Here is a 45,770-nt window from a genome sequence, read left to right as displayed (position 1 = left end):
GTCCGCTCCCCCGGACCACGCCCGTACACATCCGCCGCCACGATCTGGCGGCGCATGTCCGCGTCGGGACGGTAGGAGGCGATCGTCCGCTCGATGCACCGCCCGTCGGCCGGGTCCACCAGGATCCGGTGCATCGTGGTCCCCGGAGCCAGCGCCAGGTCCCGCGCCTGCCCAGGGGTCAGGAACGCAGGGTGCAGCCCCAGCAGCTCGGCCACCGTGCCCGACCAGGCCACCCCCGGCAACGCAGCCTGCCCCACCACCGGCCCGCCCGGTGGGACGGCCGCAGGTGCCGAGGCGTCCGGCGAGGGCGGCGAGGCTCCTGGCGGGGTCGGCGGCCCTGCCGAGGGCAACCGCGCAGACTGGTCCCCGCATCTGCGGACCAACCAGTCCGGAAGCCGAGGCCACCCAGCGCCGGCCAGGGTGAACGGCCCGGGCCCGGTGCGACCATCACCGGCTTCCTCACGGGTGCCGACGACACCACCGCGGCCGTGCGGATGCTCCAGGCCCGGGCGGCCCGTGCCCCGGCCGGTGTGGGCGCACCGGGGGCAGACCACCGTGCCGGTCAGGCAGTCCCAGGGGACCACGACCTGCAGGGTCACCGGCGGGGTCGCCGTCGTGACCGCGGCCAGGCCGTCCAGGTCCTGCGGCGTGACCAGCTCGTCGACGACCTCGGGCACCTCGACCGTGCCGTGCAGCAGCAGGCTGGCGCACAGGTCCGAGCGCAGCTGCGAAAGCGACCGCTCCTGCCCAGCACCCCTCACGCCCGGGCCATCCGGTCCACCCGGGCGAACACCCCCACCCCCGAGATCAACGCAGTCCGCACGCCCACCGTCGCCGTCCCGTCGTCATGCACCCGCAGCCACGCGTCCCGCGAAGCGACCGCCTCCTCACGCGCCGCCCTGGCCGACCGCTCGTCCTTGCCCTTGGCACGGACCACCTCACGGTCGAGCGCGGCATAGAACTCCTTGACCGCCCACGCCCGACCGTGCAGCGCCCCGTCCGGGTCCAGCCGCTCCGGCGCCGCGCACGACACGTCGCTGCCGAACAGCACCGCCGCGATCGTGCTCACGTCCTCCACCGGCAACGACCCGGCCTTGGTCCAGAACCGGCGCACCAGATGCCAGGGGACCTCACCACGGCGCAGCGCCGCCAGCACCGGCGCACCGACCCCCTCCGGCGCGCAGGCCACCGCCACCATGTCCCGGGCCTCCCCGCGGCCCAGGCCCAGGGCCACCTCCAGCTCGGCGGCCACCAACGACTTCACCCGCGCCCGCCACTTCCCCCAGGCCGTGGCCGACAGTCCCGCCGCGTCCGAGATCCCCCTCTCCTCCAGCAGCCGCCGCCCCGTGCGCACCGCCAGGTCCGCCACCGCCACCAGCTGCACCGCCTCCATCCGACACCTCAGCAGCGCCAGCGCACCCACCCCCCGGACCGCCTCCAGATCCACCGGCGGCACCGCCAGGGCGCCCTCGTGCTCGGCCGCCACCACGGCCGCACCGGCCATCGCCTCCACGGTCGCGGCCCCCAGGCCCAGGTCGGACAGGACACGACCCACGGCCCCGACCGGATCCCGCAACGTCAGCCCCTGGTCGTGCTCGACCGCAGGCTCGGCCCAGGCCCCAGGGCCGGCCAGCTGCTGCCACTCCAACGACTCCCCCACCGCGCACGCCTCCGCGTCGTAGGGCTCCAGGTCCTCCCAGGGAGGTCCGACGACGGCCACACCGCCGGACTGGCCACCACCACCGGCCACCCAGGACACCTCTCGACCACCGACACTGCGACTCATCGAACCCTCCTCCCCAGCATCCCCTTGCCTGACACCCATATTAGGACATGTGTTCGAACCCTGCAAGAGTTGTGCACGGCTCGCGTACGCCTGCAGGGTGTGCCTGCCTACCGGTTCGGGCACCAGCAGACCGCAGTCGTGGGGCGTGTGTCGGGGGTGCTGAACAGGGGGACTCAGGAGCTCCGTCGGACCCGCCTGCGTCCGGGACCGACCCGCCGGGCTCAGGGGCCGTCGAGGCTCAGGGGTCGACGTCTGCGGCCGCCCGGCGGGCGAACACCTCCTGGGCCAGACGGGTGGTCGGACCGGCCTCCTCCCCCAGCGATCGCGGCATGACGACGGGCGCCGCGAGCTCAAGCCCGGTCGCCGTCGTGGCGGGGCCGGTCACCTCGATCCGGGTGACCGCGCAGACGTCTCGCACCGAGGAGGTGATCCACACCTCGTCGGCCTCGTCGAGCACGGCCATCGGCAGGTGCCCCTCGACCACCTCCACCCCTTCGTCGCGCAGCCACTCGATCGCCAGGTCCCTCGTGACGCCCGCCAGCGGTCCGGCGGTCAGCGCCGGCGTCATCACCACGTCGCCGAGCACGACGAAGACGTTGGATCCGGTCCCCTCGCACAGCTCGCCGGCCGTGTTCGGCAGCAGGGCCTCGGCGGCGCCTGCCCGCTTGGCCGCCGCGAGCGCGACCACGTTGTCGGCGTAGGAGGTCGTCTTCAGCCCGGTCAGCGCACCCTTCTCGTTGCGCGCCCAGGGGACGACGGCCACCGCGGTCGTGCGCGGCGGGGGCTCCTGCTCCTGGGCGGTGACGAGGTATGTCGTGCCCTCCGTCCCGCGGTCGCTGCCCAGGGGGCCGGGACCGGCGGTGACGGTCCACCGGAGGCGTCCGAAGGACATCGGCGCCATGGCCAGGACGGCCTCGATGCCCTCCTGCACCCGGTCCCTGTCCAGCGGCGCCAGCCCGAGCCCGGCCAGCGACCGGTCCATCCGGTCGTGGTGCCGGGACAGGGCGAAGACCTGCCCGTCGACGACCTTGGCGGTCTCGAAGACCCCGTCCCCCACGGTGATCCCGTGGTCCAGCGGCGTCAGGGCCGGTTCGTCCGGCCGGACCAGGTGACCGTCGACCCATACCCGCACCTGCGGCATACCAGCTCCCATGGGGGTCACTCTCGCACGGAGGCGACGGGGCTAGGCTCTGGACCGTGGTCAACGCGCTCTACCTGTCCTCGGCCGAGACGCAGTCCGGCAAGTCCGCCCTGGCCGTCGGTCTGCTGGCCGAGCTGTGCGCCCGCGGGGGGCGGGTGGGGGTGTTCCGCCCCGTGGTCCTCGACACCGCCCACGACCCGCTGCTCGAGCTGCTGCACCCGATGTCGACCTCCCCCGCCGACCCGTCCGCGGCGGTGGGCGTGACCTACGACGACGTCCACCGCGGGCAGGAGGCCGCCGTGGGCACCGCGGTCGAGCGCTTCCACGCCTACGCCGCCGAGCACGACACCGTGCTCGTCGTCGGCTCGGACTTCACCGGCGTGCCGGCCCCCACGGAGTTCTCCGTCAACGCCACGATCGCCGCCCACCTGGGCGCGGCCATGGTCCTGGTCGTGCCCTGCCGCGACCGGTCGGTGGACGAGAGCGTCACCGCCGCCAGGTGATCTATTCCGAGGCGCGCAGCCGGCACGCCGACGTCGCCGCGGTGATCGCCAACCGGGTCCCGTCCGAGCAGGGCGAGGCGGTCCGGGCGGGCATCGTCGAGCGGCTCCGCTCGGAGGTGACGCCCACCGGCAAGCGACGGGCCAACGTCGGCGCGGGGGTGCCGGTCTTCACCGTGCCGGGCGACCCGTTGCTGAGCGCTCCGACGATGCGCGACCTCATGGGCGCCGTCGACGGCCGCCTGCTGCTCGGCGAGGAGACGCTGCTGGACCGCGAGGTCACCGGCATGGTCGTGGCCGGGATGACGATGCCGCACGTGCTGGACCGGCTGCACGAGGGCTGCGCCCTCATCTGCCCCGGCGACCGGGAGGAGGTGCTGCTGGCCACGCTGCTGGCCCACCGCGCCTCCACCTTCCCGTCCATGTCGGGCATCCTCCTCAACGGTGGCTTCCTGCCCAGCGAGCAGGTCCACCGCCTGGTCGAGGGCGTCGGCGTCGAGCTCCCGGTCGTCACCTGCACCACCGGGACGATGACCACGGCCACCGCCATCTCCCGCGTGCACGCCCGCATCGGCCCCGGCTCGACCCGCAAGATCGAGCGCGCCCGCACCCTGGTCCACGAGCACGTCGACATGGACGTGCTGCTGCCCGTCGGCGGGCACCACCCGGTGGGCTCGGCCGGTCCCCGGGTGATCACCCCGCTGATGTTCGAGCACGAGCTGACCGCCCGGGCCCGCGCTGCCGACGCCCACATCGTCCTGCCGGAGGGCATGGAGGACCGGATCCTGCGGGCCGCGGACACCCTCCTGGCACGGCGGGTCGCCCGGCTGACGCTGCTCGGCGACGAGGACGAGGTGCGGGCCCGTGCGGCCACCCTCGGCCTGCACCTCGACGAGGCCGCGGTCGTGGACCCCCAGACCAGCGACCTGCGGCAGGCTTCGCCGAGGAGTACGCCCGCCTGCGGGCCCACAAGGGCGTCACCCTGGAGCACGCCTGGGACGTCGTGGCCGACCCCGCCTACTTCGGCACGATGATGGTGCACGGCGGCCGGGCCGACGGCATGGTGTCCGGCTCGATCACGACCACCGCCCACACGATCCGGCCCGCGCTGGAGGTCATCCGCACCGCGCCCGGGGTCTCGGTCGTCTCCAGCGTCTTCTTCATGCTGCTGGCCGACCGGGTCCTCGTCTACGGCGACTGCGCCATCAACCCCGACCCCACCGCCGAGCAGCTGGCCGACATCGCGGTCTCCTCGGCGCGCACGGCCGCCAAGTTCGGGGTCGACCCCCGGCTGGCGATGCTGTCCTACTCCACCGGCGGCTCGGGGTCCGGCGCGGACGTCGAGAAGGTCCGCGCGGCCACGGCCCTGGTCCGGGAGCAGGCCCCGGACCTGCTGGTCGAGGGCCCGCTGCAGTACGACGCGGCCGTCGACCCGACCGTCGCGGCGACCAAGATGAAGGACTCCCCCGTCGCCGGTCTGGCCACGGTGCTGATCTTCCCGGACCTCAACACCGGCAACAACACCTACAAGGCCGTCCAGCGCAGCGCCGGCGCCATCGCCATCGGCCCGGTCCTGCAGGGGCTCAACGCCCCCGTCAACGACCTGTCCCGCGGGGCGACCGTGCGCGACATCATCAACACGGTGGCGATCACCGGCATCCAGGCGAGGGGCTGACGTGGCAACGACCGGTGAACTCTCCCCCGGCACCCGGCGCGTGCTCGTCGTCAACGCGGGCTCGTCCTCCCTGAAGTACCAGCTCGTCGACCCCGACACCGGCGCCTCCGACGCCACCGGCCTCGTCGAGCGGATCGGGCTGCCCGCCGGGCGGGTGCGGCATACCTGCCCCTCGGGCACGCACACGCACGAGACCACCGTCCCCGACCACGTCCGCGCCATGGAGCTGCTGCGCGCCGCCTTCGCCGAGCACGGCCCCGACCTGGCCGAGGTCGAGCTCGTCGCGGTCGGCCACCGGGTGGTCCACGGCGGTGCGGACTTCAGCGAGCCCACCGTGGTGACTACCGCGGTGCTCGACGCCGTGCGCCGGCTGATCCCGCTGGCCCCGCTGCACAACCCGGGCAACCTGCAGGGCATCGAGGTCGCCCGGCAGGTGTTCCCGGACGTGCCGCAGGTGGCGGTCTTCGACACCGCGTTCCACCAGTCCATGCCGCCGGAGGCCTCCACCTACGCCGTGCCGCGGTCCTGGCGCGAGCAGTACCGCGTCCGCCGCTACGGCTTCCACGGCACCTCGCACGCCTACGTCTCCCGGCGGGTGGCCGACCTCGTCGGACGCCCGGTGGAGGAGCTGGCCACCATCGTGCTGCACCTGGGCAACGGGGCCAGCGCCACCGCGGTGGACGGCGGCCGCAGCGTGGACACCTCGATGGGCCTCACCCCGCTCGAGGGCCTCGTCATGGGCACCCGCCCCGGCGACGTCGACCCGGGTCTGCCCCGCCACCTGGCCGAGGTGGCCGGGCTGGCGGTCGAGGACTACGACCGGGCGCTGTCCAAGGAGAGCGGCCTGCTGGGTCTGACCGGGTCGGCCGACATGCGCGACGTGGAGCGCCGGATGGAGGAGGGGGACCCCGACGCGCGGCTCGCCTTCGACGTGGTCGTGCACCGACTCCTGCACTACGTGGGGGCGTATGCCGCGGTGCTGGGACGGCTGGACGTGATCGCCTTCACCGCCGGCATCGGGGAGCACAGCCCGCTCGTGCGCGCCGCCGTGGTGGAGCGGCTCGCCGGGTTCGGCCTGCGGCTGAACGAGGCGGCCAACGAGGCGGTCCACACCGAGGCGCTGATCAGCACCCCGGAGAGCTCGGTGGCCGTGTGGGTGGTCCCGACGAACGAGGAGTACGAGATCGCCCGCCAGGCCGCCGAGCTGGTCGCGCCGGCCTGAGCCGCCGGCCCGGCGGCAGGGGCCTCAGCGGACCCGGCGGGCGGGCGGCCCGGGCACGGCGTGCAGGAAGGCCGGGGCGTCCAGCCCCTCCCGGGCGAACGCCTGCGCCACCGACTCCGCGACCTGCTCCACCTCGGTCCTGGCGACGAGCACGACCGCCGACCCGCCGAAGCCGCCTCCGGTCATCCGGGCACCAGGGGCTCCGGCCCCGAGCGCGGCCTCGACGGTCAGGTCCAGCTCCGGGCAGGAGACCTCGTAGTCGTCCCGCAGGGAGGCGTGCGAGGCGGTCATGAGGGAGCCCACCCGGGCCATGTCCTGCTCGCGCAGCGCGGCCACCAGGTCCAGCACCCGCTCGTTCTCGGTCAGCACGTGCCGGACCCGGGGCAGGGCGTCGGGTATGCCGTGCAGCGCCCGGGCGGGCCCGGCAGGTCGCTCCCAGTCCCGGTCGAGCACCTCCGGGTCGAGCTCCCGCAGGGACCCGACCCCCAGCGCCGCGGCCGCCTCCTCGCAGGTGCGGCGTCGCCGTTCGTACTGGCCGTCGCCCAGGGCGTGGTGGACCCGGGTGTCCACCACGAGGAGCTCGTGGTCGGGCAGCGTCCAGGCCACCGGCACGACGCTGCGGTCGCGCGCGTCGAGCAGCAGCAGGTGCTCGTCGACCGCCCGCAGCGAGACGGTCTGGTCCATCCCGCCGGTCGCGGCGCCGGCCACCTCGTTCTCGGCCCGCACGCACACGTCCACCAGCTCCGCCGCGGACAACGCGTCGAGCTGCGGCACCAGGTCGCGCAGCGCCAGCCCGACCGAGCAGGACAGCGCGGCCGAGGAGGACAGGCCCGCCCCGAGGGGGACGTGCCCGTCGACGAGGACGTCCATGCCGACCTCGGCCGCCCCGGCGCGCTCCGCCAGCACGGACGCCACCCCGGCGACGTAGGCCGCCCACCCGTCAGGACTCCCCTGCCGGACCGTGGTGACGGGACCCTCCCAGCCGTGCGGGGCCTGCAGCGAGGCCACCCGCAGGAGCCCGTCGTCCCGACGTCGGACGGCGGCGTAGGTCCGGTGCGGCAGGGCCAGCGGCAGGGCGTAGCCGCCGTTGTAGTCGGTGTGCTCCCCGACGAGGTTGACCCGGCCGGGGGCCGCCCAGACCCCGTCGGGCAGGTCGCCGAACCGGTCGAGGAACTGCGTGGACAGGGAGTCGGCGACGTCCGTGTCCACCGCGGGCTCGAGCCAGGTCAGGGGCCCGACCCCACCCGCGTCCCGCGTGCTCACCGGGCCTCCCCGACGTGCAGGAGGTGGGCGTGCTCGGGGTGCAGCGGGAGCATCGGCAGACCGACCTCGGCCAGGACCCGTCCGGGCAGGACCACCCCGGTGCGGGCCCACGGGACCATCGGCCGTCGCTCCAGGACGCCGTCCCCGCCAGGTCCGGCACCGTCACCCGGTAGCGGCGCTCCGGGTCCAGGCCGGGCAGCCGCACCCGGCCCGGGCCGGAGACCGGGCGCCGGACCGACACCACCCCGTAGAGCGCCTCTGAGCGGTCCTGGGCGACCACCCCGTGCACCCAGGTGTCATCGTCGTGGTGGTCGCCGTTGACGACCGTCCCGCCGTGGAGCAGGTCGCGGTGCTCGCGGTGGAAGGCGACCCAGCGCCCCAGCACGTCGAGCTCCTCCTCGGAGGCGGTGGTGAGGTCCCACTCGATCCCCATGTGGCCCCAGATCGCGGTCTGGGCGCGGAAGGACAGGTCGTGCCGCCGGCCGGTCGTGTGCGACCGGGGCGAGCCGACGTGGGTGCCGACCCAGCCGGGGGGCAGCAGGGCGAAGGTCCACCGTTGGATCTGCTGCCGCTCCAGGGGGTCGATGCAGTCCGAGGCCCACACCCGGACGCACCGGTCCAGCACGCCCAGGTCGATGCGCCCGCCGCCGCCGGCGCAGGACTCGATCTCCAGGCCCGGCCGGACGGCGCGCAGCTCGTCCATCAGGCGGTAGGCCGCCAACGTGTGCGCCCGCACCCCCGGCTCTCCCCCCGGCGTGTGCCCCGCGTCGTTGAGGTAGCGGTTGTGGTCCCACTTCAGGTAGGCGATGTCGTAGGTCCGCAGCAGGTGCACGATCTGGTCGCGCACGTGCGCGTAGGCGCCCGGGTGACCCAGGTCGAGGACCTGCTGCTGCCGGGAGTCCAACCCCCGGCGCCCGCCGGCGCTGAACAACCACTCGGGGTGCGCCCGGGCCAGGTCGGAGTCGAGGCTGACCATCTCCGGCTCCACCCACAGCCCGAACTCCATGCCGAGCCCGTGCACGTGGTCGACGAGAGGCCCCAGGCCCTGGGGCCACACGTCCGGCGAGACGACCCAGTCGCCCAGGCTCGTGGTGTCGTCGCGGCGGCCGCCGAACCATCCGTCGTCGAGGACGAACCGTTCGGCGCCGACCCGGGCCCCCAGGTCGGCCAGCGCGGTCAGCCGCTCCAGCGACTGCTCGAAGTAGACCGCCTCCCAGGTGTTGAGCGTCACCGGCCGCGGCCGGGAGGGGGCGTGCGGCCGGGAGCGCAGCCAGGCGTGGAAGCGGCCGGCGACCTCGTCGAGGCCGATGCCGTGCGCGGCATACGTCCAGGGGGTGGTCATCGACTCCCCCGCGTCCAGGCGCACCTCCCCGTGCTCCAGCGCCTCCCCTGTCCCCAGGACCCGGGCGCCGTTGGACAGCCGCTCGGCGTAGGCCTGCTGGTTGCCGCTCCAACCCAGGTGCACGGCCCACACCTGGCCGTGCCGGAAGCCGAAGCCCGGCTCGCCGGCGCAGAGCAGGTGGACCGCGTCCAGCCCCGTACGCCCGGTGCGCACCTCCCGGGAGTGCACGCCGGCCGAGAACGGCTGACGCTGGGGGATGCGCTCGTAGGTGTGCCGGCCGGTGAAGTCGAGCAGCTCGGTGGCCCGCTCGGGCACCGGCAGGGCGGTCCGCACGGCGCCGACGTCGTAGGTCTCCTCCCCCGTGTTCGTCAGGGTCGAGCGGGAACGCAGGAGCCCTCCCGGGTGCAGCTCGACCTCCAGCACCAGGGAGAGGTATGCGGCCGGGTCGGCCGCGTGCACCACGACCCGCTGGGTCCCCTCGGGCGCGGTCGCGCTCTCCGGGGACCGGGTCGTGCGGAAGGCGGGCGACCAGTCCCGGCCGGACCGGGAGCCCTCCACGCCGGGCCGGCCGATCCAGGCGCGCCCGTGCTCGGGCAGGAGGGCGACGCTGTCCGCCACGTCGAAGGGGCTGTCCCCCAGCGCCTCCCGCCCGGCGAGCGTGAGCGCGCCGAGGTCGTCCTGGTCGAGCGCTCCCAGGTCGGCTCCCCAGTGGCGCACGACCGGGAGGAGGTCGTCGACGAGCTCCAGCACCAGGGAGGTGCCGGCGGCTCGCAGGTGCAGGTGGCGGGGGGGACCGGACTCGGCGGGACTCACGGCACCACCTCACCGGAGAGGGCCGCGCCCTGTCCAGTCGGGTCGGGTTCTCCGGTTCGCTCGGTACAGTGGGACGCACCGGGCCGACGGCGTGGGCCCACGAACGAGGGAGCTGCCCTGGCCATCCCCGTCACGAGGGGGTCGGCCTCGGTCGCGCGGACGCGGCCGCGGCTGCTGGGGCTCGACGCGGCCCGGGGGCTGGCGATCGTCGGGATGATCGTGGTCAACGTGGGACCCACCAACGCCGACACCGTGCTCGAGCGGCTCTACCTGGTCCCCTACGGCCGGGCGTCGGTGCTGTTCGTGGTGGTCGCCGGGCTGGGGATGGGCCTCTTCCTGCAGCGACGCACCGGCACGGCGATGTGGCGGGCCTTGACGTGGCGGGTGCTGCTCCTGCTGGTCCTGGGACTGCTGCTGCAGATCCTCACCGACCGGGTGAACGTCATCCTGGCCACCTACGCCCTGCTGTTCCTGGTCGCGCCCCTCGTGGGGGGCCTGCGCACCCGGGCCCTGGCCGCCCTGACCGCCGTCCTCCTCGTCGCCGGCCCCGCACTGATCGTCGCCAACCGTGCGGTAAGCAGGAAGGCTGCCGTCAGCGATGCGCCGACGGAGGGTCTTCACGCTGATGCCCGTACGATCGGCCGCTGCTGCGAGGGTCTCGTAGCGGCGTGAGGACATCGCGGTCGCCGTTCTGGTTGTGGTCGCCATGCCCCCCACATGCGCATCTCGGCCGCCTTCGGGTTTCACCACCGCATCCGACGGGACCGCTTGTCCGAGTCGCTCGACGACTGGGAGAACCGTCCGGGCAGCATCCATCGATTACACACGAACGACACGGGGGCGACACGGATCCGGCGAACGCAAACACCCCCTGGCCTGTCTTTGCAGGTCAGGGGGTGTTTCGAACTGGTGGGCGATACTGGGTTTGAACCAGTGACCTCTTCCGTGTCAAGGAAGCGCGCTACCACTGCGCCAATCGCCCGTGGCCGGTGCTGCTGGCCGGTCCTGCGAGGTGGCGACGGGATTTGAACCCGTGTAGACGGCTTTGCAGGCCGTTGCCTCGCCTCTCGGCCACGCCACCAAAGAGGCATTCGGTGGTTGTGCCTCCGAGCGGACGACCGGCCTCGAACCGGCGACCTCAACCTTGGCAAGGTTGCGCTCTACCAACTGAGCTACGTCCGCGTGCCCCACCGAATCGGTGGCGCGAGAAAGAACACTAGCCGACGTGCGCCGGACGTCCAAATCCGGGGCAGGGCGCGTGTCACGGCCCCGCCATGGTCGGGACGAGCGTCCGGTTCGGTCACAATGGAGGGCGGTGACGATGCGGTCCCTCCGTCCCTTCCCCCACCCGAAAGACGACCACCATGGATGTCTGGCCCGGCAGCGCCTACCCCCTCGGCGCCACCTTCGACGGCAGCGGGGTGAACTTCGCGCTGTTCTCCGAGCACGCGACCGCCGTCGAGCTGTGCCTCATCGGCGAGCGGGCCAAGGAGACGCGCATCCCCCTGGAGGAGGTCGACGCCCACGTCTGGCACGCCTACATCCCCAACTGCCAGCCGGGCCAGCGCTACGGCTACCGCGTGCACGGGCCGTACGCGCCGCAGGAGGGTCACAGGTTCAACCCGAACAAGCTGCTGCTGGACCCGTACGCGAAGGCGATCAGCGGCCAGATCCGCAACCACCAGGGGATCTTCGGCTACGACTTCGGCGACCCGACCTCCTACAACGAGGACGACTCCCTGCTGCACACGATGCTGTCGGTGGTCGTCAACCCGTTCTTCGACTGGGGCCACGACCGTCCGCCGCGGCACGCCTACGCGGACACGGTGGTCTACGAGGCCCACGTCAAGGGCCTGACCATGAACCACCCCGACGTGCCGCCGGAGATCCGGGGCACCTACGCCGGCGTCGCCCATCCCGCGGTCATCGAGCACCTCACCACCCTCGGGGTGACCGCGATCGAGCTGCTGCCCGTGCACCAGTTCGTCGACGACCCCCACCTGCAGGACAAGGGCCTGTCCAACTACTGGGGCTACAACACCATCGGCTTCCTCGCCCCGCACAACGCGTACTCGGCCTACGGCCACCGCGGCCAGCAGGTCACCGAGTTCAAGTCGATGGTCAAGGCGCTGCACGAGGCCGACATCGAGGTCATCCTCGACGTGGTCTACAACCACACCGCCGAGGGCAACCACCTGGGCCCGACCCTGTCCTTCCGCGGCATCGACAACGCCAGCTACTACCGGCTGGTCGACTTCGACAAGGCCCACTACTACGACACCACCGGCACCGGCAACAGCCTGCTCATGCGCAGCCCGCACGTGCTGCAGCTCATCATGGACTCGCTGCGGTACTGGGTCACCGAGATGCACGTCGACGGGTTCCGGTTCGACCTGGCCGCCACCCTCGCCCGCCAGTTCCACGAGGTCGACAAGCTCTCGGCCTTCTTCGACATCATCCAGCAGGACCCGGTGATCTCCCAGGTCAAGCTCATCGCCGAGCCGTGGGACCTGGGCGACGGCGGCTACCAGGTGGGCAACTTCCCGCCGCTGTGGACCGAGTGGAACGGCAAGTACCGCGACACCGTCCGCGACTTCTGGCGCGGCGCCCCCGCCACGATGGGCGAGTTCGCCTCCCGGCTCACCGGGTCCTCGGACCTCTACGAGCACAGCGGCCGCCGCCCGTTCGCCTCCGTCAACTTCATCACCGCGCACGACGGCTTCACCCTGCGGGACCTGGTGTCCTACAACGAGAAGCACAACGAGGACAACGGCGAGGGGGGCAACGACGGGGAGGCGCACAACCGCTCCTGGAACAGCGGCGTCGAGGGACCCACCGACGACCCGGAGATCCAGGCGCTGCGCCTGCGCCAGCAGAAGAACTTCCTGGCCACCCTGATGCTCAGCCAGGGCGTGCCGATGCTGGCCCACGGCGACGAGATGGGCCGCACCCAGATGGGCAACAACAACGTCTACTGCCAGGACAACGAGCTGGCCTGGATGGACTGGGACCTGGACCCCGAGCAGAGCGACCTGCTCGCCTTCACCGCCCACCTCATCCAGCTGCGGCGCGAGCACCCCGTCTTCCGTCGGCGGCGGTTCTTCGCCGGGGACGCCGACCACGGGGGTCAGAGCGACTTCGGCGACATCGTCTGGTACTCCCCCGACGCCTCGGTCATGACCGAGGACGGGTGGCACCGCAAGAAGCAGGCCTTCGCGGTGTTCCTCAACGGGGAGGCGATCACCGAGACCGACGAGCGGGGCCGCCCCGTCCTGGACGACCACTTCCTGCTGCTCGTCAACGGCCACCACGAGACGGTCGAGTTCACCGTCCCCGAGGGCATCGACACCACGACCTGGCGGGTCGCGGTGGACACCTCGGGGGACGACATCGACGACGACGTCCCGTGGGAGACGGGGTCGACGCACCCCATGCCTCCCCGCGCCGTCGTCCTCCTCCAGGCCACCCCCCATCCCCAGCTGTCGGGGACGAACGGGGACTGACGACCCGTCCGGTCAGCTGGCGGCGAGCCTCTCCTGCTCGGCCTCCACGTCGAAGTCCGCCGGCGGCCACCGCAGGTCCAGCGCACGCAGGTGCTCCAGGAGCAGCCGCTGGACGGCCAGCCGGGCGTACCACTTGCGGTCGGCCGGGACGACGAACCACGGTGCCGCCTCGGTGCTGCACCGGTCCATCACGGCCTGGTAGGCCTCCTGGTACGCCTCCCAGTGCGCCCGCTCGTCGACGTCGCCGGGGTTGTACTTCCAGTACTTGTCCGGCCGCTCCAGCCGCTCGGTCAGCCGCTCCTTCTGCTCCTCCGGGGAGATGTGCAGCATCACCTTGATCAGGGTCACGCCGTCGTCCACCAGGCCCTGCTCGAACTCGTTGATGGTCGCGTAGCGACGCGCCCACTGGGCCGGAGGGACGAGGTCGTGCACCCGCACGACCAGCACGTCCTCGTAGTGCGACCGGTCGAAGACGCCGATCATCCCGGCCTCGGGCAGGGCCTTGCGGATGCGCCAGAGGAAGGGGTGCTGCTTCTCCTCCTCGGTCGGCTTCTTGAACGCGCGGATCTGCACGCCCTGGGGGTCTACGGCCCCCACGACGTGTCGCATGATGCCGCCCTTGCCCGCGGTGTCCATGCCCTGGACCACCAGCAGGACACGGCGCCGGTCCCCCGCCGTGCTGCCGGCGAAGAGCATCTCCTGCAGCGCGTCGAGCTCGTCGTCGACCTCCTGGAGCGCCGCCTTGCCCTCCGCCTTCCCCCCGTCGAACTCCGGGGTCGCCCGGGGGTCGACGTCGGCCAGCACGAAGTCGTCCCCGACGCGCAGCGCGTCGCTGAACGGGGTCCCCGCGTCGGTCTCGACGACGGGGTCAGGGGTGCCCGCCGGCTCCGCCGCGGCCTTCTTCTGCTTCTTCTTGCTCTTGCCCATCGGCCCATCCTGGCAGAGCCCCCCCCGGGGTGGGCGCCGTCGACGGCACGGCGCCCACCGGGTCATCGGACGAAGCTGGCGACCAGGTCCTCCCACAGCGCCGGGTTGGTGTTCCACTCCTGGCAGTGGCGCGCCCGGGGCCAGACGAAGGTGTGCACCATGCCGGGACGTCTGCGGGCGAGGTCCTGAGAGGGGCCGAAGGGCACCGTCTCGTCGGTCGCGGAGTGGATGATGAAGATCCGGTGGCTGACCTCGTCGGCGCGGTCCACCCAGTTGGTCGCGGCGACGTCCACCGGCTCGGCGATCCGCAGGAGGTGGCGCGAGGCGCGCGAGCGCATGAGCGAGCGGGCCAGGTGGTCGATGGGACGGGGTATGAAGTGCAGGTCCGCCTGGTGCGCCAGCACCGACCCCCAGTCGATCACCGGTCCGTTGAGGACGACCCGGTGGACCCGGTGGGCCACGTCGGACCGGTTGAGCGCCTGCAGGACGATCGCGCCCCCCATGGACCAGCCCACCAGCACCAGCCGCCGGGCGCCGTGCGCGAGGGCGAACCGCATCGCGGCGTCGATGTCGCGCCACTCGGACAGCCCTAGGCTGTACCGGCCGTCGGCCGACGGGGGCGCTCCGATGTCGTTGCGGTACATCGGGACCAGGCTGGTGAAACCGAGCCGGTGGAGGACGGGCAGCGCGCGCAGGCACTCCTCGCGCTGGGCGCTGCGGCCGTGCACGAGGATCGCCCAGTCCCCGGTGTCCGCGGCCGGGTCGGCGGCCACCCGCCAGGCGGGCAGGTCCCCGACGTCGGAGGTGACGACGACGTCCTCGTGCTCCAGCCCGAGCGCCGACCGTGGTGTGCCGCAGTAGAAGTACTTGTTCCACCGGGCGCTGCCGGGGACCAGCTCTCCGCGGTCCACGCCCAGCAGGCGGCGGGTCACCGTCGCCGGGGACCGCCGACCTCGCGCAGGCGCGTCCCCGGGCTCGACGACCTCGCCCAGCCGCGCGTGGCCGGCCCCGCCGTCCAGCCACAGCCCGTAACGGCCCGAGGCCGTGGTCCAGGCCGTGGCCCGCAGCGTCACCGTGTCCTCGCCGACCTCGACGATGGTGGTGTCGTCCTTCTTCTCGTGCTCGGGGGTGATGATGCGGTGGGCGAAGTAGGTGGCGGTGCCCATCGACACCGCTCCGCCGAGGGCGGCGCCACCGACCACGCCGGCCCCGACCGAGGCCGCCCGCCGGGCCCCGCTCGTCATCGACCCACCCCCAGCACGTCGGCCAGGTCGAAATCGGCCGGGCGTTCCAGCTGGTCGTAGGTGCAGCTGCGCGGGTCGCGGTCCGGGCGCCAACGCACGAACTGGGTCGTGTGCCGGAACCGCTCCCCCTCGAGGTAGTCGTAGCGCACCTCCACGACGCGTTCCGGCCGCAGGGGCACGAACGACAGGTCCTTTCCCGCCGCCCACCGCGACTGCTCGCTCTTGCGGGGGGTGCGCTCGCCGGCCAGGTGGCGCGCCCAGTCCCACGGGTGGCCGTCCAGGTCGGTGACGAGCCCCTGCAGCTCGACGAAGAGCTCCCGGCGGCGCTTCATCGGGAAGGACGAGGCCACGCCCACGCTGGCCAGCGTCCCCTCCTCGGTCCACAGGCCCAGCAGCAGCGAGCCGATCGCCTCGTCGTCGGTCTTGTGCGTCCGGTAGCCGGCGACCACGCAGTCCGCCGTCCGCTCGTGCTTGAGCTTGGTGAGCACCCGCTTCCCGGGCTGGTACGGCGCGTCCGGGTCCTTGGCGATCAACCCGTCGAGCCCCGCCCCCTCGAAGTCCTGGAACCAGCGCATCGCCACGGCCTCGTCGTCGGTGACCGGGGACAGGTGCACCCCGACCGGCCGGCCGTCCTCGACGCCCCCCGGGGTGCCCAGCCCGCCCAGCGCCTCGTCCAGCCGCGCCCGCCGCTCGCGCAACGGCATACCCGTGAGGTCCTCGTCCCCCAGGGCCAGCAGGTCGAAGACGACGAACGTCGCCGGTGTCGCCTCGGCCAGCATCCGCACCCGGGAGTCCGCGGGGTGGATCCGCTGCTGGAGCGCCTCGAAGTCCAGCCTGGTGCCGTCTGCGGTGGCCACGACGATCTCCCCGTCGACGACGCACCGCTCCGGCAGGTGCGCCCGGACGGCATCCACGACCTCGGGGAAGTAGCGGGTCAGCGGCTTCTCGTTGCGACTCCCGAGGACCACCTCGTCGCCGTCGCGGAAGGCGATCGAGCGGAAGCCGTCCCACTTGGGGTCGTACCACCAGCCCGCGGGCAGCGTCTTCAGCGGTTTGGCCAGCATGGGCGCGACGGGTGGCACGACGGGCAGGTCCACGGGGTCAGTCTGCCCGATCCGGTCCGGCCGACGGTGGCTCCACGCGGTTGCCGTGCTCGTCCCAGTGCTCGGCGACCTTCTTGCTGGGCTGCACCCGCGGCGGTTCGCCCGGCATCTTGGGGTGGTCCGGCGGGAAGCTCAGCTCCCCCAGGCCGCGCTCCAGGTCCGCCTCCCACAGGGCGTGCGCGGCGGCGAGGTCGGCCGGGTCCTCGTGCAGGTCGGCCCAGGGGTCGCCGTGCTCGGCCAGCCACCCCGGGACCGTGTGCACCGTCAGGGTCGTGGGGTCGACCTCGTCGAGCTGCTCCCAGGAGACCGGCACCGACACCGGCGCGCCAGGCAGGATACGGGGGCTCCAGGCGGCCGCGAGGGTGCGGTCGCGGGTGGCCTGGTTGTAGTCGACGAAGATCCGCTCGCCCCGCTCCTCCTTCCACCAGGCGGTGTCACCAGGTCGGGCAGCCGCCGCTCCAGCTCGCGGGCGATGCCGATGACGGCGTGCCGCACGTCGAGGAACTCCAGGGTCGGGCGCACCGCGGCGAAGACGTGGACGCCCCGGCTGCCGGTGGTCTTGACGTGAGGGTCGAGCCCCACCTCGGTCATGACCGTCCGCAGGCCGTGCGCGGCCTCGACCACGTCCCGGTAGTCGCGGCCCGGCTGCGGGTCCAGGTCCACCCGCACCTCGTCGGGGTGATCGTTGTCCCCGGTGCGCACCGGCCAGGGGTGCCAGGTGACCGTGCCCATCTGCGCGGTCCACAGCAGCGTGGCCGGGTCGTCGACGACCAGCTGCGGGTGGCTGCGGCCGCTGGGGTAGGTGACCATCGTCGTCCGCGCCCACTCCGGGACCCCCTTGGGAGGGTTCTTGGAGTAGAACTCCTCCCCCTCGATCCCCCCGCGGACCCGTTGCAGGGTCACCGGGCGGTCGGCGAGCCCGCGCAGCATCGGCTCCGCGACGGCCTGCAGGTATGCCGCCAGGTCGGCCTTGGTGATCGCTGCGCCTCGGTCCGTGGCGGGCCAGACAACCTTGTCCGGGCTGGAGAGGCGGACCTGCCGGTCCGTCCCGTCGGGTCCGGGAGCGGTCAGGGTGAGGGCCTCGGGCATGGCCCCAACCTACCGAGCCGCCCGCCCGTGCGATGTGACCAAGATCACTGGGAGTGACGTGCACCACAGTGGGCGGTTTCGGCGGGACGATCAGCACAGGTGCCGCTCGGCACCCGCCTGACGGGCCGCCCAGGGGACGGCCCCGGTTCGAAGGGGAACCATCATGCGCACCACCACCCGCACCCTCACCACCGCCCTCCTCGCCGCCCCGCTCGTCGCGGGCGCGGCCGTGCCGGCGACGGCCGCACCACCGATGAGGTACACCGACTCCGGCACGCACGTCGAGACCTCGGGCCAGCTCCTCGGCGAGGTCGACGGGCTCGACGGCAACGTCCACCAGGTCTTCGTGACCGCCGATGAGTCCGACGACGGCACCTACGGCTACGGGTACGTCGACAGCTGGGCCTGCGATGACGGCGTCACCCAGCCCTACGACCCCGAGACCGGTGAGGAGCTGTGCGACTACGTGGGCTTCGTGGAGCTCGAGAGCTTCGACGCCGACATCGAGGTCGGCAAGAGGCTGACGAGCGGCGTCCTGACGGGGATGTACTCCAGCGTCGTCTGGGACTGCGACGAGGTGGAGTGCTGGCCGGTCCCAGGTGACGCATCGTTCGACGTCGACGTGACCGTCACGGCCGACTCGACCAAGCCGGCGACCGCCCGCTTCATGGAGACCTACCGCGACCCGGCGACCGGCTACTCCTACCGCGGCACGAGGACCCAGAAGTTCACCACCGGCACCGCCACCGGCACGGTGGGCAGCGAGAATCTCGTGGACGGCTGGGGGCTGGTGGGCACCTACACCTTCCGGGCCATGGAGAAGTACTGAACCGACGGGAACGTACGGGACGCAGGAGCCGGCGCCCCCGGGTGCCGGCTCCTGCACGCGTAGGTCCGGGAACATCTGGGGCTAGGTGTCGTTGACCACGACATGGCCCACCACCACAGCACCCCCGCGACCGACGCCGCCAAGAACGCGACGGCATACCCCACCGCCCGTCCCGAGGACGAGTGGAGGACGCAGCTGACGCCGGAGGAGTACCACGTCCTGCGCGAGGCGGGCACCGAGCGTCCCTTCGTCGGGGAGTACACGAACACCACCACCGAGGGCGTCTACAGCTGCCGCGCCTGCGGGGCTGAGCTGTTCCGCTCCGAGACCAAGTTCGAGAGCCACTGCGGCTGGCCCAGCTTCTACGCCCCGCTGGCCGAGGACCGTGTCCAGTACATCGAGGACAACTCCCTGGGTCGCACCCGCACCGAGGTGCGCTGCGCATCCTGCGGCTCGCACCTGGGGCACGTCTTCGAGGGCGAGGGGTACGAGACCCCGACCGACCTGCGCTACTGCATGAACTCCATCGCGATGACGCTGCAGCCGGCGGAGGGCGACCGGGGCTGAGCGCGCCTCACCCCGTCACCGGGTCGTGGTCGGCCGCCCTGCCGGCCACGACCGCCGTCAGCTCGGCGTGCCGGACCAGGAAGGCCCGCTCGTCGAGCTTCTTGCGCCGCAGCCAGACGGTGACCTCGGTGGAGCACTTGCTCGCGTTGCACGACCGGCAGGCCGGCACGACGTTGTCGAGGGTGTAGCGCCCGCCCCGGGAGATCGGCAGCAGGCAGTCCTTCTGCAGGCCTGGCGTCCTGGCGCCGCAGTAGGCGCAGCCGGCCCACGCCTCGACCAGCAGCGCCCACTGGGCGGGTGTGAGGTCGTGCTCGACCCGGGCCATCCGGCGCGCGCGCCGGCGCGAGGCGCGCGCCGAGCGGGTGCGGGAGACCATGACCGCGAGGGTATGCCGCGGCGCGCCCGGCTCAGGGGAGGCTGGCGACCAGCTGGCCCAGCTCCACCCGCGGCCCGGTGAAGAACGGGACCTCCTCGCGCACGTGCAGCCGGGCGTCCGTGGCCCGCAGGTCGCGCATGAGGTCGACGATGCGGTGCAGCTCCTCGGCCTCGAACGCCAGCAGCCACTCGTAGTCACCCAGGGCGAACGCCGAGATCGTGTTGGCCAGCACGTCCTTGTAGCCCGCGGCCGCCTGGCCGTGCTCGCGGAGCATCCGGCCGCGCTCGGCGGGGTCGAGGATGTACCACTCGTAGGAGCGCACGAAGGGGTAGACGCACAGGTAACGCCCCGGCTCCTGGCCGGTGAGGAACGCCGGCACGTGGCCCCGGTTGAACTCCGCGGGCCGGTGCAGACCCACGACCGACCAGACGGGGTCCAGGTGCCGGCCCAGCTCGGTCCGGCGCAGGCGCTGGTAGGCCCGCTGCACCGTCTCCACCTCCTCGGCGTGCCACCAGACCATGAGGTCGGCGTCGGCGCGGAGGGCGGAGACGTCGTAGACGCCCCGCACGACGAGGCCCTCGTCCTCGAGCTCGGCGAAGAGGCTCTCGACCTCGGCCACCAGACCGTCGCGCTCGTGCGGCAGCGGTGCCGCTGCCCGGAACACCGAGTACGCGGCGTAGCGGACGGTGGCGTTGATCTCGTCGACCTGCTCGGACGTGGGCGGCGTGTAGGACGTCATGGCGGCATTGTCCCCGCTCCGGCTGGACGGGGCCCGGCGGGGTGCCTCACCCCAGGTCCTCGACCGCCCGGCGCGCCGAGGCGATGCAGGCCGGGATGCCGACCCCGTCGAAGGCCGCCCCGCACGCCGCCAGGCCGGGCACGGACGCCAGGGCCGCACGCACCCGCGCGATCCGGTCCTGGTGCCCCACGGCGTGCTGCGGCAGGCCGCCGCCCCACCGCTGGACGTGGGCGTCCACGGGTGAGGGAAGGTCCCGGCCGAGGGCCGCGGCCAGCTCGGAGCGGCACACCGCGACCAGGTCGGCGTCGGGCACCTGCAGGGTAGCCTCCTCGCGGTGCCTCCCCACGGAGACGCGCAGCAACGTGAGGTCCTGCCCGTCGGGGCCGGCGCCCCGCCCGGCCTCGCGCACCCAGTCCCACTTGGCCGCGCTGAAGGTGGACGCCTTGACGGTCCGGCCGTCGACGGGGGGCACGAGGAAGCCGGACCCCTGCAGCTCGCCCAGCTCGCGGCTCCCGTAGGCGAGGGTGACCACCGCCATGGACGCGGTCTCGACCTCGCCCAGCAGTCCGGCCGCCTCCGGCGACACCGGCCGCAGCAGGCGGGCGGCGGGCGCGGCCGGGACGGCGAGCACGACGCGGTCCGCCAGGTATGACGTGGGCCGGGGCCGCGGGCCGGTCACCACCTCCCAGCCCCCGTCGGGACGCCGGTGCAGCTCCCGGGCCACGGTCCCCAGGACGACCCGGGCACCGCGCGACTCCAACGACCCGGTCAGCGCGGCCGGGAGCCGGTGCAGCCCTCCCGCGAGGGTGGCGAACACCGGTCGGGGTGCGGGGGCCTGCGTGCCGCCCCCCGCCGGGACGACCCGGTCCACCGCGGCCAGCAGCGGCTCCCCCGCCCGCGCGGCGGCCAGGAGCCCGGGCAGCGCGGAGGCTGCGGAGAGGAGGTCGGCCGACCCGGCATACACCCCGCCCAGCAGCGGCTCGACGAGCCGGTCGACCACGGCCCGCCCCAGGCGGGACCCGACGAGCTCCCCCACGGGCACGTCCTCGTCCGGGCCCGGGCGGACGCCGGGGGTCTCGTGACGCACCCGGTCGACCTCGTCGTCGGTGAGCAGGCCCGTCAGCGTCCCCGGGTCGGCCGGCACCCCCATGAGGGTCCGTGGCGGGACGCGGTGCAGGCGCCCGCGGGACCAGATCTGGGCGGAGGCTCCCGTGGGGTGGACGACCTGCCCCCCGAGACCGGCGTGCTCCATCAGCTCCAGCGCCTCGGGCCGGCGGGCCAGCACAGCCTCGGCCCCCACGTCCACGCTCACCCCGGCCACGGCACCGGCGCGGATCTTGCCGCCGACGCGGTCGCTGCCCTCGAGGAGGGTCACCTCGGCCGTGGGGTCGCGCCGGAGGAGCTCGTCGGCCGCCGTGAGGCCGGCGACGCCGCCGCCGACGACGAGGTAGGAGGTCATCCGCCCAGCGTCTCACCCCGTCCCCGGCTAGAGTCGGCCGCATGACCGACCGACAGACCCAGGACGAGATCCGTGCGGCCCTCGAGGTCGTCGACCCGGACACCTTCGACGCGGCCGCGGAGACCGAGCGCCGGATCTTCTTCCTCGCGGCGTACCTGCGCCGCACGGGCACCAAGGGCTACGTGCTCGGCATCAGCGGCGGGGTCGACTCCACCGTGGCCGGGAGGATGGCGCAGCTGGCCTGCGAGCGGGTGCGTGCCGAGGGCGGCGAGGCCGCGTTGGTCGGCGTCCGGCTGCCCTACCGCGTGCAGGCCGACGAGGACGACGCCCAGGCCGCGCTGCACTTCATCGCTCCCGACGAGGTGATGACGATCGACATCGGGCCGGGCGTCGACGCCCATTGGCAGGCGATGCTCGACGCGGGCCTGGACGTCCACGACGACGTCGACGAGTACCACAAGGGCAACGTCAAGGCCCGCCACCGGATGGTCACGCAGTACGCGATCGCCGGGGCCCGCGGGATGCTGGTCCTGGGCACCGACCAGGCGGCCGAGGCGATCGTGGGCTTCTTCACCAAGTACGGCGACGGAGCGGCCGACGTCACGCCCCTCTTCGGCCTGCCCAAGCGGGGCGTGCGCGAGGTCGGACGGGTCCTGGGCGCCCCGGACCCGCTGGTGGACAAGGTGCCCACCGCGGACCTGGAGAGCGACCGGCCGCTGCTGACCGACGAGGAGGCCCTGGGCGTCACCTACGTGGCGATCGACGACTACCTGGAGGGTCAGGAGATCGCCGAGGAGGACGAGGCCACGATCCTGGGCTGGTACCGCCGCACCGCCCACAAGCGCGCCCTGCCGGTCACCCCGGACGGCTTCCTCGGCGACCGCTGACGGTCCACCAGGGGCCGGGACGCCGGGCGCAGGTCCTCCGGGGCGTCAGCGCCGCGACACCTCGTGCACCAGCTCCACGACCCGGGTGAGCACGTCCGGGTCGGTCGCGGGGAGCACGCCGTGGCCGAGGTTGAAGATGTGGCCCGGGGCCCGCCGGCCCTCCTCGACGATCTCGCGCACCCTGCGCTCCAGCGCGTCCCAGGGGGCGAACAGCAGTGCGGGGTCCAGGTTGCCCTGCACGGCATACCGGCCCCCGGTCCGCTCGACCGCGTCGGGCAGGCTGACCCGGTAGTCCACGCCGACGACGTCCGCCCCCGCCTCGGCCATCTGCGCGAGCAGCTCGCCGGTCCCCACGCCGAAGTGGATCCGGGGCAGGTCGGGGTGCGACCGTCCCATCCCTTCCAGCACGGCGCGACTGTGCGGCTCGACGAACCGGAGGTAGTCGGCCCGCGAGAGGTGGCCGGCCCAGGAGTCGAACAGCTGCACCGCGGAGGCGCCCGCGTCCGCCTGCACCCGCAGGAAGGCCAGCGAGATCTGGGCCAGCCGTGCGCACAGGTCGTGCCACAGCTGCGGGTCACCGTGCATGAGCGCCTTGGTGCGCTCGTGGTTCTTCGACGGTCCGCCCTCGACGAGGTAGGAGGCGAGGGTGAACGGGGCTCCCGCGAACCCGATGAGCGGGGTGTCCCCGAGCTCGGCGACGAGCAGCCTCACCGACTCGGTGATGTCCGGCACGTGCTCGGGCGTCAGCTCGGGCAGCCGGTCCAGGTCCGACCGCTCCCGGACCGGCCGGGCCACCACCGGGCCGGTGCCCGGCACGATGTCCAGGTCCAGGCCCACCGCCTGCAGGGGCACGACGATGTCGCTGAAGAAGATCGCGGCGTCAACCCCGTGCCGGCGGACCGGCTGGAGGGTGATCTCGGTGACCAGCGCCGGCGTGCGGCAGGACTCCAGCATCGGCACGTCCGCGCGGATCGCGCGGTACTCCGGCAGGGAGCGCCCGGCCTGACGCATGAACCACACGGGGGTGTGCGGAACGGGCTGCCGGCGGGCGGCACGGACGAGGACGCTGTCGGCCTGGGGGGTGGGAACACTCACCCCGGAAGTGTCCCACGAGGAGCCTGTCGGACCCCTGGCCACGGACACGCGGTGGGCCTCGCCTCCACGCCGCAGCCGCTGGTGCGGCCTACTGTGGAGACGTGGTGAGCCGCGGACCCGGACCTCGCCCGCGGTCGGGGACCGCGGGCCGCTCCACGGCGCCGGGACCGGCGGGGACCTCCGCCGTCTCCCCGTTCGCGCTCGCCCTCGACGGCATCCGGCTGGCCACGACCCGCCCCGAGCTGCGGCTGGAGGAGGTGCCCGCCCCGACCCGGCTGGCCCCGCAGGCGGTCGCCCTCTCGGGCGAGGTGGTCCCCAGCCACCTCACCGAGGACGACGACGCGATCGCCACCGGCCGGTTCGTCCTGCTGCACGACCCCGACTGCCCCGAGCCCTGGGAGGGGCCGTGGCGGATCGTCAGCTACGCCAAGGCCGAGATGGAGCCCGAGGTGGGTCACGACCCCCTCGCCGGGCAGGCGGGATGGTCCTGGCTGACCGACGCCCTCGAGGCGGCGGACCTGACGTGGGCGGCCCCGGCGGGCACCGTGACCTGCGTGACGTCGGAGAGCTTCGGCGCGCTCGAGGACCGGCCGCCCACCGTGGAGCTGGAGCTGCGGGCCTCGTGGACGCCGGTCCTGACCCCGGGCCGCGAGGCCGAGGAGACGGCCGCCCACCTGGGGGCGTGGGGAGACCTGCTGTGCACGCTGGCCGGCCTGCCGCCGCTGCCGGAGGGGGTCGTGGCGATCACGGGGCTGCGCCGGTGAACCAGCCCCGCGGGGACGACCGGGAGGTCGCGCTCGAGGACTTCGAGCCGCTGGACGCCCCGGTGGAAGGCGTTCCCGCCGTGGTCGAGACGCCGGCCCGGCTCGCCGAGCTGGCCGAGGCGCTCGCCGGTGCCGAGGGACCGGTCGCCGTCGACGCCGAACGGGCCTCGGGCCACCGCTACGGTCAACGGGCCTACCTGGTGCAGCTGCGCCGGGAGGGGGCCGGCACCTGGCTCGTCGACCCGGTCGCCCTCGAGGACCTCTCCCCGGTGGCCCGGGCGATCGACGGGGTCGAGTGGGTGCTGCACGCCGCCACCCAGGACATCCCCTGCCTGGCCGAGGTCGGGCTGCGACCCACCAGCCTCTTCGACACCGAGCTCGGTGCCCGGCTCGCAGGGCTGCCCCGCGTCGGCCTGTCCGCCTCGATGGAGTACTACCTGGGCGTCACCCTGGCCAAGGAGCACTCGGCGGTCGACTGGTCGACCCGGCCGCTGCCGGAGCCCTGGCTGCGGTACGCGGCCCTCGACGTCGAGCTGCTCGTCGACCTGCGGGACCGGATGGAGCGCGACCTCGCCGAGCAGGGCAAGCTCGAGTGGGCCCGGCAGGAGTTCGCGGCGCTCGTCTCCTTCGTGGGGCCGCAGCGCGACGACGAGGACGCCTGGCGCCGCACGAGCGGCGCGCAGCGGGCCCGCCGGCCCCGCCAGGCCGCGGCCCTGCGGGAGCTGTGGCTCGAGCGCGACCGGCTCGCACGCGAGCGGGACGTGCCTCCCGGCCGGATCCTGCCGGACGCCACCCTCGTCGACCTCGCCGCCCGCCTCCCCCAGCACGCCGCCGACCTTGCCGGCGGCAAGACCGAGCGCAGCCACGCCCGCCAGCGCCGGGCCGACCAGGGCCTGGCGCGGCACCAGCGGATCTGGCTGGCCGCGCTGCGGCCGGCGGCCGACCTCCCCGAGGACGAGCTGCCCCCGCCACCCCCGCGGCCGGACGGCCCTCCCCCGCCCCGGGCGTGGGCCGACAGGGACCCCGAGGCCGCGGCCCGGCTCGAGCGGGCCCGCGCCGGGCTCGCCGAGCTGTCCGAGCGGGTGGACGTGCCCGTGGAGAACCTGATGACCCCCGACCTGGTGCGCCGGGTGCTGTGGGAGCCCCCGTCACCGGCCACGCCGGAGGCGCTGGAGGCCGCCTTCGCCGATCTGGGGGCGCGCCCCTGGCAGCGCGAGCTCGTGGTCCCGGTGGTGCACTCGGCACTGAGGTCGGGCTGACCTCGACCGACGCGCGCGGTCCCGCGTCTATCTCATATGTGATCTAGAGTGGCCGTCATGACTGAGAGCTACCTCTCCCGCATCGGCGGCCTGATCCGCGACGCCCGTCGGCACAAGGACCTCACCCAGGCCGAGCTCGCCCAGCTCCTCGGCACCAGCCAGAGCGCCGTGGCCCGCATCGAGCAGGGCAAGCAGAACCTCTCCCTGGAGATGATCGCCCGCATCGGGGAGAAGCTGGACTCCGAGATCGTCCAGGTCTCCTCGGGGGTGCCGCAGAACCTGCGGATCGTCGGCGGGGGCAAGCTCTCCGGCGAGATCGACGTGCGCACCTCCAAGAACGCCGCCGTGGCCCTGCTGTGCGCCTCCCTGCTCAACAAGGGGCGGACCACCCTGCGCAACCTGGCCCGCATCGAGGAGGTCAACCGGATCACCGAGGTGCTGACCTCGATCGGCTTCAAGATCCGGTGGCTGCCGGACTCCTCCGACCTGGAGATCGTGCCGCCGGAGACGATCGACCTCGACGCGATGGACGAGACCGCGGCCCGGCGCACCCGCACGATCATCATGTTCCTCGGTCCCCTCATGCACGAGTTCGAGACCTTCGAGCTGCCCTACGCCGGCGGCTGCGACCTGGCACCCGCACCGTCGAGCCCCACATGATCGCGTTGCGGCACTTCGGGATCGACGTGACGGCCACCACGGGGTCCTACCACGTGTCGGTGGACCGCACCGCCAGCCCCCAGCGTCCCATCGTGCTCACCGAGCGCGGCGACACCGTCACCGAGAACGTCCTGCTGGCCGCCGCCCGCCACCCGGGCACCACGGTCATCCGCAACGCCTCCTCCAACTACATGGTCCAGGACCTGTGCGTCTTCCTCCAACAGCTGGGCGTGACCATCGAGGGGCTGGGCACCACGACGCTCACCGTGACCGGCGTGGAGCGCATCGACCAGGACATCGAGTACTCCCCCTCGGAGGACCCGATCGAGGCGATGAGCCTGCTGGCGGCGGCGGTCGTCACCGGCAGCGAGATCACCATCAGGCGGGTGCCGATCGAGTTCATGGAGATCGAGCTGGCCGTCCTGGACACGATGGGCTTCGAGTGCGAGCTCTCCGAGGAGTACACCTCGGCCAACGGGGTGACCCGGCTCGTCGACCTGCGCACCGTGCCCGGACCGCTGAAGGCGCCGCTGGACAAGATCCACCCGCTGCCCTTCCCCGGCCTGAACATCGACAACCTGCCGTTCTTCGCGATCATCGCGGCGTGCGCGCACGGCTCGACGCTCATCCACGACTGGGTCTACGAGAACCGCGCCATCTACCTCACCGAGCTCACCACCCTGGGGGCCAAGGTCCACCTCATGGACCCGCACCGGGTCATGATCGAGGGGCCCACGAAGTGGCGCGCCGGCGAGATCATGTGCCCGCCCGCGCTGCGCCCCGGCGTCGTCATCCTGCTGGCGATGCTCGCGGCTCCCGGCGTCTCGGTGCTGCGCAACGTCTACGTGATCAACCGCGGCTACGAGGACCTGGCCACCCGGCTCAACGCCCTCGGGGCCCAGATCCAGACCTTCCGGGACATCTGAGCCGCGCACCGGACGCAGCGCCGGCCACGGCATACCCGATGAGCATCGTCTGGGACGAGCGGGGCGGTGCGACCGTCGTCCGCGACGGGCACCCGCAGTCCTACGTCGACCCCGACGACCCGCTGCTGCTGGTCTTCGAGTACGTCCAGCAGTTCGCCCTCGTGCTGGAGTCCCTGCGCCCGGACCCGGCGTCGCTGGCGGTCACCCACGTGGGCGGAGCCGGTATGACGCTGGCCCGCTGGGTGCACCGGATGCACCCGGGGTCCCCGCAGATCGTCCTCGAGCCCGACGTCGCCCTGACCGACCTGGTCCGCCGGGAGATCCCGCTGCCCCGGGGCCACCGGATCAGGGTGCGACCGCTGACCGGGCAGGAGGGGATCGCCGGGCTGAGGGACGGGTCGGCCGACGTGCTGGTCGTGGACGCCTACGACGACGGGCGGCTGCCCGCCGAGCTGGCCGGCCGCCGGTGGGCCCGGGAGTCGGCACGCGTGCTGGCGCCCGACGGGCTGCTGCTCGTCAACGCCGCCGACTCCCCCGGACTGCGCTGGGTCACCCGGCTGGGGGCGACGCTGCGGACCGAGCTGCCCCACGTGGGCCAGCTGGTCCTGCGGGAGGTGGCCAAGGGGAAGAGGTTCGGCAACGTGGTCCTCGTGGCCTCCAGGGCGCCGCTGGACGACGTCACCCTGACCCGGGCCGCGGCGCGGGCGAACTTCCCGACGAGCTGGCGGCCCAGCGCGCAGCTCGCGGCCGCCGAGCGGGGCGTGCCGCCCTTCGAGGAGGTCGGCGAGGCCTCTCCCCCGCCGCCGGACGACGGCCCGCTGCGGCTGCGGTAGGCCCTGCCGTCAGGGAGAGCCTCATCCTCGGGGCGGACGACGCTCGTCCCGCCGGATGAGCAGGTTCGTCCTCCTGGCGGTCGTGGTCGGCGACCGGCCACCGGTGCGCTGGAGGGCAGCGGGCGACGCCGGGCCGCCCCGCCACGGAAGGAACACCCATGCACCGCATCGTCCGCCGAGGGCTCCTGGCCACCGCGGCCGGCACCGCCGCCGTCGCGATGGCCGCCGGGTCCGCCTCGGCCCATCACTGCTTCGTCCCGATGTACACCCTCAACGGGCCGACGTCGTCGGCCAACTGGATCGTCTACACCGCCGAGGCGGCCGCGACCGATCCCGAGATCGCGGGGATCACGCTGGGGTGCCCGGAGGCAGCTGCCGCCGGCTACGAAGCCCTGGAGGCGGCCGGTCTGCCGGTCGGCATCAAGATCTTCGCGAAGATGACCATCGGCGACCCCAAGGGTGAGGGACGGATCCCCAACCCCAACGGCGCCAACGGCAAGGGCATGGAGTACTTCGGTGCCGGTTCCACGCTGGCCGACCAGATGCTGGAGACCTGGATCGGTGCCGCGATGAGCCACGACTGCGGCTGAGCCCAGCGGAGGAGACCGCCGCTCTGCTGCGCGGCCCAGGGTTGCCCAGCTCGGGGGGCTGGGCGATCCTGGGCCGGACGGCGTCGGAGAGGGGTGAGATGGCCAGGACGAGGTCCGCCCACCGCCGGACCCTGGTGACGGTCGGGGCGGTCGTGCTGACCGGCTGCGCCCTGGCCACCCTCACCCTGCTGCTCACGTCGCCGGAGAGCCCCGTCCTGCTGTGGTTCGCCGCCGCCTACGTCTGGTCGGTGGCCGGCCTCGTCCTCGTGGACGTCCTGGCAGCGCGCCGTGCCCTGCGCGACGAGGAGGCCCGGTTGCGGGCGGACGCCGGCGTGTCCAGCCACGTCCTGGCCGACCGGGCCGTGCACGAGGAGCGCCGCCGGCTGGCCGTCGACATCCGCGGCGTCCTGGTGGACACCCTCACCCAGGTCCGGGACGGGGCGGAACGAGCCCTGACCCGACCGGCCGGGGACGCGGGCGCCGGGGATGCCCTGGTGGCCTCGCTGCGCACCAGGACCCAGGTCGCGACCAGCGAGCTGCGCCGGCTCCTGGGCATCCTGCGGGTGGCCGACGGGACGGACGGCCCCGTCCACGACCCGGTGGACGAGCAGGAGGAGGTGCCTCCGGCCGCAGGCCCCGCGCGGGCCACCGACCAGGCAGGGAGGCCACCCCGACGGGACGTCGTCGAGACCGCGGTGATCGTGGCCCTGGGGGCGGCGGAGGCCGTCATCAACACCTCCGCCCGTGACGGAGCGGTGGCCGTCGGGGTCGTCGTGGCGACCGTCCTGGCGGCCGGCGCGTTCGTCGGTCGCACCGTCGCGCCCGTCGTCACCGCCGTCGTCCAGTCCCTCGTCTTCGCCGTGGCCTCCTGGCTGGGTGCACCGGTCATGTCCGGCGTGTGGCTCGTCCGGGGCGTCGGCGCCGTGCTGTGGCGCACCGCCTCCGGCGCCCCGGGCAGGGCTGAGCTCGGAGCCGCGCTGCTGCTGGCCACGACGGTGCTGGCCAGCCGTCAGCAGGAGCCCGCCCTGGGTGTCGGCGCGACGGCGGCGGTCGTCGTGGTGGCCCTGACCGGTGGCCTCCTGCGGTCCAGGACGGCCCGTCGGTCCGCGGCCGCCATCGAGGCGGCCACGCTGCTGCGCCGCCGGACCGCGCACGAGGTGGCCCTGGCCGTGACCGCCGAGCGCGTCCGGATGGCCCGCGAGCTGCACGACGTGGTCTCCCACAGCGTCGGCCTCATCTCGATGCAGCTCAACGTCCTGGAGGTCGCGACGACGCCGGAGGCCCGCGTCCGGGCGCTGCGCGACGTCGTGGCCACCAGCGACGAGGCCCTGCGCGAGCTCACCCCGCTGGACCGGTTCGAGGAGATGCCCGCAGTCGGACCCCGCACCGTCGAGGACGTCCTGGCTCTCGTGGACCGCGTGCGCGCCACGGGCGGCTGCGTCGGCCTCACCCTCGTGGGCGAGCCGCCCGCGACCCAGATGGGCGTGGTCTACCGCGTCCTCCAGGAGGCGCTGACCAACACCATGCAGCACGCGCCGGGCGCCGACGTCGCCGTGCGGGTCCGCACCACCGCGGACGGCACCTGGCTCTCGGTGCACGACGACGGACCCGGTCCGGCTGGCCAGCCGGTGCGCCGGTACGGCATGGTGGGACTGCGTGAGCGGGTCGCGCTGGCCGGCGGGACCCTCGAGGCGGGCGGCGACGCCACCCGGGGCGGTTTCCGGGTCGACGCCTTCCTGCCCGCCCCCACCCGGGCGGCCCGGACCACGGAGGTGCTTGGATGAGCGTCCGCGTCATGCTCGTCGACGACCACGCCTCCATGAGGGCGGGCCTGTCGATGGTCCTCGCCAGCGACCCGGAGATCGACGTGGTCGCGGAGGCCGGTAACGGCGCCGAGGCGGTGCGGGTGGCCAGAGAGCGCCGCCCGGACCTGGTCTTCCTGGACGTGGAGATGCCCGGGTGGAACGGCGTGCGCACCACCGCCGAGCTCCTCCGGGTCCTGCCCGAGGTCCGCATCCTCGTGCTGACGATGTTCGACCTGGACGAGTACGTCGCCGGCGCGATGCAGGCCGGCGCACACGGCTTCCTGCTCAAGACCGCGGACGCCCGCGAGCTGATCGCCGCCGTCCACGCGTGCGCGGCCGGCGAGGCCGTGCTGACCCCGGAGGTCCTGTCCCGGGTGGCCGCGCACTTCGTCCGCAGCCACTCCGTCCGCCCCCGGGAGGGGCTGGACCGGCTCACCGAGCGGGAGCGGGAGGTGCTGGCCCTCATGTGTCAGGGCCTGTCCAACGGTGAGATCGCCGCCCGGCTCGTCGTCGAGCTGGCCACGGTCAAGAGCCACGTGGCCCACATCCTGCAGAAGCTGGCCGCCCGTGACCGGCTGCAGGCCGTGGTCATGGCCTACCGCGCCGGACTGGCCTGAGATGTCCCGTGCCGGCCTCCGCGGGACGGGATCCGGCCCGCGCCGTTGCCCGGTCACGGGGGCCCGGCCGGGTTAGTCTCGGACCGTGCGCACGGCATACCTGGACCATCCCGGTCCGATCGCCATGGCCCACCGGGGGTTCGACGACACCGGCAGGGGGCAGGAGAACTCGCTGCCCGCCTTCGAGGCTGCGGTCCGGCTGGGCTACCGCTACGTGGAGACCGACGTCCACGCCACCCGCGACGGTGTCGTGGTCGCCTTCCACGACGAGACGCTGGACCGGGTGACCGACCGCCGCGGGGCGATCCCCGAGCTGTCCTGGCGCGAGGTGTCGCGTGCCCGCGTCGGCGGTGCCGAGCCGGTCCCCCAGCTGGAGGACCTCCTGGGCTCCTGGCCCGAGCTGCGGGTCAACATCGACATCAAGAGCCCGGGCGCGATCCTGCCCCTCGTCCGGGTCATCGAACGCACCCGGGCCCACGACCGCGTCTGCGTGACCAGCTTCTCCGACCAGCGCCGGGACGCGGCCGTGATGCGCCTGACCCGCCCGGTGGCCACCTCGGCCGGTCAGCGCAGCACCGCCTCCTTCCGGGCCGCGGCCGAGCTGCCGCCGCTCATCCGGTCCACGGTCGTGGCCCGCAGCCTGGGCCGCGTGGACGGCCTGCAGGTGCCGGCGGAGCACCGCGGCATCCCGGTGGTGACGCCGACGACCGTGGCCGCGGCGCACGAGGTCGGCCGCTTCGTGCACGTGTGGACCATCGACGAGCCGGCGGAGATGCACCGGCTGCTCGACCTGGGGGTCGACGGCATCATGACCGACCGCGCGGACGTGCTCAGGGAGGTCCTCCGGCAGCGGGGGCAGTGGCACGACTGACCGCTCCCGCCCTCCACCGGCCGGTCGCTCACCGGTCGCAGCCGGTGAACTCCCACAGCGAGGCGTGCCCGCCCTCGTCGACCTTCCGCCATCCCTCGCCGCCAGGGGTGATGTTGCGCAGGCCTGGGGTCGTCTCCTCCCACTTGCTGTTGAGCTCGTCCTCGAACGTCAACGAGTCCGCGTAGACGTGGGTCACGCCCAGGTCCCGGACCGCCTCGCAGACCGCCAGGTCGGTGCGCCACTCGTGGAACCGCTGCTCGAGCACGTTGCGCTCCGGCGAGCCGGGGATCGGGCTGAGCTGCGGGAAGACGACCTGCACGTCGGCCCGGTGCAGCAGGTAGGGCGAGCCGGCCACCGCCTCGCCCAGGACGACGGCGTCGTCGGGCAGGGTCTCGGCGGCCCGGTCGACCATCGCGATCTCCTCCGGCTCCAGGATCGTCCCCCAGGCGATGGGGTATGCCGTGTAGGTCGAGGCCATCACCTGCACGTGCGAGGTCCACCGCAGCCCCGAGGTGAGCAGCACCAGCGCGACGACGAGGAGCCCGGCCGTGGCGGCGACGGGCACGCGGAGCTGCTCGGCGGCCCGCCGGGCCAGCCAGGACCCGCCGCCTGCCGCCAGGACCACGGCCGGCACGAGCAGGAGCTGGTTGACCCGGGACGCCTGGGTGTACCAGAAGCCGGCGAGCACCCGCAGCGGCTGCTCCGGCGGACCGGCCGCCAGGAGGGTCACGGCCGCCGCGGCGAGGAGCGCCGCGACCAGCCAGCGGGCGTGGGTGCGACGGACCGTCAGCGCGACCCCGGTCGCCACGAGCACCGCACCGACGAGGTTGACCGAGGTGATCTTGTAGACGTAGATCAGCGGGTGGTCGATGAGCAGCGAGCCGACGCCGGGCAGGTAGGAGTCCTGACCGCCGCGCTGGTAGTCCATGATCGAGCGCACCGGGGGGAAGGTCACCAGGAAGGTGATCGCGCCCACCACGAGGAGGACCCAGGCCGCCATGAGCGACCAGGCCAGCACCGGCCGGCCCCTCCGGGCCGTCCGCCGCAGCTGGCGGGCCAGCAGGACGGTCAGCAGCGGCAGACCCAGCAGCAGCAGCGAGAAGACGCCCGAGGGGTGGGCCAGCACGACGCCGACGACCGCCCAGCCCAGGCCGAGCGCCAGGGCCAGGTGCATCTGCCAGGACAGCACCCCGCGCAGGGTGGCGATGACCAGGGCGATCGTCCCCGGCAGGCAGGCCACCGAGAGCGCGAACGGCCAGACGGCCAGCATCGAGACCGCGACGTCGGGGAAGGTGACGTAGGAGGCCGCCAGCACCGGCACGAGCACGGCCGGCAGGGCGCGGGCGGGGAAGACGACCCGGGCCAGCGCGACCAAGCCGGCCACCCAGACCACCGCCCCGACGATGAGGGAGGAGCTGTTGGCGGCCTCGGTGACGCGGTCGAAGCCGGGCGCACGGCCACGATGCCGTGCCAGGTGGCGGGGTAGAACGGGGCGGCGTTGTCGGCGTACATCGGCGCCAGCCCGCCGAGGGAGCTGGCGTTGCCGGTGTCCCGGACGAACCACAGCGCGTTGAGGTGGAAGACGGCGTCCCAGGCCTGGGGCGGCTGGTCGGCCCGGCCCATGCCCCGCATCATGGCCGCGGCCACGACGCCGCCGCCCAGGGCCCACGACAGCGTCAGCCAGGCGCGGTCGTCGGTGCGTAGGCGCCGTTCCCCCGCGACGGTGACCCCGGCCGGGTCGGTGGTGGTGCCCAGCACGCGACCCAGGACGGCCGCCAGGACGACCGCGCCCGCCAGCCCGGCCAGCAGGGTGGCCAGCGACCACGGCACGCCCAGGAACGGGTAGGCCATGGCCAACGTCCCGGACAGCCCGGTGGTGACGGGGGCCCCCGCTCCCAGGGCCAGCAGCCCCCGCGCCCCCAGGAGGCGCAGCACGGCATACCCGGGCAGGACCCAGAGCAGGGCGAGCCCGACGATCCCGGGAGCCGCCTCCGGCCAGCTCATGCGGGAGCCGGTTCACCCCCGCCGATCGTCAGCCGGGGCACGCCGGTGAAGCGGGCGGGGTCGGTGACGCGGCGGCCGTCCAGGAGCAGGCGCAGCCCGGGCAGGTCGTCGGTGGACAGGGTGGCGTACTCGGGGTGGTCGGCCTGGACGATCGCGACGTCCACGGGCTCGCCGAGGGAGTAGGGGTCCCACCCGTGGCCGGCGAGCTCGTCGTCGGTGTACATCGGGTCGTGCACGAGCACGTGGGCCCCGCGGGAGCGCAGCGCGTCCACGGTGGCGAACACGCCGGAGAAGGCGGTCTCCTTGACCTTGCCCCGGTAGGAGGCTCCGAGCACGACCACCCGCAGCCCGGACAGCGACCCCAGGAGGGCCTCGGCGCGGGAGACGGCGTACTCGGGCATGGCCGCGTTGGCCGCCCGGGCCGTGGCCACGACGGTGGCGTCGGCGTCGGTGGACAGGTAGAGCCGCGGGTAGACCGGGATGCAGTGCCCCCCGACGCGATGCCGGGGGTGTGGATGTGGGAATACGGCTGGGAGTTGCAGGCTTCGATGACCGTGTGCACGTCGATGCCGGCGGAGTCGGCGAACCGGGCGAACTGGTTGGCCAGGCCGATGTTGACGTCCCGGTAGGTCGTCTCGGCCAGCTTGGCCATCTCGGCGGCTTCCGCGCTGCCCATGTCCCAGACCCCGTTGGGCCGGGGCAGGTCGTCGCGGTCGTCGAAGTCCAGCACGGCCTCGTAGAACTCCACGGCCCGGGCGGTGCCGGCCTCGGTCAGGCCGCCGACGAGCTTGGGGTAGCGGCGCAGGTCGGCGAACACCCGCCCGGTCAGCACCCGCTCCGGGGAGAACACGAGATGGAATCCGTCCTCCCCCGCCGCCGGTGACTCGGTCAGCCCGGAGATCTGCTGGATCATCGGCTTCCACCGGGTCCGGGTGGTGCCCACCGGCAGCGTCGTCTCGTAGGAGACCAGCGTGCCGGGGGTCAGGTGCGCCGCCAGCGACCGGGTCGCGTCGTCCATCCAGCCGAAGTCGGGCGCTCCGGTGGCCTCGTCGACGAAAAGCGGCACCACCAGCACCACCGCGTCCGCGCCCGGGATCGCCTGCCCGTAGTCGGTCGTGGCCCGCAGCCGACCGGCCGGGACCAGCTCGGCGAGCTTGTCGGCCAGGTGGTCCTCCCCCGGGAACGGCTCGGTGCCGGCGTTGACCAGGTCCACCACCCGCTGGTCCACGTCCACCCCGACCACCTCGTGGGAGGGGTCGGCGTCGGCGAACTGCACGGCCAGGGGCAGGCCGATCTTGCCGAGGGCGACAACGGCGATCTTCATGCGGAGGCGTCCGTCCTGGAGGGGGCTGGGTGCCCGCCCAGGATACGTGGGCGCGCGCCGCATACCCTGACGACGTGACCGCACCGAGCACCGCGACCTTTTCCCTTCCGGCCCCCGACGGGACCGTCCTGCACGGACGCAGCTGGCTGCCGGCCGGTCCGCCGCGGGCCGTCGTGCAGCTGGCCCACGGGATGGTCGAGCACGTCGGCCGCTACGACCACCTCGGGCGGCGCCTGGCGGCGGAGGGGTATGCCGTGCTCGGCGCCGACCACCGCGGCCACGGGGCCACCGGCGACGGGCCCGGGTCGCTGGCCCACCTCGCGGACGAGGGCGGGTTCGCGCGGGCCGTCGACGACCTGCTCGTGGTCACCGGGCACGCACAGGCGGAGCACCCCGGCGTGCCGGTCGTGCTGCTCGGCCACTCGATGGGCTCCTTCCTGGCGCGGGCCTACGCCGCCCGCCACGGCGACCGGCTCGCGGCGCTGGTGCTCTCCGGCACGGCCGGGCACCCCGGCGCGATCGGCCGCGTCGGGCTGGCCCTGGCCGAGCTCGAGGTGCGGCTGCGGGGACCGCGGGTCCGCAGCCGGATGATGGAGGCCCTCGTCCTGGGGCCGAACAACCGTCCGTTCCGCCCGAACCGCACCGACTTCGACTGGCTGTCCCGGGACACCGCCCGGGTCGACGCCTACGTCGCCGACCCGCTCTGCGGAGGGCACGGCACCGCCGCCTTCTACCGCGACCTGCTCACCGGCCTGCTCTGGGTGGGCGAGCCGGCCGTCGCGGCCCGGGTGCCCGCACACCTGCCCGTCCTCGTCGTCTCCGGGGAGGTCGACCCCGTGGGCGGGGCGTCGGCGGTGGCCGAGGTGGCCGGGCTGCTCCGCGCCGGCGGGGTGCGGGACGTCACCGAGCGGGTGTGGCCGGACGCCCGCCACGAGGTGTTCAACGAGACCGACCGGGACGAGGTCCTCGACGACGTCGTGGGCTGGCTGGACGCGCACCTACCGCGCTGAGCCGGGGCTCCTCCCGGCCGCGCCGCGGCGAGGGCGCCCTTCTCAGGACCGGCGGGCCGCGAGCGAGGCGGCCATGAAGCGCAACGGCGCCTCCCGGTGCAGCACGTGCCGCCAGGAGGTGGGCAGCAGCGTGCGCGGGCGGCCGTGCCGTCGCCGCGCCGCGGCCAGGGCCAGCAGCCGTCGGGCCGGCACGTCCGGGTCGAGGACGGCCTCGAGGAGGTCGGCGTCGGCCAGGCTCAGCGGGTCGGCGCAGCCCGGGGCCGCCGTGATCACCTGGCGGGTCACCCGGGCCAGCTCCGCGCGCTCGGCCGGTGTCCACCAGGCCGGGTCGGGGCGCGTGGGCACGGCCCCGAAGACGTGGATGCGCAGCACCTTGGTGCCCAGGGCCTGCCGGGCCGCACGTGGGAGCGCCTGCGTCGCCGGGAGGTCCCACAGCACGTCGACACTGCGCAGCTGCTCCCGCACGGGCGCGGGTCGTAGGTCACCCGGTCGCCGGCGTCCTCGTGGATCCGGTAGGGCGGGGCGTCCCGGGCCAGGACGACGCGGGCCCCGGACCACAGCGCCGTGACCATCGGCACGTCGCCCCCGACCTGCGCGCCCTCGAGGAGCCGCGCGCCGGGCAGGCCCAGGGCGCCCCGGGAGAGCAGGCCCAGCGGGGCCGATCGGTAGCTCAGCCGGTCCCGCACCAGGTCGAGGCGGTCGTGCCGCCCAGGGCGCACGGGCGGCGTCGGGACGGTGCGGCCGGCCAGCTCCAGGGGCGGGACCACCACCACCGGGTCGTCGGGGTCGAGGTCCTTCGCAACGGCCAGCCACCCGGACAGGGCACCGGGGGCCAGGGTGTCGTCCGAGCCCATGATCGCCGTCCAGGGCGCGGTGGCCGCGTCCAGCCCGGCGTTGAACGGGCCGCTGGGGCTGGGGACCCCGTCGTGGAGCTCCAGCAGCCTCACCCGGGGGTCGTCGCGCAGCTCCGGGGGGAAGGCGGCCCGGATCACGGCGGGGTCGACGTTGTGGCAGACCACGCTGACCCGCACCCCACCCCCGCCGACGTCGTCGGTGAGCGCGGAGGCGACCGCCCGGCCCGTCCGGCGGTCCGGCGAGTGGGTCGCCACGACGAGGTCGACCAGCGGTCCGTCGTCCTCCGGGACCGGATGGTCCTCCGGGGCCGGGCCGTGGTCGCCGGCGGGGCGTCGGCCGCCCCTGGCCGTGGCGTAGACCTCGTCGACGCGGTCGGCGTAGCGGTCGGGGCCGTAGCGACCGGCCACCGGGTCGGCGATCTCCTCGGCCGAGGTGGTGGCCGCGGCACGCCACACCCGCTCGACGGCGTCGGCCCAGAGCCCCGGGGGTGCACCGGGCTCGACCAGCGCCCCGGCCGGCGGATGCACGAAGGCCCGGGGGCCGCCGCTGTCGCCGACGACCACCGGCCGGCCGGCGGCCAGGGCCTCGGCGGCGGCCACACAGAACGTCTCCGCCCGGCTGGGCAGGAGGAACAGGTCGGCCTCGGCGACCACCGCCTGCACCCGCTCCGGCGGCAGCGGACCGGTGAGCCGCACCGGCACCCCCACGCCGCGGGCCGCGGCCTCCACCCGGTCGTGCAGGGGACCCTCCCCCACCCAGGTCAGCCGGGCGTCGACCCCCCGTCGGCGCAGCTCGGCGGCCGTCTGCACGGCGGTGAGGGGGTCCTTGCGTCCGATCAGCCCGCCGACGCCGACGAGCTCGAACGGGCCGCGGGCCGCCAGCGGCTCCTGCGGCCGCCGACGGGGCGCGAGGGCAGGTGGCCGGGTCACGATGTTGGGCACCACCGCCACGGGCCCGGTGCGGTGCCGGCGCACCTCCGCGGCCAGCTCCTCCCCCACGACGGCAACGACGTCCGGGCCGGCCAGCAGGTGCCGCACGACCCTGCGGGCCAGGCGCAGACCCGCGGAGAGCGTCCCCGGCGCGCCGAGGCCCGACCAGTGCTCGGTGTGCACCCACGGCACCGCGGGCCGCCACCGGACCGTCGGCAGCAGGGCGGAGACCGCCATCGTGTGGACGAGGTCGGCCGACCGCGCCTCCCGTCGCAGGACCCGGGCGGCGCGCAGCACGTGGTCCGGGCGGCGCGGATCCATGACGAGCCGCCGGACGGGCACCCGGGCTCGCGCGTCCTCCCCTGCCGGGTCCTCCCCTGAGCCGGGAGCGAGGCGGGGCGCCACCAGGTGGAGGACGCGCACGTCGTGGCGGTCTGCCAGCGCGGAGACGTCCCGGGCCACGAACACTCCCGTGCCCGGGGACGACGGGGTGGGGAACCAGGTCGTCACCACCAGCACGCGCACAGGGCCCAACCTACCGGGGCCCTACGCTGGCCCGGTGAGGATCCTCTCGGTCGTGGGTGCCCGTCCCCAGTTCGTCAAGCTGTCGCCGGTGGCGGCCGAGTGCGCCGTCCGCGGGGTGGAGCACGTCATCGTGCACACCGGGCAGCACTACGACCCGGCGCTCTCCGACGTCTTCTTCCGGGACCTGGGGATCCCGGACCCGGACGTGCACCTGGGGGTCGGCTCCGGGACCCACGGGGTCCAGACGGGGGCGATCCTGGCGGCCATGGACGAGGTGCTGGCCGAGCACCGCCCCGACCGGGTGCTGGTCTACGGGGACACCAACTCCACCCTGGCCGGTGCCCTGTCGGCGGTGAAGCTGCAGGTGCCGGTGGCCCACCTGGAGGCGGGGCTGCGCAGCTTCAACCGGCGCATGCCCGAGGAGCACAACCGGGTGCTGACCGACCACGCCGCCGACCTGTGCCTGGCCCCGACCCGAGCGGCCATGGAGCACCTGGCCGCCGAGGGGCTGGCCGACCGGTCCGTTCTCGTCGGCGACGTGATGGTGGACGTGTTGCACCGGGTGCGGGAGGAGCTCGTCGACGCCGACGCGGTGCTGCAGCGTCTGGGCGTCGTCCCGGGAGGCTTTTCGGTGGCCACGGTCCACCGGGCCGAGAACACCGACGACCCGGCCCGGCTGGCCGCGGTCGTGGACGCCCTGCGGCAGGTCGACCACCCGGTCGTGCTGCTGGCCCATCCACGGCTGCGGGCCAGGGCGGCCGAGCAGGGGCTGGCCCTGGCCGGGGGGTCGGTGCGGGTGCACGAGCCGCTGCCCTACCCCGCCCTCGTCGGAGCGGTGGACCAGGCCCGCGGCGTGATCACCGACTCCGGCGGGCTGCAGAAGGAGGCCTTCGTCCTGCGCACCCCCTGCACGACCGTGCGCACCGAGACCGAGTGGGTCGAGACCGTCGAGCTGGGCTGGAACGTCCTCGTCGAGCCCGGACCCGACCTGGCCGCCGCGGCCTCGCGCCCCCTGCCGGCCTCCACCGACGCCACCCCCTACGGCGACGGGCACGCCGCCTCCGCGGTCCTGGACGCCCTCGCCGGGGACCTGCCCCGCTGAGGCGGGGTCGCGGCATACCCCCGCTCAGCCGTTGACCCTGGCCGCCAGGGTGTCCACGGCCCGCACCCACCCCCGGACCTGCTCCTCGGCGGACAGCGCGCGGGCAGCGTCGTGCGCGGCGGCCTTGAAGCCGGCGACGTCCTCGTCGCCCAGGTCGTCCAGCGCCGCGGCCAGCGCCTCCCCGGTGAAGTCGTCGAGGACGACCCCCAGGTGGTGGGAGCGCACGAGGTCGGCCATCTCGGGGCTGGGGCCCACGACGATCCCCAGCCGGGCCTGGACGAAGTCGAAGAACTTGTTGGGCAGGGTGAACCTGTAGTTGAAGTTGACCGGGGGCAGGACGAAGACCCCCAGGTCGGCGCCGGCGAGGGCGTCCCCGAGCGCGTCCGGCGGGACGGGGTCGTGGAAGCGCACCTGCGGCAGGTCGCGGGCCGCCTCCTGCAGCTCGGCCAGGTAGGCCGGGTCGTTGGGCATGAGGTAGAGGTCGAGGGTCACGCCCCGGCGGGTGGCGCGGACGGCGTCGAGCATCACGTGCAGGCTGCGCCCCCGCCGGGCCAGGCCGGAGTGGACCAGCCGCAGGGGCGAGCCGACGGGGGTGGGCGTCCGGTCGGCCCACGGGGCGGCGTTCGGGACGACGCCGGCGACGAGGCCGAACTCGCGACGGTACTCCCGGGCCAGCCACCGGCCCACCGTGCTCACCGAGTCGGCCCGGTGCCCGTAGCGGCGCAGCAGCCAGCGGTAGTAGGGCGCCACGAAGACCCGCCAGCGCCACGACTCCTCGCTCTGCCGGGAGGCGTACTCGTGCAGGTCCAGGTGCAGCCCGCCCTGCGGGGCGAGGTCGAGCGCCAGCGGCAGGGTGTCGGCGTCGTTGGCCAGCACCACCTCGAACCGGCCGCGCCGTCCGGCGAGCAGCTCCTCGGCGGCCCGGACGACGGGGGACCGGCGGTAGGCGGTCTCGTAGCGGTGCGCCGCCAGGAGGCGGCGGTCCTTGTGCCAGGCGACCACGTCGTCCGGCAGGCGCAGGTGCTCGACGACCCCGTCGGGCGCCTCACCGTAGCCGAGGGTGGTCACCGCGTAACGCTCACGGAACAGCCGGACCTGGCGCAGCACGCGGGCGTCGGAGCGCAGCGGGCTGAAGGCCATGACCAGCAGCCGGGGCCGGGGGTCGGGCCTCATCGGGCGGCCCGGCCGGTCAGCACCCGGTCGTAGAGCGCGACCATGCGGGCGGCCTCCCGCTCCCAGGTCAGGTCGCGGGCGGCGGCGACCGCGGCCTGCCGGTAGTGGCCGGGGTCGGCCAGCACCGTGCGGATCGCGGCCGCCAGGTCGGCGGGGGTCCGGGCGTCGAACACCTCACCGACCCCGTGCCGGCGCACCACCTCGGCGGTGTCCGGCAGGTCGGCCGCGACGATCGGCAGGCCGGCGTGGATCGACTCGAACAGCTTGTTGGGCAGGGAGTAGAGGTAGCTCAGGCAGATCGGGCGGACGTAGACGACGGCGACGTCGGCGTCGGCCAGCGTCTGCGGGACCTGGGCGGAGGGCACCGACCCCACGAGGTGCATGCGGTCGGCCACCCCCTCGGTACGGGCGCGCCGGAGCAGCCGCTCGACGTACTGCGGCGCCCCGTAGCCCAGGAGCACGAGGTGGACGTCGTCGTCGAGGAGGGCGAGGGCGTCGACCGTCTCCTCCAGGCCACGGCCGGTGGTGATGCTGCCGGTGTAGGACACGACCCGGGCCTCGGGGCCGAGGCCGGCCAGCTCGCGCAGGCGGCCCTCGGCGGGCGCAGGGGTGGGGCGCGCGGTGGGGATGTTGCGCACCAGGGTGGGGGTCTGCGCGAGGTGGTAGCGGTCCTGGAGCCAGGTGGCGATGGAGGGCGAGACCGTGATCACCCCGGCCGCCAGGCGGGTGCCGACGGTCTCCACCAGCGCGTCGACGGCGGGGGCCAGCCACCGGTCCTGCCGGGTGTTGCGTCGACGCCACAGCTCGTGCGAGTCGTAGACCACCTGCCCCGGCGTGCCCATCGTCGTGAGCAGGGCGGGCACGAGGGTGTTGGCGTCGTTGGCGTGGACCACGTCCGGCTCCAGCCCGCGGGCGGTGCGCACCGCGCCGTACCACCAGTGGCCGAGCCGGACGGTCTGGTAGAGGCGCATCCACAGGTCGACGGCCACGGCACGGGCGGTCGAGGAGGCGGCTGGTGTGGTCGGCGACGGCTCCGCGGAGGGCGGGGCCGCGGCCGGTGCGGGCACCGGCGCCGACGGGGTCCGGGGGCCGCCGTCCGGGGCGCGTCCCCGCAGCCGGCGCCACGCCCGGGTCGTGCGGGGCAGCAGCCGGGTGAGGTCGAGGTCGTGGACGCGGTGCACCGGCAGGCCGTCGCCCAGGGTGCCCGGACCGGGCGGGTGGCCGGCGACCTCCCGGGAGATCGCCACGACGAGGGCGTCGGCACCGGCGGCGCGGAGGGTGGCCGCGGTCTTCTGCACCCGCGAGTCGGCGCTGGCGTCGTTGTAGACCAGGCTGACGACCCGGGCCGGGCGCCCGCCGACCGTCGGCAGCCGGGGCGGCTCAGCCATCGACCCGCCCCTCCAGGGCGGCCTGCCGGGCCCCCGGGTCCCCGAGACCCGCGAGGGCCGCCTGGACGGCGAAGTCCGGCTCGGCGGCCACCACCTCGTCGAAGCTCCCCCTGGCCACCAGCTGCCCGTCGCGCAGGAAGCACACCTGGTCGCTGTGCTGGATGGTGGCCAGCCGGTGGGCCACGACGATGACGCTGACCTCGCCGGCCAGCTCGCGGATGGCCGCGGTCACAGCCGCCTCCGTGCTGGTGTCCAGCGCCGAGGTGGCCTCGTCCATGACGAGCACGAGCGGCTCGGTGTAGAGCGCCCGGGCCACCCCGAGCCGTTGCCGCTGCCCCCCGGAGAGCGCCAGGCCGCGTTCGCCGACCCGCCCGTGGATGCCGCCGGGCCGGGACTCGATGAGGTCCAGCAGCTGGGCCCGGGCCAGGGCCCGCCGCACCCGGTCCTCGTCGATCTCCTCGTCCCGCCAGGTCAGCGCCACGTTGCGGGCGACCGAGGCGTCGAACAACGAGACGTCCTGCGGCACGTAGCCGACCCGGCGCCGCCAGTCGTGCAGCACCTCGGCCAGCGGCTGGTCGCCGACCCGGACCTCGCCCTCGTCGGGCGGCATCAGCCCGAGGATGATGTCCACGAGGGTGGACTTGCCCGACCCCGACGCGCCGACGAGCGCCAGCGTCCGGCCGAACGGCAGCTCCAGCGAGATACCCCTCACCGCCGGGGCGTCCGCGCCGGGGTAGCTGAACGTGACCCGGTCCAGCACCAGGCTGCGCGCGTCCTCCGGGACCGGGCGGGCTCCCCCGGTCCGGCGCTCCTCGGCATACCTGGACCCGCGCTCGATCTCGTCCAGCACCTGCCGGGCGAAGGGGATGTTGGCGCCGGTCTGGGCCATGATCGTCTGGAAGCGGGTCAGGCTGGGCACGATCCGGAAGCCGGCCACCCCGAACAGCGCGATCGCCGCCAGCGCGCCTGCAGGACCACCCTGCAGGTAGCCGATCGCGGCCCCGATCCCCAGCCCGCCGATGAGCGCGGCCTCGAGGAGGTAGCGCGGGATGGCCCCCAGGAAGGCCTGGTCGGCCCGGGCCGAGGACGCGCGCCGGCGGACCTCCAGCACCACCTCGGCCACCTCTCCTGCTTGTCCCGCAAGGTGATCTCCTTGAGCGAGTGGACCATCTCGCTCACCAGGCGCACGGCCCGGGTGGAGGCGTCCCGGTTGTCCCGGCCGGCCTGGACGGCCCGGCGCAGCACCACCTTGTAGAGCAGCAGGCCGACGAGGAAGAAGTAGACGATCGTGGCCCCCGCCAGCAGCGGCTGGGCGACGAGGAGGACGGTCAGCACGGCCAGGAAGGTGAACAGCTCCCCGGAGAGCTGGCAGAACGGGATGAGCACCCCGGAGACCGTCGAGGCCACCCCGACGTCGGTGGAGCGCACCAGGTCGGTGGAGTTGCGCTGCAGCCGTTCGGTCCACGGGGCCGCGAAGGTCGACTCCAGCAGGCGGGCCCCGAGGTTCTGCTCGAAGCGGGCGAACCGGCGGGTGGCCCACCACTGCAGGGCGACCGCGAGCACCGACTTGGCGATGATGAGCACGCCGACCATGATCAGCACGGTCCGGAACTGCTCGGGGGTGGAGATCTCCAGCCCGATGACGGGCACGGTCAGGGTCGCGCCGGTGAGCATGGGGGCCAGCACCAGCGCCAGCAGCCCGATGGCCGCGACGTCCAGGGTCGCCAGGAGGGACTGCAGGCCGGCGAAGGTGATGATGAACCGCCTCGTCCCCGGGGGGAGCACGGCCAGGAGGTCACGCACGGTGCGCCACAGGGACAGCACGTTGCTCCTTCCCGGTCCGGATGGCAGGTCGCCCCAGCGTAGTTGACCTAGGTTGGGAGCCATGGCTGCGCTCACGGGTGTCCGCAAGGTGGTCTACGACACCTACCGGGGCCTGCCCGCCCCCGTGCGCTCCCTGCCCGAGACGGTGCTGCGGGTGCGGGCCGGCAGCGGGGTGCGACGCCAGCCCTGGTTCACCCCGGAGCCGCCCGACCGGTGGCTCCTCGGCCCGTTGGACACGGCCGGCCAGGCGGCCGCCTGGGCCCGGTCGGCGCGCCGGCACGCCGGGGCCCAGGCCCTCAGCCTGTCGGTGGAACGCATCGCCGCCGGGGCCGGGACCCTCGGCTACGCGACCGAGGTGCACCTGGACCGGGGTATGCAGCTGCGCGGCACCCCCGCCCACCGCGACCGGGTCCTGGGCCGAGGTGTGCCCGGGGCCACGGGTGTCCTCGCCGAGAGCGGCCGCCCGGTGCTGGGGAACTTCTTCGGGGGGACGATCCTCGACGACCTGCCGGCCCTGGCGGACGCCGGGATCCGCACCGCGCTCCTCGTCCACGGCTCGGAGATGCGGGACCTGCGTCAGCACGCCGAGCGGGACCCCCACTCGCCCTTCCGGGAGCGGTGGGACGAGCGGTTCGAGGCCCTGCAGGCCCTGGTGGACCGCACCCGCACCGTCGTCGAGGCATTTCCTGGCCCGGTGCTCGTGCCGACCCTCGACATGCTCGAGGCCGTGCCGGGCGCGGGGCTGCTGCCCATCACCACGGACGTGGACCTGTTCACCACGGACGCCCCTGCGCTGCGGCGTCCCGTCCCGGTGGTCCTGCACGCGCCGACCAACCCGCGCCTCAAGGGCACGGCCGTGGTCGAGCCGGTGCTGACGCGGCTCCACGACGAGGGGCGGATCGTCTACCGCCGGCTGACGGGCGTCCCGCACGCGCGGATGCCGCAGGTGGTCGCGGAGGCCGACGTCGTGGTCGACCAGGTCGCCCTGGGGAACGTGGCCACCCTGGCCGCGGAGTCGATGGCCGCCGGCCGTCTGGTCGTCGGGCACGTCACCGACGCGGTGCGGACCCGGGCCCGGGAGCTCTCGGCCGCCGGTCACGACCTGCCCGTCGTCGAGGCGGACCCCACGACGTTCGAGGACGTGGTGCGCGAGATCGTCTCCCGGCCGGAGGCCTACCGTGAGGTCGCGGCCGCCGGGCCGGCGTGGGCCCGGGAGCACCACGACGGGCGCCGGGCCGCGCAGGTGCTCAGCGAGGTCCTCGGCGCCACCAGCGGCGGGGGCGGCGGGGCTGCGGGCTGACCTGGCCCCCGGCCGGTCCCGCCGCCGACGGTCCGGGCTCCGCGTCGTCAAGAGCACCCGTCCGCTCCGGCTGCGCGGCGGCCAGCGTCCGCCACCGGCCCACCATCTGCTCGACGTCGACCCGGCCCACGACGGGCGGCGGGTGCGGCCCCACGTGGGGACGCCGACGGTCGGCCAGGACCCGCTCGTTAAAGTCCTCGAGCCGCTCGCGGACGGCCGCCTCGTCCGGCAGCCCCAGCAGCGACTCCGGGAAGGTGGACTTCTCGCGGCGCAGCTGCAGGACCCCCGGCAGCGCCTCGGACAGGTCGAGCTTCTCCCGCTGGACGAGGCCGCGCACCCACCAGTCGGGGTCGGTGCTCACGTCGACGTCCGGCAGCCGACGCCCCGCTCCCGGGAGGTCGTCGAAGGCCCCCTGCCGCTGGGCCTGCTGGATCTGCTGGTCGACCCAGCC

General features: G+C 74.2%; 36 protein-coding genes, 3 tRNA genes and 6 pseudogenes (1 of these 45 running past the window's edge). 20 read left to right on the top strand and 25 right to left on the bottom strand.

Annotated elements, in window-relative coordinates; genetic code table 11:
* The 3 genes and pseudogenes from BJF81_RS01570 to BJF81_RS01560 all read right to left on the bottom strand — a co-directional run.
* A pseudogene (locus BJF81_RS01570) lies at positions 1-761 on the bottom strand (hypothetical protein); the annotation flags it as partial.
* Complete coding sequence (locus tag BJF81_RS01565) at positions 758-1,786, bottom strand: hypothetical protein (protein ID WP_143780620.1); 1,029 nt, start codon at positions 1,784-1,786, stop codon at positions 758-760. The pseudogene BJF81_RS01570 and the gene BJF81_RS01565, both read right to left, overlap by 4 nt.
* Before the next feature lie 238 nt (positions 1,787-2,024).
* Positions 2,025-2,939, bottom strand: coding sequence for an aminotransferase class IV (locus BJF81_RS01560; RefSeq protein ID WP_237769950.1), 915 nt, complete (start codon positions 2,937-2,939; stop codon positions 2,025-2,027).
* Positions 2,940-2,983: 44 nt separating this feature from the next.
* On the opposite strand from BJF81_RS01560, the gene BJF81_RS20675 reads away from it, so the two are divergent.
* From BJF81_RS20675 to BJF81_RS01550, 4 genes are read left to right on the top strand one after another with little or no spacing between them, the layout of a single operon-like run.
* The gene (locus BJF81_RS20675) at positions 2,984-3,430 is read left to right on the top strand and encodes an AAA family ATPase (RefSeq protein WP_158068595.1); all 447 of its coding nucleotides are present in this window, start codon (positions 2,984-2,986) and stop codon (positions 3,428-3,430) included.
* Positions 3,427-4,461: a phosphate acyltransferase gene (locus BJF81_RS20670; protein ID WP_342447040.1), complete on the top strand. Its 1,035-nt coding sequence runs from the start codon at positions 3,427-3,429 to the stop codon at positions 4,459-4,461. The genes BJF81_RS20675 and BJF81_RS20670 overlap by 4 nt, the downstream gene beginning before the upstream one ends.
* Entirely contained in the window at positions 4,386-5,102 is a 717-nt protein-coding gene (pta, locus tag BJF81_RS20665; RefSeq protein ID WP_342447042.1) for a phosphate acetyltransferase, read from the top strand. Before BJF81_RS20670 ends, pta begins: the two co-directional genes overlap by 76 nt.
* Before the next feature lies 1 nt (position 5,103).
* Complete coding sequence (locus BJF81_RS01550) at positions 5,104-6,324, top strand: acetate/propionate family kinase (RefSeq protein ID WP_187345482.1); 1,221 nt, start codon at positions 5,104-5,106, stop codon at positions 6,322-6,324.
* Between the two features lie 24 nt (positions 6,325-6,348).
* Here BJF81_RS01550 and galK read toward each other — a convergent pair whose 3' ends face one another.
* A complete protein-coding gene (gene galK / locus BJF81_RS01545; protein ID WP_075956880.1) occupies positions 6,349-7,533 on the bottom strand; it encodes a galactokinase in 1,185 nt (394 codons plus the stop codon).
* Between the two features lie 448 nt (positions 7,534-7,981).
* Positions 7,982-9,646, bottom strand: a pseudogene (locus tag BJF81_RS01540) (alpha-galactosidase); the annotation flags it as partial.
* Between the two features lie 309 nt (positions 9,647-9,955).
* Here BJF81_RS01540 and BJF81_RS01535 point away from each other — a divergent pair.
* A complete protein-coding gene (locus BJF81_RS01535) occupies positions 9,956-10,414 on the top strand; it encodes a hypothetical protein (RefSeq protein WP_075956869.1) in 459 nt (152 codons plus the stop codon).
* Between the two features lie 235 nt (positions 10,415-10,649).
* On the opposite strand, the gene BJF81_RS01530 is transcribed toward BJF81_RS01535, so the two are convergent.
* The 3 genes from BJF81_RS01530 to BJF81_RS01520 all read right to left on the bottom strand — a co-directional run bounded on the left by BJF81_RS01530 (position 10,650) and on the right by BJF81_RS01520 (position 10,924).
* Positions 10,650-10,724: transfer RNA gene (locus BJF81_RS01530), tRNA-Val, on the bottom strand.
* A 28-nt stretch (positions 10,725-10,752) separates the two neighbouring features.
* Positions 10,753-10,823, bottom strand: a tRNA-Cys gene (locus BJF81_RS01525).
* 28 nt (positions 10,824-10,851) lie between these two features.
* Positions 10,852-10,924, bottom strand: a tRNA-Gly gene (locus BJF81_RS01520).
* Positions 10,925-11,106: 182 nt separating this feature from the next.
* Here BJF81_RS01520 and glgX point away from each other — a divergent pair.
* Positions 11,107-13,245 carry a glycogen debranching protein GlgX gene (glgX, locus tag BJF81_RS01515; RefSeq protein WP_075956868.1) on the top strand — a complete coding sequence of 713 codons (2,139 nt, stop codon included), beginning with the start codon at positions 11,107-11,109 and terminating at the stop codon, positions 13,243-13,245.
* Positions 13,246-13,257: 12 nt separating this feature from the next.
* On the opposite strand, the gene BJF81_RS01510 is transcribed toward glgX, so the two are convergent.
* The 4 genes and pseudogenes from BJF81_RS01510 to ligD all read right to left on the bottom strand — a co-directional run bounded on the left by BJF81_RS01510 (position 13,258) and on the right by ligD (position 17,608).
* The gene (locus BJF81_RS01510; RefSeq protein WP_083663909.1) at positions 13,258-14,172 is read right to left on the bottom strand and encodes a polyphosphate kinase 2 family protein; all 915 of its coding nucleotides are present in this window, start codon (positions 14,170-14,172) and stop codon (positions 13,258-13,260) included.
* Positions 14,173-14,234: 62 nt separating this feature from the next.
* Entirely contained in the window at positions 14,235-15,416 is a 1,182-nt protein-coding gene (locus BJF81_RS01505; RefSeq protein ID WP_075956867.1) for an alpha/beta hydrolase, read from the bottom strand.
* Positions 15,413-16,513, bottom strand: a complete 1,101-nt coding sequence (locus BJF81_RS01500) for an ATP-dependent DNA ligase (protein ID WP_187345481.1) — start codon at positions 16,511-16,513, stop codon at positions 15,413-15,415. Before BJF81_RS01500 ends, BJF81_RS01505 begins: the two co-directional genes overlap by 4 nt.
* A 4-nt stretch (positions 16,514-16,517) precedes the next feature.
* Positions 16,518-17,608: pseudogene (gene ligD, locus BJF81_RS01495) on the bottom strand (non-homologous end-joining DNA ligase).
* 163 nt (positions 17,609-17,771) lie between these two features.
* On the opposite strand from ligD, the gene BJF81_RS01490 reads away from it, so the two are divergent.
* Together BJF81_RS01490 and msrB are read left to right on the top strand one after the other, a co-directional pair.
* Positions 17,772-18,437, top strand: coding sequence for a hypothetical protein (locus BJF81_RS01490; RefSeq protein ID WP_075956866.1), 666 nt, complete (start codon positions 17,772-17,774; stop codon positions 18,435-18,437).
* Between the two features lie 102 nt (positions 18,438-18,539).
* Positions 18,540-19,004 (top strand): peptide-methionine (R)-S-oxide reductase MsrB, encoded by a 465-nt coding sequence (gene msrB / locus BJF81_RS01485; protein WP_075956865.1) that lies wholly within the window; start codon positions 18,540-18,542, stop codon positions 19,002-19,004.
* 7 nt (positions 19,005-19,011) lie between these two features.
* Here msrB and BJF81_RS01480 read toward each other — a convergent pair whose 3' ends face one another.
* Genes BJF81_RS01480 through hemG form a run of 3 tightly spaced genes read right to left on the bottom strand, consistent with a single transcriptional unit; the run spans position 19,012 to position 21,578 of the window.
* Positions 19,012-19,380, bottom strand: a complete 369-nt coding sequence (locus tag BJF81_RS01480; RefSeq protein WP_075956864.1) for an HNH endonuclease — start codon at positions 19,378-19,380, stop codon at positions 19,012-19,014.
* Between the two features lie 31 nt (positions 19,381-19,411).
* On the bottom strand, positions 19,412-20,119 hold the full coding sequence (gene hemQ, locus BJF81_RS01475) for a hydrogen peroxide-dependent heme synthase (protein ID WP_075956863.1): 708 nt from the start codon (positions 20,117-20,119) through the stop codon (positions 19,412-19,414).
* A gap of 46 nt (positions 20,120-20,165) precedes the next feature.
* Positions 20,166-21,578: a protoporphyrinogen oxidase gene (gene hemG, locus BJF81_RS01470; protein ID WP_075956862.1), complete on the bottom strand. Its 1,413-nt coding sequence runs from the start codon at positions 21,576-21,578 to the stop codon at positions 20,166-20,168.
* Positions 21,579-21,619: 41 nt separating this feature from the next.
* Between hemG and nadE the strand changes: the two genes are divergently transcribed.
* Positions 21,620-22,465, top strand: a complete 846-nt coding sequence (gene nadE, locus BJF81_RS01465) for an ammonia-dependent NAD(+) synthetase (protein WP_075956861.1) — start codon at positions 21,620-21,622, stop codon at positions 22,463-22,465.
* Positions 22,466-22,510: 45 nt separating this feature from the next.
* Here nadE and hemE read toward each other — a convergent pair whose 3' ends face one another.
* A complete protein-coding gene (gene hemE / locus BJF81_RS01460; RefSeq protein WP_075956860.1) occupies positions 22,511-23,560 on the bottom strand; it encodes a uroporphyrinogen decarboxylase in 1,050 nt (349 codons plus the stop codon).
* Between the two features lie 104 nt (positions 23,561-23,664).
* On the opposite strand from hemE, the gene BJF81_RS01455 reads away from it, so the two are divergent.
* From BJF81_RS01455 to BJF81_RS01420, 8 genes and pseudogenes are all read left to right on the top strand, one after another.
* On the top strand, positions 23,665-24,324 hold the full coding sequence (locus BJF81_RS01455; protein WP_143780619.1) for a DUF3000 domain-containing protein: 660 nt from the start codon (positions 23,665-23,667) through the stop codon (positions 24,322-24,324).
* The gene (locus tag BJF81_RS01450; RefSeq protein WP_083663907.1) at positions 24,321-25,583 is read left to right on the top strand and encodes an HRDC domain-containing protein; all 1,263 of its coding nucleotides are present in this window, start codon (positions 24,321-24,323) and stop codon (positions 25,581-25,583) included. Before BJF81_RS01455 ends, BJF81_RS01450 begins: the two co-directional genes overlap by 4 nt.
* 57 nt (positions 25,584-25,640) lie before the next feature.
* Positions 25,641-27,169 (top strand): annotated as a pseudogene (locus BJF81_RS01445) (helix-turn-helix domain-containing protein).
* A gap of 38 nt (positions 27,170-27,207) precedes the next feature.
* Complete coding sequence (locus tag BJF81_RS01440) at positions 27,208-28,002, top strand: spermidine synthase (protein WP_075956858.1); 795 nt, start codon at positions 27,208-27,210, stop codon at positions 28,000-28,002.
* Between the two features lie 158 nt (positions 28,003-28,160).
* Complete coding sequence (locus BJF81_RS01435; protein WP_075956857.1) at positions 28,161-28,592, top strand: hypothetical protein; 432 nt, start codon at positions 28,161-28,163, stop codon at positions 28,590-28,592.
* 98 nt (positions 28,593-28,690) lie between these two features.
* The gene (locus BJF81_RS01430) at positions 28,691-30,376 is read left to right on the top strand and encodes a sensor histidine kinase (protein WP_143780618.1); all 1,686 of its coding nucleotides are present in this window, start codon (positions 28,691-28,693) and stop codon (positions 30,374-30,376) included.
* A complete protein-coding gene (locus tag BJF81_RS01425) occupies positions 30,373-31,014 on the top strand; it encodes a response regulator (RefSeq protein ID WP_075956855.1) in 642 nt (213 codons plus the stop codon). The genes BJF81_RS01430 and BJF81_RS01425 overlap by 4 nt, the downstream gene beginning before the upstream one ends.
* A gap of 85 nt (positions 31,015-31,099) precedes the next feature.
* Positions 31,100-31,885 carry a glycerophosphodiester phosphodiesterase gene (locus BJF81_RS01420; protein ID WP_075956854.1) on the top strand — a complete coding sequence of 262 codons (786 nt, stop codon included), beginning with the start codon at positions 31,100-31,102 and terminating at the stop codon, positions 31,883-31,885.
* A 28-nt stretch (positions 31,886-31,913) separates the two neighbouring features.
* Here BJF81_RS01420 and BJF81_RS01415 read toward each other — a convergent pair.
* Positions 31,914-33,889: pseudogene (locus BJF81_RS01415) on the bottom strand (DUF6541 family protein).
* Positions 33,886-35,213 (bottom strand): annotated as a pseudogene (locus BJF81_RS01405) (nucleotide sugar dehydrogenase). Before BJF81_RS01405 ends, BJF81_RS01415 begins: the two co-directional pseudogenes overlap by 4 nt.
* A gap of 74 nt (positions 35,214-35,287) precedes the next feature.
* On the opposite strand from BJF81_RS01405, the gene BJF81_RS01400 reads away from it, so the two are divergent.
* Positions 35,288-36,223 carry an alpha/beta hydrolase gene (locus BJF81_RS01400; protein WP_075956851.1) on the top strand — a complete coding sequence of 312 codons (936 nt, stop codon included), beginning with the start codon at positions 35,288-35,290 and terminating at the stop codon, positions 36,221-36,223.
* Between the two features lie 42 nt (positions 36,224-36,265).
* Here BJF81_RS01400 and BJF81_RS01395 read toward each other — a convergent pair whose 3' ends face one another.
* Both BJF81_RS01395 and BJF81_RS01390 read right to left on the bottom strand, forming a co-directional pair.
* Positions 36,266-36,508, bottom strand: coding sequence for a hypothetical protein (locus tag BJF81_RS01395; RefSeq protein ID WP_143780616.1), 243 nt, complete (start codon positions 36,506-36,508; stop codon positions 36,266-36,268).
* Positions 36,505-38,532: a glycosyltransferase gene (locus BJF81_RS01390; RefSeq protein ID WP_075956849.1), complete on the bottom strand. Its 2,028-nt coding sequence runs from the start codon at positions 38,530-38,532 to the stop codon at positions 36,505-36,507. The genes BJF81_RS01395 and BJF81_RS01390 overlap by 4 nt, the downstream gene beginning before the upstream one ends.
* A 34-nt stretch (positions 38,533-38,566) precedes the next feature.
* Between BJF81_RS01390 and wecB the strand changes: the two genes are divergently transcribed.
* Positions 38,567-39,634, top strand: a complete 1,068-nt coding sequence (wecB, locus tag BJF81_RS01385) for a non-hydrolyzing UDP-N-acetylglucosamine 2-epimerase (RefSeq protein WP_075956876.1) — start codon at positions 38,567-38,569, stop codon at positions 39,632-39,634.
* A 24-nt stretch (positions 39,635-39,658) separates the two neighbouring features.
* Here wecB and BJF81_RS01380 read toward each other — a convergent pair whose 3' ends face one another.
* The 4 genes from BJF81_RS01380 to BJF81_RS18840 are packed head-to-tail and all read right to left on the bottom strand — an operon-like array spanning position 39,659 to position 44,019.
* Complete coding sequence (locus tag BJF81_RS01380; protein WP_143780615.1) at positions 39,659-40,807, bottom strand: glycosyltransferase family 4 protein; 1,149 nt, start codon at positions 40,805-40,807, stop codon at positions 39,659-39,661.
* Complete coding sequence (locus BJF81_RS01375) at positions 40,804-42,195, bottom strand: glycosyltransferase (RefSeq protein WP_075956848.1); 1,392 nt, start codon at positions 42,193-42,195, stop codon at positions 40,804-40,806. Before BJF81_RS01375 ends, BJF81_RS01380 begins: the two co-directional genes overlap by 4 nt.
* On the bottom strand, positions 42,188-43,084 hold the full coding sequence (locus BJF81_RS18845) for an ABC transporter ATP-binding protein (RefSeq protein WP_237769952.1): 897 nt from the start codon (positions 43,082-43,084) through the stop codon (positions 42,188-42,190). Before BJF81_RS18845 ends, BJF81_RS01375 begins: the two co-directional genes overlap by 8 nt.
* A 17-nt stretch (positions 43,085-43,101) precedes the next feature.
* Complete coding sequence (locus BJF81_RS18840) at positions 43,102-44,019, bottom strand: hypothetical protein (protein WP_237769949.1); 918 nt, start codon at positions 44,017-44,019, stop codon at positions 43,102-43,104.
* A 61-nt stretch (positions 44,020-44,080) separates the two neighbouring features.
* Here BJF81_RS18840 and BJF81_RS01365 point away from each other — a divergent pair, with 61 nt between their 5' ends.
* Positions 44,081-45,319: a glycosyltransferase gene (locus tag BJF81_RS01365; protein WP_075956847.1), complete on the top strand. Its 1,239-nt coding sequence runs from the start codon at positions 44,081-44,083 to the stop codon at positions 45,317-45,319.
* On the opposite strand, the gene BJF81_RS01360 is transcribed toward BJF81_RS01365, so the two are convergent.
* Positions 45,267-45,770, bottom strand: the 3' portion of a protein-coding gene (locus BJF81_RS01360; RefSeq protein ID WP_083663904.1) for a DnaJ family domain-containing protein. Its footprint extends 138 nt past the window's final position; only the last 504 of its 642 coding nucleotides appear in the window; the start codon falls outside the window, past its right edge; it ends in the stop codon at positions 45,267-45,269. The genes BJF81_RS01365 and BJF81_RS01360 overlap by 53 nt on opposite strands.

The sequence above is a fragment of the Ornithinimicrobium sp. CNJ-824 genome (assembly GCF_001942405.1).
In the GTDB taxonomy this organism is placed as follows: Bacteria; Actinomycetota; Actinomycetes; order Actinomycetales; family Dermatophilaceae; genus Ornithinicoccus; species Ornithinicoccus kibberensis.
The sequence above is the reverse complement of the archived record's forward strand: the minus strand, read 5'-3'. Positions and strand labels throughout refer to the sequence as shown.

Coding starts and splice junctions, on each gene's coding strand:
- BJF81_RS01510 (WP_083663909.1), bottom strand. CDS start 14,172: ATGGGCAAGAGCAAGAAGAAGCAGAAGAAGGCCGCGGCGGAGCCGGCG.
- BJF81_RS18845 (WP_237769952.1), bottom strand. CDS start 43,084: ATGGCCCAGACCGGCGCCAACATCCCCTTCGCCCGGCAGGTGCTGGAC.
- glgX (WP_075956868.1), top strand. CDS start 11,107: ATGGATGTCTGGCCCGGCAGCGCCTACCCCCTCGGCGCCACCTTCGAC.
- BJF81_RS01430 (WP_143780618.1), top strand. CDS start 28,691: ATGGCCAGGACGAGGTCCGCCCACCGCCGGACCCTGGTGACGGTCGGG.
- BJF81_RS01505 (WP_075956867.1), bottom strand. CDS start 15,416: ATGACGAGCGGGGCCCGGCGGGCGGCCTCGGTCGGGGCCGGCGTGGTC.
- BJF81_RS01440 (WP_075956858.1), top strand. CDS start 27,208: ATGAGCATCGTCTGGGACGAGCGGGGCGGTGCGACCGTCGTCCGCGAC.
- BJF81_RS01535 (WP_075956869.1), top strand. CDS start 9,956: ATGATCGTGGTCAACGTGGGACCCACCAACGCCGACACCGTGCTCGAG.
- BJF81_RS01480 (WP_075956864.1), bottom strand. CDS start 19,380: ATGGTCTCCCGCACCCGCTCGGCGCGCGCCTCGCGCCGGCGCGCGCGC.
- BJF81_RS01565 (WP_143780620.1), bottom strand. CDS start 1,786: ATGAGTCGCAGTGTCGGTGGTCGAGAGGTGTCCTGGGTGGCCGGTGGT.
- BJF81_RS01425 (WP_075956855.1), top strand. CDS start 30,373: ATGAGCGTCCGCGTCATGCTCGTCGACGACCACGCCTCCATGAGGGCG.
- BJF81_RS01375 (WP_075956848.1), bottom strand. CDS start 42,195: ATGGCTGAGCCGCCCCGGCTGCCGACGGTCGGCGGGCGCCCGGCCCGG.
- BJF81_RS01490 (WP_075956866.1), top strand. CDS start 17,772: ATGCGCACCACCACCCGCACCCTCACCACCGCCCTCCTCGCCGCCCCG.
- BJF81_RS01560 (WP_237769950.1), bottom strand. CDS start 2,939: ATGGGAGCTGGTATGCCGCAGGTGCGGGTATGGGTCGACGGTCACCTG.
- BJF81_RS01435 (WP_075956857.1), top strand. CDS start 28,161: ATGCACCGCATCGTCCGCCGAGGGCTCCTGGCCACCGCGGCCGGCACC.
- nadE (WP_075956861.1), top strand. CDS start 21,620: ATGACCGACCGACAGACCCAGGACGAGATCCGTGCGGCCCTCGAGGTC.
- BJF81_RS01380 (WP_143780615.1), bottom strand. CDS start 40,807: ATGAGGCCCGACCCCCGGCCCCGGCTGCTGGTCATGGCCTTCAGCCCG.
- msrB (WP_075956865.1), top strand. CDS start 18,540: ATGGCCCACCACCACAGCACCCCCGCGACCGACGCCGCCAAGAACGCG.
- hemQ (WP_075956863.1), bottom strand. CDS start 20,119: ATGACGTCCTACACGCCGCCCACGTCCGAGCAGGTCGACGAGATCAAC.
- hemG (WP_075956862.1), bottom strand. CDS start 21,578: ATGACCTCCTACCTCGTCGTCGGCGGCGGCGTCGCCGGCCTCACGGCG.
- BJF81_RS01365 (WP_075956847.1), top strand. CDS start 44,081: ATGGCTGCGCTCACGGGTGTCCGCAAGGTGGTCTACGACACCTACCGG.